This is a genomic window from Blautia sp. MSJ-9 (assembly GCF_018919065.1).
Taxonomy (GTDB): domain Bacteria; phylum Bacillota; class Clostridia; order Lachnospirales; family Lachnospiraceae; genus Blautia_A.
The window spans coordinates 57672-115342 of the sequence record NZ_JAHLQG010000036.1 but is presented as its reverse complement, the minus strand read 5'-3'; the positions used below and the strand labels follow the sequence as shown (position 1 = coordinate 115342).

The 57671-nt window shown below is 39.5% G+C and carries 44 protein-coding genes, 1 tRNA gene and 1 other annotated feature (1 of these 46 only partly in view); of the genes, 5 read left to right on the top strand and 40 right to left on the bottom strand.

Features of this window, described 5'->3' with window-relative positions; genetic code table 11:
* Positions 1-922: 922 nt before the first annotated feature.
* Positions 923-1882 (top strand): glycosyltransferase family 2 protein, encoded by a 960-nt coding sequence (locus KQI87_RS10435; RefSeq protein ID WP_216460093.1) that lies wholly within the window; start codon positions 923-925, stop codon positions 1880-1882.
* Between the two features lie 86 nt (positions 1883-1968).
* Here the strand turns inward: KQI87_RS10435 and KQI87_RS10430 are convergent, their stop codons facing one another.
* Complete coding sequence (locus tag KQI87_RS10430; protein WP_216460092.1) at positions 1969-3309, bottom strand: hypothetical protein; 1341 nt, start codon at positions 3307-3309, stop codon at positions 1969-1971.
* Positions 3310-3483: 174 nt separating this feature from the next.
* Between KQI87_RS10430 and KQI87_RS10425 the strand changes: the two genes are divergently transcribed.
* Both KQI87_RS10425 and KQI87_RS10420 read left to right on the top strand, forming a co-directional pair.
* Complete coding sequence (locus tag KQI87_RS10425) at positions 3484-4401, top strand: tyrosine-type recombinase/integrase (RefSeq protein WP_216460091.1); 918 nt, start codon at positions 3484-3486, stop codon at positions 4399-4401.
* Positions 4402-4671: 270 nt separating this feature from the next.
* Complete coding sequence (locus KQI87_RS10420; RefSeq protein ID WP_330655782.1) at positions 4672-5073, top strand: IS66 family transposase; 402 nt, start codon at positions 4672-4674, stop codon at positions 5071-5073.
* 119 nt (positions 5074-5192) lie between these two features.
* On the opposite strand, the gene KQI87_RS10415 is transcribed toward KQI87_RS10420, so the two are convergent.
* The 20 genes from KQI87_RS10415 to KQI87_RS10320 all read right to left on the bottom strand — a co-directional run bounded on the left by KQI87_RS10415 (position 5193) and on the right by KQI87_RS10320 (position 31832).
* A complete protein-coding gene (locus KQI87_RS10415) occupies positions 5193-6152 on the bottom strand; it encodes a hypothetical protein (protein WP_216460090.1) in 960 nt (319 codons plus the stop codon).
* 246 nt (positions 6153-6398) lie between these two features.
* A complete protein-coding gene (locus KQI87_RS10410; RefSeq protein WP_216460089.1) occupies positions 6399-7631 on the bottom strand; it encodes a nucleotide sugar dehydrogenase in 1233 nt (410 codons plus the stop codon).
* Between the two features lie 667 nt (positions 7632-8298).
* The gene (locus tag KQI87_RS10405) at positions 8299-9729 is read right to left on the bottom strand and encodes a flippase (RefSeq protein WP_216460088.1); all 1431 of its coding nucleotides are present in this window, start codon (positions 9727-9729) and stop codon (positions 8299-8301) included.
* 6 nt (positions 9730-9735) lie between these two features.
* A complete protein-coding gene (locus KQI87_RS10400; protein WP_216460087.1) occupies positions 9736-11640 on the bottom strand; it encodes an HAD family hydrolase in 1905 nt (634 codons plus the stop codon).
* The gene (locus KQI87_RS10395; protein ID WP_256444821.1) at positions 11612-12916 is read right to left on the bottom strand and encodes an O-antigen polymerase; all 1305 of its coding nucleotides are present in this window, start codon (positions 12914-12916) and stop codon (positions 11612-11614) included. The genes KQI87_RS10400 and KQI87_RS10395 overlap by 29 nt, the downstream gene beginning before the upstream one ends.
* A 248-nt stretch (positions 12917-13164) precedes the next feature.
* Entirely contained in the window at positions 13165-14484 is a 1320-nt protein-coding gene (locus KQI87_RS10390) for a sugar phosphate nucleotidyltransferase (protein WP_216460085.1), read from the bottom strand.
* 359 nt (positions 14485-14843) lie between these two features.
* Complete coding sequence (locus tag KQI87_RS10385; protein WP_216460084.1) at positions 14844-16016, bottom strand: DegT/DnrJ/EryC1/StrS family aminotransferase; 1173 nt, start codon at positions 16014-16016, stop codon at positions 14844-14846.
* A 22-nt stretch (positions 16017-16038) separates the two neighbouring features.
* A complete protein-coding gene (gmd, locus tag KQI87_RS10380; protein WP_216460083.1) occupies positions 16039-17091 on the bottom strand; it encodes a GDP-mannose 4,6-dehydratase in 1053 nt (350 codons plus the stop codon).
* Between the two features lie 13 nt (positions 17092-17104).
* Complete coding sequence (locus tag KQI87_RS10375; protein ID WP_216460082.1) at positions 17105-18046, bottom strand: GDP-L-fucose synthase family protein; 942 nt, start codon at positions 18044-18046, stop codon at positions 17105-17107.
* Between the two features lie 506 nt (positions 18047-18552).
* On the bottom strand, positions 18553-19359 hold the full coding sequence (locus tag KQI87_RS10370) for a glycosyltransferase family 2 protein (RefSeq protein ID WP_216460081.1): 807 nt from the start codon (positions 19357-19359) through the stop codon (positions 18553-18555).
* Positions 19349-20251: an alpha-1,2-fucosyltransferase gene (locus tag KQI87_RS10365; RefSeq protein ID WP_216460080.1), complete on the bottom strand. Its 903-nt coding sequence runs from the start codon at positions 20249-20251 to the stop codon at positions 19349-19351. Before KQI87_RS10365 ends, KQI87_RS10370 begins: the two co-directional genes overlap by 11 nt.
* A gap of 111 nt (positions 20252-20362) precedes the next feature.
* A complete protein-coding gene (locus KQI87_RS10360) occupies positions 20363-21148 on the bottom strand; it encodes a glycosyltransferase family 2 protein (RefSeq protein WP_330655780.1) in 786 nt (261 codons plus the stop codon).
* A 66-nt stretch (positions 21149-21214) separates the two neighbouring features.
* A complete protein-coding gene (locus KQI87_RS10355) occupies positions 21215-21769 on the bottom strand; it encodes a hypothetical protein (RefSeq protein ID WP_216460079.1) in 555 nt (184 codons plus the stop codon).
* Between the two features lie 200 nt (positions 21770-21969).
* On the bottom strand, positions 21970-22818 hold the full coding sequence (locus tag KQI87_RS10350) for a sugar transferase (protein ID WP_330655779.1): 849 nt from the start codon (positions 22816-22818) through the stop codon (positions 21970-21972).
* Between the two features lie 19 nt (positions 22819-22837).
* The gene (locus KQI87_RS10345; RefSeq protein ID WP_216460078.1) at positions 22838-24121 is read right to left on the bottom strand and encodes a DegT/DnrJ/EryC1/StrS family aminotransferase; all 1284 of its coding nucleotides are present in this window, start codon (positions 24119-24121) and stop codon (positions 22838-22840) included.
* A gap of 88 nt (positions 24122-24209) precedes the next feature.
* Positions 24210-26171 (bottom strand): polysaccharide biosynthesis protein, encoded by a 1962-nt coding sequence (locus tag KQI87_RS10340; RefSeq protein ID WP_253292462.1) that lies wholly within the window; start codon positions 26169-26171, stop codon positions 24210-24212.
* 37 nt (positions 26172-26208) lie between these two features.
* The gene (locus tag KQI87_RS10335; protein WP_216460077.1) at positions 26209-28293 is read right to left on the bottom strand and encodes a Helicase associated domain protein; all 2085 of its coding nucleotides are present in this window, start codon (positions 28291-28293) and stop codon (positions 26209-26211) included.
* Between the two features lie 590 nt (positions 28294-28883).
* Positions 28884-29678, bottom strand: a complete 795-nt coding sequence (locus KQI87_RS10330; RefSeq protein WP_216460076.1) for an ABC transporter ATP-binding protein — start codon at positions 29676-29678, stop codon at positions 28884-28886.
* A gap of 3 nt (positions 29679-29681) precedes the next feature.
* On the bottom strand, positions 29682-30608 hold the full coding sequence (locus KQI87_RS10325) for an ABC transporter permease (protein ID WP_291810767.1): 927 nt from the start codon (positions 30606-30608) through the stop codon (positions 29682-29684).
* A 201-nt stretch (positions 30609-30809) separates the two neighbouring features.
* On the bottom strand, positions 30810-31832 hold the full coding sequence (locus KQI87_RS10320) for an ABC transporter substrate-binding protein (protein ID WP_216460075.1): 1023 nt from the start codon (positions 31830-31832) through the stop codon (positions 30810-30812).
* A 261-nt stretch (positions 31833-32093) separates the two neighbouring features.
* Positions 32094-32345 (bottom strand) — a binding site (T-box leader).
* A 254-nt stretch (positions 32346-32599) separates the two neighbouring features.
* Here KQI87_RS10320 and KQI87_RS10315 point away from each other — a divergent pair.
* Positions 32600-33691, top strand: coding sequence for a pyridoxal phosphate-dependent aminotransferase (locus tag KQI87_RS10315; protein WP_216460074.1), 1092 nt, complete (start codon positions 32600-32602; stop codon positions 33689-33691).
* Between the two features lie 121 nt (positions 33692-33812).
* Here KQI87_RS10315 and KQI87_RS10310 read toward each other — a convergent pair whose 3' ends face one another.
* The 15 genes from KQI87_RS10310 to KQI87_RS10240 form a co-directional block, all read right to left on the bottom strand.
* Positions 33813-35177 (bottom strand): PFL family protein, encoded by a 1365-nt coding sequence (locus tag KQI87_RS10310; protein WP_216460073.1) that lies wholly within the window; start codon positions 35175-35177, stop codon positions 33813-33815.
* 163 nt (positions 35178-35340) lie between these two features.
* Complete coding sequence (locus KQI87_RS10305; protein WP_117674729.1) at positions 35341-35613, bottom strand: ACT domain-containing protein; 273 nt, start codon at positions 35611-35613, stop codon at positions 35341-35343.
* A gap of 16 nt (positions 35614-35629) precedes the next feature.
* The gene (locus KQI87_RS10300; RefSeq protein WP_216460072.1) at positions 35630-36424 is read right to left on the bottom strand and encodes an MBL fold metallo-hydrolase; all 795 of its coding nucleotides are present in this window, start codon (positions 36422-36424) and stop codon (positions 35630-35632) included.
* Positions 36411-37010 carry a dephospho-CoA kinase gene (coaE, locus tag KQI87_RS10295; RefSeq protein WP_216460071.1) on the bottom strand — a complete coding sequence of 200 codons (600 nt, stop codon included), beginning with the start codon at positions 37008-37010 and terminating at the stop codon, positions 36411-36413. Before coaE ends, KQI87_RS10300 begins: the two co-directional genes overlap by 14 nt.
* Positions 37011-37143: 133 nt before the next feature.
* Positions 37144-39900, bottom strand: a complete 2757-nt coding sequence (gene polA, locus KQI87_RS10290) for a DNA polymerase I (protein WP_216460070.1) — start codon at positions 39898-39900, stop codon at positions 37144-37146.
* 16 nt (positions 39901-39916) lie between these two features.
* The gene (locus KQI87_RS10285; protein WP_216460069.1) at positions 39917-40264 is read right to left on the bottom strand and encodes an anti-sigma factor family protein; all 348 of its coding nucleotides are present in this window, start codon (positions 40262-40264) and stop codon (positions 39917-39919) included.
* Positions 40265-40514: 250 nt separating this feature from the next.
* Positions 40515-42407 carry an ATP-dependent zinc metalloprotease FtsH gene (ftsH, locus tag KQI87_RS10280; protein WP_216460068.1) on the bottom strand — a complete coding sequence of 631 codons (1893 nt, stop codon included), beginning with the start codon at positions 42405-42407 and terminating at the stop codon, positions 40515-40517.
* 142 nt (positions 42408-42549) lie between these two features.
* Entirely contained in the window at positions 42550-43584 is a 1035-nt protein-coding gene (locus KQI87_RS10275) for a glycoside hydrolase family 5 protein (RefSeq protein WP_216460067.1), read from the bottom strand.
* A gap of 260 nt (positions 43585-43844) precedes the next feature.
* A tRNA-Leu gene (locus tag KQI87_RS10270) sits at positions 43845-43927 on the bottom strand.
* A gap of 195 nt (positions 43928-44122) precedes the next feature.
* Positions 44123-45214 (bottom strand): leucine-rich repeat domain-containing protein, encoded by a 1092-nt coding sequence (locus KQI87_RS10265; RefSeq protein WP_216460066.1) that lies wholly within the window; start codon positions 45212-45214, stop codon positions 44123-44125.
* 302 nt (positions 45215-45516) lie between these two features.
* Positions 45517-47082 carry a glycerophosphodiester phosphodiesterase family protein gene (locus KQI87_RS10260; protein WP_216460065.1) on the bottom strand — a complete coding sequence of 522 codons (1566 nt, stop codon included), beginning with the start codon at positions 47080-47082 and terminating at the stop codon, positions 45517-45519.
* Positions 47072-47287 carry a hypothetical protein gene (locus KQI87_RS10255; protein WP_216460064.1) on the bottom strand — a complete coding sequence of 72 codons (216 nt, stop codon included), beginning with the start codon at positions 47285-47287 and terminating at the stop codon, positions 47072-47074. Before KQI87_RS10255 ends, KQI87_RS10260 begins: the two co-directional genes overlap by 11 nt.
* Positions 47288-47504: 217 nt before the next feature.
* A complete protein-coding gene (locus tag KQI87_RS10250) occupies positions 47505-48785 on the bottom strand; it encodes a diaminopimelate decarboxylase (RefSeq protein WP_216460063.1) in 1281 nt (426 codons plus the stop codon).
* Positions 48786-48802: 17 nt separating this feature from the next.
* On the bottom strand, positions 48803-49675 hold the full coding sequence (locus KQI87_RS10245) for a hypothetical protein (protein ID WP_216460062.1): 873 nt from the start codon (positions 49673-49675) through the stop codon (positions 48803-48805).
* Between the two features lie 17 nt (positions 49676-49692).
* Positions 49693-50634 carry a magnesium transporter CorA family protein gene (locus KQI87_RS10240; protein ID WP_216460061.1) on the bottom strand — a complete coding sequence of 314 codons (942 nt, stop codon included), beginning with the start codon at positions 50632-50634 and terminating at the stop codon, positions 49693-49695.
* A 418-nt stretch (positions 50635-51052) separates the two neighbouring features.
* On the opposite strand from KQI87_RS10240, the gene aroC reads away from it, so the two are divergent.
* Positions 51053-52153, top strand: coding sequence for a chorismate synthase (gene aroC / locus KQI87_RS10235; RefSeq protein WP_216460060.1), 1101 nt, complete (start codon positions 51053-51055; stop codon positions 52151-52153).
* A 153-nt stretch (positions 52154-52306) separates the two neighbouring features.
* Here the strand turns inward: aroC and KQI87_RS10230 are convergent, their stop codons facing one another.
* From KQI87_RS10230 to cobA, 4 genes are all read right to left on the bottom strand, one after another.
* Positions 52307-53374 carry a lactonase family protein gene (locus KQI87_RS10230; RefSeq protein ID WP_216460059.1) on the bottom strand — a complete coding sequence of 356 codons (1068 nt, stop codon included), beginning with the start codon at positions 53372-53374 and terminating at the stop codon, positions 52307-52309.
* A gap of 381 nt (positions 53375-53755) precedes the next feature.
* A complete protein-coding gene (hemL, locus tag KQI87_RS10225; protein ID WP_216460058.1) occupies positions 53756-55030 on the bottom strand; it encodes a glutamate-1-semialdehyde 2,1-aminomutase in 1275 nt (424 codons plus the stop codon).
* Entirely contained in the window at positions 55030-56013 is a 984-nt protein-coding gene (hemB, locus tag KQI87_RS10220) for a porphobilinogen synthase (RefSeq protein WP_118509564.1), read from the bottom strand. Before hemB ends, hemL begins: the two co-directional genes overlap by 1 nt.
* Before the next feature lie 185 nt (positions 56014-56198).
* On the bottom strand, positions 56199-57671 hold the 3' portion of the coding sequence (gene cobA / locus KQI87_RS10215; protein WP_216460057.1) for a uroporphyrinogen-III C-methyltransferase. 36 nt of this gene lie beyond the right edge of the window; only the last 1473 of its 1509 coding nucleotides appear in the window; its start codon lies beyond the right edge, outside the window; its stop codon occupies positions 56199-56201.

Sequence of the window (57671 nt, the reverse complement as noted above, 5' to 3'; positions counted from 1 at the left end):
AGCTATGAGGGTGAACCTTCCGTGTCTAATGGGATCTTGTCCCAACTTTCTTCGTCCCAACTGTTCATACACTGAGTGCTTGCCAAGCTTTCGAACAGGGTCGTGCCCTATGGAGTGAACTACCGCAAGCTACAGCTCTTGTTTGTCGTTTGATTCTTACTGACCTTATGATTCTGCAAGGTGCGGTTTCCCGCGGACGCTTACCCTGCATCTCTCAACCAGCCGTTTCGTTATGATCCACGTTCCATGGATCTGGGTCAATGGGTTCCTTTCCAGAACCCTGCTCAATTTCAGAAGTTTCTGAACCTCAGCAGGATTCTGGAATACTGCTTTGCTTTATACTCCTTATGCAGCCAGGCTTTCCTGTCCGCTGAATTTCTTTACAAGTCCCCCCTGCAAAATTATATTTAGGTCTGGAACACCCATTAGATTGGGAAAACGATAAACAACAATTTTCGCTTCGATATGTTGGTCAAAACAGTCTTTATGAATTTTTTAGAGAACTTTAAGGCCTAGTTTATTCATTTTATTCGTACCTCATAGGGTCTGACCCCAATGTGCTCACATAAGGCATCCCTATGAATACATAATCTTCACAAGAATGCCCTAAAATATTGATTCATCAAAATCCTCAATAGGCATCCTTTAGCCGACCCTCACCTATTGTTTTCGCTTTTTATCATAACATATTCAAATATTGATTACAAGAATCTATCTTAATCTCCTGTGATTTTCCGTCGACAGATGTTACTGTTCAAGGGCTAACTGGACAGTAACCATGATCGAGGGATACCAGAAAGACTGATGGTAAAAATTGATTCTTTATGATATAATTTTTGATAGATAATTAGCAGTTATCCTTTAGTCAGACGTCTTAGGATAACATTTTGCTGATAATATGTAGAATTGAGGGGTGACTATTATGAACGATTTTCCTGAATTAAGCGTAATTATACCTGTTTACAATGTTCAAAGTGAATTAAGAACGTGTTTGGATTCTGTAATTAACCAGTCTTATCTGAATATGGAAATAATTGTCATTAATGATGCATCTACAGATGGCTCTGCTCATATTATTGAGGAATATGCTGCTAAATACCAACTTATAAAACCAGTTTTCCTACAGCATAATATTGGTGTAGGGGACGTTCGAAATCAAGGAATTGCTTTGGCGAAGGGACGTTATGTAGGATTTGTCGATAGTGACGACTGGATAGATATGGATTTTTATCAAAATCTAGTAGCTTCTATAAAGTCCAATGATAGTGATATTGCTGTTTGCGGTGTAAAAACCGAATATAACAATTCACTGAATTATCAATTGCGCTATAAATACAATTCCGAAAATTGCATTACCGGAGAATATGCATTAAAGCTTCTCACAAAATCAGAAAATTATGGATGCTTCATAACTCCAATTGTCAATAATAAAGTTTACAACGCGGATTTTCTAAAAAACACAAATATTCGTTTTAACTCTGCCCGTAGTTTCCAGGATGACTTCTTTTCGTTTTTTGCAATTTTACGTTCAAAAAGAATATCCTTAGTAACAGATACATATTATCATTATTATCAAAGACAAAGTTCCACAACCCATACATTTTCCAAAAGGCTGGTTACAGATTGTCTTGATACCCTAGTTCAAATCCGCGATATCCTGCAGAAAGACATGTGTCTGGAGAAGTACAAAAAGGAGTACTATTCATATGTAGAAAGACTGATTACTTCTCTTTTAGATATGCTTATAAGGAAAGAGCAGGACTCTGTCACCCAAAAAGAATATCTTAAGTATATTCTTTTGCAATTCAGTAATCATTTTACTGTTTCAGAAGTAATTGACTACATTGATGCAAGTCGTATTTTTAATTTTTTTGATTTGTAAAAGCAATTCAGAAATACCCGTTCCTAATCTAACAAAAATCGGGAACGGGTATTATATATTTCAGCTAGTTCTTAAATAATAATATACTATTTTAAAATATAGGAATCCATATAAACGGTATATTTTTCTTTGAATGAAAGAACATATTTTTGGTCTGGCGTATTATCCAAACACCCCAATGCTTTGTAAATATGTTTAAGAAGAAAATACTGGTGGTCTTGTATTGCCTTTTCGATGTGCTCATCTATCCATTTATTAATAAATGCTATATCATTGAAATCGCCTATTTTTCCGATTGCTTCTATAATACTTGCTACAGTAAAGTAGTTTTGTTCTATATCCATCTGTTTAAGTAAGCTTTGATGGCCTTCATATAATTTTTTCTCACCGATAATATCTGCCATATGTTCACGTATGTGGCAATTCGGATTGAAAAGAGAATTGATGATTATTTGGTTTATATCTTCATATTCGGTTGTCATAAGGAAACTTTCCAATTTGTAACGATTTAAGTCGACTGATGACGCCTTGGATCGAGAAAAATAGTCAATAATCCATGGAATAGAAATTTTTAATAGCTTTCTATACTTTGCCAACAATAACATCAAATCCGTTTTCCAGGTTAGAATTTCATCGTCAATATTGTTATAATTAACGAACAATGTCTCCATGAAATTGCGAACGAATGTTTCGGATATTTTTAAATCATTACAATTAACCAATAAATTATAATATACATTTAATAAGCCAGCCAAAAGTTCCGTTTTGTTATCATTTAATGCATGAATTATTAATGCTTCATAGTCTTTGAAGAATTCGACTAATTCCTTTTCTGTATATTTGTCAGATGATTTATTTAAAATATTCGTAATAATACTGATGTTAGACCCAAAATATTCCTGTATGTAATCAATAAATCTCTCTCTTGATTCGCATACAAGATTTGTAACACCACACAAATTTAACGCTTCATGAAAATCTGATAAGTACTGGTTTTCGTTAATAAAATTCCTTATAGTGGCTGTTAAAAATCTCAGATTTGACGGATCATACTCTATATAGGTAAGATGGGTCAGGTCAAATGGGATTTTTGAAGATTTTTGCTTGATCATAAGTATATTTTGTGCATCTTTAAAGGAATGCGCTATTCCCAACTCATAAAATACATTTGGGTTATATGCAGTTAAATCAGCTATAATATATCTTGACTTTAATATTTCAGTTAATATTTTATTTAAGATTGGCTTGGAACCGGCAATCTCGTCAGCTCGATTACAAATTAAACCATTATCATTTAAATCTTTCTTTATTGTTCCATAGATATAATCAAATTCCGGGCTAAACGGCATTAACATAAAGCAACGATTTTTTTCTATGGGTATTTTTTCGTTGATAAATTGTTTCGGATAGATTTTATAATCTTTCATAGACATTACCTCTCAATTTTACATATTATCAGCAAAATGTTATCCTAAGACGTCTGACTAAAGGATAACTGCTAATTATCCACCAGTACATGGTTTATATTTTTATTATAGCTTCTATTGAAATTGATACTGAAAACAGTAATATGATGTTTATAAAAACAGGAGGAAGTTAAAATGAGATTAGAAGCTAAAATGGCAACATATTTGGAGTATTGTGAATATCGAAAGGAACTGGATAAAAAAACACTGAAGGCATATCGCATTGATCTCCATCAATATTTTGAATTTGTTTGTGTTGATGAACCTGAAAAGGAGAAGATTGAAGAATATATCACTCATCTGCATAAAAACTTCAAACCAAAAACCGTAAAAAGGAAAATAGCATCAATAAAAGCATATTATAATTATTTAGAGGAAACAGAAATTATTATTGAAAGTCCATTCCGAAAAATAAAAGTCAGATTTAAAGAAAATGTAACTCTTCCAAGAATCATTCCAAGAGAGGAAATTGAGCAGCTTCTGAATTATATGTACAAATGCCTGAATGAAAGTACTGCTTCGTCTCGTAAATATATGCTGCGTGATATAGCAATTATAGAAGTATTTTTTGCAACCGGGGCAAGAGTATATGAGATTTCTAATATCCGGAAAGATAGTGTTAACCTGAATACAGGTCTGATAAGATTAATGGGAAAAGGCGGGAAGGAAAGATATGTTCAGATCAGCAGTACTTCAATTCTGGCGTTGCTGAAAAAATACTATGCTGAAAATGAATCTGCGATCAGACAGAGCGGATACTTTTTTGTAAACAACAGAGAAAATAGGTATACAGAGCAATCAATACGGTTGATGCTGAAAAAGTATACAGAACAGGCTGGAATTGAAAGGAACATAACCCCCCATATGTTCAGACATTCGTTTGCCACATATTTAATAGAAGAAGGAGTAGATGTAAGCTGTGTCCAGCAAATTCTTGGTCACAGCTCCATAAAAACGACACAGATCTATATACATATTGCGGCTAAAAAGCAGGCAGAGATTTTAAAAGAAATGCATCCTCGCAACAATATGAACATAATTGGTGTGGCATAATTCATAACTGTCAAATAAAAGACTTTTAATATTTATAAGTTGCTGAAATAGAATTGAAGAACGCAACAATAAAGCGTTAGACTGACCTGAAAAGGGCGGTCTTTTTGTCGTGAAAATATCAACATTCAAAGACATGCCGCGCGAATTTGGTAAGTAGGTAATCATCCGTATATTGACATTTTATAAAATCCATCTGATACTGTTCCCGGCTGTCTGCCAGATTCTCTATCAGATGGCTTGGTATTATTTTTTTAGTTTAATCGTGACCGGGTGATAAGATGCAGTCAGGAATGGCTGGAACCGGTCTACTGGAGGATTCATGAGAAACTGCTGGAATGCGGGCTGCTCCATATGGATGAGACAAGGATCCAGTGCAATAAGGAAGAAGGGAAACTTCCAGGCAGCGAATCCTTTATGTGGGTCATGCGCAGTGCAGCTAGCGAAGAGATCCAGGCAGCATTTTTCTTTTATTCCCGCAGCCGGAGCGGTGAGAATGCCCGGAAACTGCTTAAGAGTTTTGATGGATACCTGATCACGGATGCCTACTCCGGTTATGATACTGTGCCGGACATCAAAAGATCCCTGTGCTGGTCCCATGTACGGGGGTACTTTATAGAAAGCATTCCGCTGGATACAAAGAGTGATCGGACAGGCGGCTCTGCCGCACCGTAATATTCACCAGAGCAGTGCCATTTAAAAAGGAACAGAAAAAAGTGCCTCAAACATTGATGTAGGTATTATAGCAGGAACTCTGCTAGTTTACACTACGCCATGTTTTGAGGCACTTACTATTATTTCCTGCCAAATTTTCTCTGGCTTTTTTCTTCACTTTTTAATCGACTTTCAATCAGCACTATCGATACACCACTGTCTTCATTGGATATTCCCTCCATATTTTTATAATTACCTAGTGCCTCATCTAACAATGTCATATCTCCCATGCCCTCTGTGCAAAAATGACTGAACTCATTAATCCTGGAAAATGACTTAAGTTGTGCATTCTTTCTTTTTGAATATTTGAAAGCCGCAATCTGTAATAAGTCCCATATCATCTTAGACCATCCATCTTCCGTTGAATATAGGTCACTATCAAATGTACGCCCCGACTTAAATTTCAGTAAATTAATAAGCTCGCTAGACAAACTGTCATTAATGTATAAGATATCATCAGGTATCGCACAACCCATTGGGAACATTCTGTTTCCAGCAAAAAATCCATTGGCCAATAAATTGTCAGCAATCAATAAATATTGTGCCCCATCATTTATCGTTTTAGGAAAAATATTTCTCATCTTTCCATTCAAATTTCCCGCTCTACAATATGTAAATTGAGGCCAGTTTTTATATAATTTTAACTGATGTCTCTCACTTTGATGTACGTGTAGCCAAGGATTCTTTGATATCTTTGCCTGAAGCAAAAGAGAATTCAAGACCATTTCACCTTTTCGCTTTCTATCTGCATAAACAAATAAAATATCTCCCAACTCTGGCTTCTTAGCTTCTTTAATATCTACTATCGGCTTTTGATGACAATATACACCTACAATAGAAAAATCATAATGCGGAAAAACTGCAACTAATACATTAAAAAAATCTTTAACAAATTTGGTCGATAACATTGCCACATAATCTGGTTCCTGTGGTTTCCGCGGTGTACATTTTTTATTAGTCCACATTGCAGCATCTAAAAGCGCCTTACCTATTAACTTTTCCAAAATATATTGATTACTATTAATATCATATGTATTCATTCTACACCTCACAGTTTCATAATTTAGAACCAATTCTATTATACTACACTTTTTTCTCCCGTATTATCTTTTTCATCAACATTCTTCAACATTTTTACAATACACTTCTTCCTAAGCTATACAATTCTTATATAATACTTTATATTTATTCTAATCTTATCTTATTATATATCTGCCTTTTATAAGGAGAATACAGCCTTAGCCGAATTCTCCTATGTCCACAGAATCCGTTTCCGATTCCGTCACTCAATCCCTACCATACAAATCCCTGGTATACACCTTCTCCTTCACATCATCCAGACAGCTGTCATACCTGTTCGCGATAATAGCCTGACTCAGCTCTTTAAACTTCTCCAGATCATTCACCACTCTACTGCCAAAGAACGTACTTCCATCCTCCAGTGTCGGCTCATAAATAACCACCGTTGCACCTTTCGCCTTAATACGCTTCATAACTCCCTGGATAGAAGACTGGCGGAAGTTATCAGAATTTGATTTCATCGTCAGACGATAAACACCAACCACAACTTCCTTCTCTTTACTTGCATCATAATCATCATTAGCCCCATAAGCCCCTGTCATTTCCAGCACACGCTCTGCAATATAATCCTTACGTGTTCTGTTCGACTCCACGATCGCGGACATCATGTTCTGAGGTACATCCGCATAATTAGCCAGAAGCTGCTTCGTATCCTTCGGCAGACAATATCCGCCATATCCAAAAGACGGATTATTATAATGGGAACCAATACGCGGATCCAGACATACGCCATTGATAATCTGCTGCGTATTCAAACCTTTCATCTCTGCATAAGTATCCAGTTCATTAAAATAAGACACACGCAAAGCCAGATATGTATTCGCAAACAGCTTCACAGCCTCAGCCTCTGTAAATCCCATGATCAAAGTATCAATATTTTCCTTAATAGCACCTTCCTGCAAAAGTCCCGCAAAAGTATTCGCAGCTTTTACAAGTCTTGCATTCTGCACATCTGTTCCAACAATAATTCTGGATGGATACAAATTGTCATACAGTGCCTTCGATTCCCTTAAGAATTCAGGGCTGAAAATAATATTATCGCAGTGGAACTTCTCTCTCACGCTCGCCGTATAACCTACCGGAATTGTAGACTTGATAACCATAACAGCATCCGGATTATACTGGATCACCAATTTGATAACCGACTCTACTGCAGAAGTGTCAAAGAAATTCTTCTTGCTGTCATAATTGGTAGGCGCTGCGATCACCACAAAATCCGCATCCTTATATGCTGTCTCTGCATCCAAAGTAGCCGTAAGATTCAAATCCTTCTCCGCCAGATATTTCTCAATATACTCATCCTGAATCGGAGATTTTCTCTGATTGATCAGCTCTACTTTCTCCGGAATAATATCTACAGCCGTTACTTCATGATTCTGTGCTAAAAGTGTTGCAAGCGATAAACCTACATATCCTGTACCTGCTACTGCTATCTTCATACGTCAAAACTCCTCTTCTACATATCCTATTTTATATGCGAATTTTGCACATGATTATTCCGGGGGCTTCTGAGCCATCTGTCCAGACTTTGAGAGCCACCATTCCGGAGAATGAGAGCCAGTCAAATTTTCTGATTTTGGTTTGATAATAGTATCTGTCAGAAAAACCCTTGTAAAGGCTGCTAACGCCCCGCTAATGCGGCTTCGGTCTTGACAAGCACTGTTCTGCCAAATAACCAATAATCAAGCAAAATCATAGTGGCTCTATGTCTCCAGAACACTGGCTCTAAGATGACCGGACAGGCGGCTCTGCCGCACCGTAATATTCATGCACATTTGTTACACCAAAACCTTAAATGCTAACTTCCCATCATTTTCCTACTCAAACGCTTAAAACTCTGATAAATACTGAGTTATTCGCAATTTTGTTGGTGGATAAATGAGTAGGTATGTTATTCAGCAAAAAAACTTTAAAAACTTCTGTTTTATCTAATAACAGGGTTTGAGTAGGATTATTTATGGAAGTTAGCATTAAAACATTGAAAATGCACTAATTGGATTGACTGTAATTTTACATTTCTTTTAAAAATTCTTTAAGGATATTTCATTCTTTTTATATGCCCTTCACTAGATCAAACCCCTGTCGTTTTCCCCTTCTAAACACTATTTACAGAAAAAATTTCATACTCTCTTTTTTTCCATAAAAAGCATAGATAAAGACTACATAAATTCCTAAAAATACAAAAGTATATAGTAATATATTTATGAATGGATGAAAACTAAATATATATCTACTTATACAAACCATTGTTCCAGCAATTAATGTTGACAATACTATTCTTTTCATACACGTTATATCCAATCGTTTCTTTAAATAACTTCTAGAATAATAACTCTGCACCAGCATCTGAACAACTTCCGCTATCACTGTTGCTAAAGCAGCTCCATAAATAGAATATCTCGGCATAAGTAAACCATTTAGTATCACGTCTATGACCGCACCACAAACAACAGCCTTTGTATAATATTTATCAAGTCCATGAGGAATTAGTATCTGGTTTCCTGTAATATTTGAAAACCCTGAAATCAGTAATATTGGCATAATAATTCTCATACAAGAAACCGCTCCAATATACTCGCTTCCGCCTAATATAATAATTATGTCACGTGCTTCGATTTCAAACAGTACCGTTAATGGAACAGCTATCATAAAAATTATTCTAATAGATTTTTTTAACATTTCATTATACTGGTTCTTTGCATTTTGGGCCACATAATAAGATAAACGCGGTAGCAGAACTCCACTGATTGAATTTATAAGTGACAATGTTACTGTTTTTGCCTTTACAGCCATATCATATAGCCCAACTGCATTATCTCCATTAATAAATCCCAACATAACAGAATCCAGACTTGTATATACGCTAATAGCCAAAAGTGAAGCAAAAAGTGTTAGTGATGGTTTTAAATGTTTTACAAATTCCAATTTCTCAGAACAGCGAAAATATATAAATTTTCTTGAAAAAGCAAAATTGCAAATGTAATTTCCAACACTACTAAGCCCCAAAATTAACGCATATTTTATATAATCTTCTTGAGTGCGAACAAATCCAAATATTAAAAATAACGATATAACTTTAAATATAATAGCTCTTTTAGTAATATAACTGTATTCTTCCAATCCACCATACAGCCATTCCATTGAAAGAGGTGCAATTGCTATCTGAGCCATACTTATAAACAGCAAATATCGATTTGATTTAAATTTATCTACCCATATAAGCGATACACCAAGAAAAACCAATACTAGCACAGTTATAATACTATTTATTAGAAACAATTCCTTAACTGTTTTGGATAATTTTTCTTTATTATCTCTTACCTTTGCTATAGCACGAATACCATACGTAGATATTCCTATCGAACCAAACAAAAGTCCATAACTTGTCACATTAGAAAAAAAAGCGACTTTTCCCAGATTTTCAGCTAGTAAAATCCTAGATACATATGGATAAACTATTAGTGGAAATATCATACTTGAAAGTTTATAAATTATATTTAGCAAAGCATTTTTTTTAATCGAACTTCGACTTTCCATTTTTATTTAAATCTCCATTTGTAAAAATCGTTTTTTCCTAAACTGATAAATAAACTTTACCAAGACATCACTGATAAAATTACAATGAACTCTTCTAACACCTTTAAACAATTTATTGATTCGTTCTACCTTTGGCATTTTAATCATACATTTTAATATATGTAAGTAACCTACACTCGTTTTATCTGTTCCAAATGTCATTAACATTAAATTTGAAAAATTACTTTCTTCTAAATACAATTTGCGCGTATAACACATTAAATATGTCTCATGTAAATAAGCCGTAAACTCTTTAATCTGAATTGTACTCAAGGTAATCTCATTAAATATTTTGTTTAGCATAGTGACAGTCTTGCAAATACATTGTTTATTTTCTTTCATTAAATCATATAATCTTTTTTCTTTTTCACCATATTCAGCCAGAATACATTCTCCGTCACGATAACAGTTTGCAGAACCATGGGATGCTTGTAATAGTCGTTCCAGCATTCTATGATTTGTTGAGTAAACAGAAAAATATCTACTTTTAATTGGCACATCAGAATAAACTAGCCCAAATTTTCTATTCTGCGAACTAATGGAAACATCACCTTCTATTCCATAATATAATCCATTGATTTCCATATTTCCCTCAAAATAATTATACAAATTATCCTGAATAGTACCTTTCCATCCAATATCCACAATAGTTATATTTTTATTATCTCTTCTAATTCCAATTGATTCTAAATACTTTTCAAACTCTTTTTTTTCATTTACAACTGCTATCTCATATTTTTCTGAAAACATCCTGTCACCCTTTATTGACTCAAATTCTTTACTCGTCCAAAAATGTGGTATAACTTTTTCTATATCTACATTCTTATACAAACTATAATCTTCAGGCTGTAATCCTAATGTTGCAATAAATTCCTCTAAAGACAAACAATCTGTAGATTTTTTTAATGCCATAAATTCTTCTTTCCGGATATCTTTATTTAATGATGGAAGTAACGTAGACTTCCTTGATACTAGCAAGTAATGAGTTCTTATTGTTCTCCCGTTTTGTCGCATTAACATATCGAAAATTTCCTTAAAAAATTCGCCTTCCCGTGAACAAAAATAAATATCTTCAAGTTCATTTTTGTCAGCGTAATTTAAAAGTTCCCTCATAAACAGATATAAAGAAAAGCTATAGTTTGTTAAAGGATTCCCATTAAACTGTCTCTCAAAAATTTCCATCAGTTTCTCGTTAATTGTTTTTTCAGATTTTGAGTGCGTAATTTTAATCCTATAAGCCAAAATACCATTTTCTTTTGGTCTTTGATAATCGCTAATTTTGTTATCTCCAATCATTATGACATTATGAGCATCGATATCTTTTTTTTTCAGCAACCACTTATACATTAACCCCGAGTTTTTTCTATATCCTACATCAGATGATATATACATCCCATCGAACAATATTCTTATATTCAATTTTTCAAATATACATTCGAAAAAATCTTGTGGCATATAGAAATCTGAAACCAGATATATTTTCTTTCCTTTCATTTTTGCATTTTCTAAGACGGAACAAAGCTCATTGTTGAGCACCAATACATCTAATTCTATTTTTATGTAACTTTCTAACAAAAAGGTATAAAATTTTTCAAAATCATGCAGTTCCTCTTGAAAGTATTGAACCCGACTAAAAATATTATAAACAACTGTTCTAAAAGATAGCTCTTCTCTTATTTGTCTATTAGTTTTTACAGATAAATTCCAAATTTCTTTTACTACTGAAACATCTATAGCATATTTTTCTGCAATAAGATAAAACCATCTTTTCAACACGGTAACCGAACTGCATTTTCTATGTACTAACGTATCAAAGCAATCAACAAAAACAATATTTTTCTTTTCAATTAAACTTACTAGAGTACGTTTCAAATGTTTTCACCTCTTCATTTTTAATATTTTGTTCAATTATACTGTTTTTACGAAAAGAAAAACTATCACAATTCACATATAATTTTGCCGCAATTATTTTATCAAAAATCACAGCATAAACAATAACAAGCAAGTATACTGTCTGAATAATTATCAAGTCATAATACCCAAAAAACATAACCATAATGACAATCGAATCTGCTATAATTCTGGAAATCCTATTTTTATGATTTGATTTATAAATAGTTCCCAAAAAGAAGCCAAATAAAATACTTAAGCCGACTATTCCCACATAAGAAAAATCTCTATACATATTTCCAAATAAAGTATAAACATTTGAAGATGTAACATCTGTCACCACATCCTGAATAATTGAAACATGTTCCCCTATACCGATATAAGATAAAATATTGATAATTGGTCTAAAACATAGATTTCCTTTTGTATATTCAATAGAATTTAAATTCAGCAATGCACCGAAGGCTTCTATTGGTATCGAAATATATTCTCTCAAAGTACCTAATACAGCATTTCCATATCCCGAATATTTTCTCTGTCCAATATAATTTCTCTGAAAGCTTATTACTATAAGTAATACAATAACCAGAATTCCAAAAACAGTTCCATATTTTCTATAAAACTTATATTCCTCTTTTTTATCTTTTAATAACAAAATGTAAACAGATACAAAATAGATAGCATCAATAATAAATGCTTCTTTTGACATTGTAACAATTGAATTAAAAAGTCTGATCAAAAGAATCATAGTTAGTTTGGGAACTATTTTTTTTACATGATACTGTAATGCAATTGGAACAAAACAAAAGGTCACAAAAAAGTTTAAAGAAAGAAAGATACCTATAATTGTAATAATTGTATTTCCTGATCTCCTTAAATATAATTCTCTGACATATGTACTATTAGTAAATATACTAATAAAATTGGGCGCGACTTGCATTACAGAATAAATTCCAACAAAAAGAGCTAAGATACTAACAATTAGATTCAAATTTACCAACATATTTACAATTTTCAAATTGAAAGCAACTGGGCAGAAAAGATTTACCGTTCCTCTTCTTTTAAATATAATTTGTGCACATATAAAAGCAATAACAAAAAACATCTCTCCAATCACAATCCAAAATACTGCGGCTTGAAAATTTTTTGAACTGCATTCACCTATTGACAAGATTACACCTATCAGAAGCATCACAACAAATAATAATATTGGATTCCATATTCGATGATAAAATGCCACCGAAAAAATAGAAAACATAATTGTTAATAGTAATAAAGTCAAGAATATCATTTTTTTCCTCGTATATTTTCTTCCTTAATCTTATAGTTTGATTTAATCGTCAAAAGGGGTACTTTAATAACTAAGGCTACTGTATTTGGTATATTTGATTCGTGTGTTACAACAATATACTGTGACCAAATTCGGTAAAAAAGGCTTTTGACGCTTAAATCATTTGATAATTTTATCTAAGTTAACACTAAATTTACCAGATTATAGTTTTAATATTAGCACATTGGAAATGTAAACTTCTGTTTATCAAGGACATTAATATCCTTTCCAAGTTGCACTTCAATCAACTTCAATTCAGTCTCAGCCATCACTGTATGTCGACATCCAGATGGCATAATAATAACATCGCCTGTCTTGATCTTTTGTTCTGTATCATCCACGATAGCCTCCCCACAGCCAGAGATGACCACCCAGGCTTCCGTTCGATTCTTATGACTGTGATAGTTCATATTGTGTCCAGCATTCAGAGTTACTTTAATTGTCATAGATTCCGTTTCTACATCAATAACTTTAAAACTACCCCAGCTCTTTTCAGCAAACATAGTCTGTTGCTCAAACTTGTCCACAAAAGGTTTGATGTAACTACTCTGCTCCTTGTCGGCAACTAGAATGCCTTGCGGAGAGGCTGAAATCACCACATCATGTAATCCCATAGCTAATACAGGAACATCCATTTCATTGACAATGTGAACTCCACTACAAGTATTATCCATCTCTCCCTTACCAACTACTGCTTCTTCCATTGCCTCAGTCAGCGTATTCCAAGTTCCCAAGTCCTTCCACTGACCTGAAAATCGCTGAACCTGAATTTTCTTTTCCTTCTCAACAACCGCATAATCAAACGAAATTTGAGGGAAGCTATCATATTTGTTAAGTAAATCATAATATTCCGTGAAATCCATTAACCGATGAGCAATATCCATCACATACTTCAATTTATAAGCAAATACACCCCCATTCCACAAAGCCCCCTGAGCAATGTATTCCTTAGCCATATCTGCTGTCGGCTTCTCCTTAAATGTCTTGACTACTGCTGTATAGTCGGCGCTTTCTGGTATAATATAGCCATATTTTTCACTGGGATAAGTTGGCTCGATGCCCATCAAGACAAGGTTGGCCTCCCCTTTATCTGCCTGCTCAGCCAACCTTTTCAAGGCTTCAAAGTAATCCTCCTCCACATATGGATCTACCGGACAAACCACTACGGACTCTTCCGGAGTGATATGTAGCACATCTATCAGATATGCCGTAGCCAATACAATAGCCGGGAAAGTATCTCGGCGACAAGGTTCAACAGAAATTCCAACTTCGTCTCCCAGTTGATTACGTATGGAAGACACCTGAGTCTTACTAGTAGCAATTATTACATTAGCATCAATGTCTACTTTCTTAATCTGTCGATAAACACGTTGTACCATTGACTCATAGTTATCTTCTCCTTTCTTGAATATTTTGATAAACTGCTTAGAACGGATATCATTAGACAATGGCCACAAGCGTTTACCAGAACCACCGGATAATAAAACAATATTCATATATACTCCTGTCGTTAAAACAAAATGCTACCGCATTTTCATACGCAGCAGCATTTTTCCATTATTTCTATTTAGAGCTTCTCGACTTTGTTCTCTTTTTGCACAAAGATATTCCCAAAGCACTTGCAATTATTCAAAAGAAAATTTCTGCTTATAATAAGCTTAAAATTTATTATTTACATATTGAATAAAATTTTCTATTTCAGAAAAACTGAAAAATGTTGAAAACTCATTCCCCATGAAACAATGCGAAGTCCACATATTTTTCCAAACCACTACATTACTCATACAGCGTCTCTTCGAATATTCATGCAAATAAAATACCTCTTCAAAACTTTAATAAAGAAATTTAATCTATATCATAAGTTATTCAATAAAAAAGAATCGAGGATTTCAATAAAATAATCTACCTGCTCATTATTATTACTGCTATGATTTCCAATAAATAACCCTTGCTCATGAATTTCATCTGCATTTGTTAATGGTGATGGAATTCGATAATCCATATATTTAATTACAGGATTCCTTGTAAAGTTACCCGCAACTATTGGCCTGCACTCTATATTTGCCTTTCTTAATTTTTCGACCAGACTTCCTCGTTTATCAAAAAGCTTTCCAGTTAAAATCATAGCAAAACCAAACCACGACGATTCCCCTACCTCTTTCTGAACTCGGATATCATCATATTTCTTCATCTTTTTCAAAAAATACTCTGCATTAGAACGTCTAATATCAATCATTTTATCAATCTTTTTTAACTGCTTAATCCCTATTGCACCTTCCATCTCAAGCGGTCTAATGTTAAATCCCGGCACAATAAAATTAAAGCTTTCGTAAAACGAATCCTCTTTTTTTTCATAAATTTTACTATTCGTTGGTAAATTTCGTGTCCATCCATGTGCTCTGATAGCAAGCATGTATTCATATAATTCTCTATCATCTGTAACAACAACTCCACCTTCCATAGTGCACATATGATGAGAATAAAATGTAGAGTAAGTTCCAAGAAGACCAATCGTTCCAAGATATTTGCCTTTATACGTAGCTCCAAGTGATTCACAATTATCTTCTATCAGAATAATTCCCTTCTCGCTGCATATTTTCAGTAATTTATCATACTCATTCGAATTACCCAGCAAATTTACTGCAAACACCATTTTAGTTTTATCTGTAATCGCATTTTTCACGCTATTTATATCTAAATTCAGAGTATACCTATCAATATCCACGAAAATAAGTTTCATTCCAAACTGTTCAAGAGGAGCATATGTCGTACTCCAGGACACAGCCGGAACAATGACTTCTGAGCCCCTATCAAGCTTTCCCGAATACACCAATGCTGCAATAGCGAGAAGATTTGCTGTTGAACCAGAATTTACCTGAACTGCATACTTTGCTCCAAAATGCTCTGCAAACTGCCTCTCATATTCTGCAACATTTTTACCCATCGTGTACATATCACTATCTATAACACTTTGAATTGCTTCTATTTCCTCATTATCCCAAGGACTATCACATAGTTTAAATTCCATCTTAACCCCTCCTTTTCTGCGCTTACTTTTGCTCAAATAATTTCAATGTCTTTTCTTTTTCTGCGAGTTTTCGATCATGCTTAGCCATTATCTCCACCAACTGCTCATAAGTAGTCTTCTGAGGATTCCACCCGAGAACTGTCTTTGCCTTAGCGGGATTTCCCCAAAGGTTATCCACATCCGTTGGACGAAACCATTCCGGATTCACACAAACCAACATCCTGCCGGTAACTGCATCGTATCCTTTTTCTTCGAGACCCGTGCCCTTCCAATCAATGGTGATGCCATTAACTTGAAATACTTTTTCCGTGAAATCTCGAACAGTATGTTGCACACCTGTAGCAATAACAAAATCTTCCGGCTTATCCTGTTGCATAATAAGCCACATACATTCCACATAGTCCTTGGCATAACCCCAGTCACGCAAGGAATCTAAATTTCCCAGCTCAAGGTGATCCTGCAAACCTTCAGCAATTCTACCCGCTGCCAACGTGATTTTACGAGTGACAAAATTTTCGCCTCGGCGTTCAGACTCATGATTGAATAAAATACCATTCACCGCAAACATCCCGTAAGCCTCTCGATATTCCTTGACCATCCAGAAACCATACTGCTTGGCCACTGCATAAGGAGAATAAGGATGAAAAGAAGTAGTTTCACTCTGAGGAACCTCCTCCACCTTGCCATACAATTCAGATGTGGATGCTTGATATATTTTAGTCTTTTTGCTAAGATTACAAACACGCACCGCTTCCAAAATGCGGAGCACACCTAAAGCATCCACATCACCAGAATATTCTGGTGCATCAAAAGAAACCTGAACATGGCTCTGCGCTGCCAAATTGTATATTTCATCCGGCATAATCTCACCAATAATACGAATCAAACTGGAAGAATCGGACATATCCCCGTCATGCAAAGTAATCTTTTTCATGATATGGTCAATGCGTGCAGTGTTAGAAATAGAAGCACGACGAATAATACCATGTACTTCGTATTCTTTCTCCAAAAGGAATTCTGCCAAGTAGGAACCATCCTGACCAGTAATACCAGTAATAAGTGCTTTCTTTTTCATTCTGTTCTCCCTTCTAATTAAATTTCTCATAGTTATCCAAATACCATTGATATGTTTTTTTCAGACCTTCTCTAAGTTCTGTTTTATATGTCCATCCTTTTTCAGTAAGTCTTGAACAATCCATCAGTTTCTGAGGCATACCATCTGGTTTGGAAAAATCATAAAACAGTTCACCTTCATATCCAACAACCTCCTTAACAATCAAAGAAAGTTCCGTAATAGAAACATCTGAGCCCGTTCCTACGTTAAAGAAGTCATTTCCAGAGTAATTTTCCATCAAGTAAACGCAAGCATCTGCCATATCATCAGCAAACAGCAATTCACGACGGGCTGTCCCAGTTCCCCAAACTGTGACTATTGGAGCATTATGAATTTTTGCCTCATGGAACTTACGAATTGTTGCAGCAACAACATGAGAACGAACCGGATCAAAATTATCCCCAATACCATACAGATTGCACGGCATAATGCTGATATAATCTGTTCCATATTGTTTATTGTACATTTGGCACAACTTCATTCCAGCTATTTTCGCAATCGCATATCCTTCATTAGTTGGCTCTACCTTACCATCAAGCAAATATTCTTCTTTCATTGGTTGGGGGCAATCTCTAGGGTAAATGCAAGATGAGCCGAGAAATACTAATTTCTTAACTCCATATTTATACGCTGAATTAATCACATTACTTTGAATCATCAGATTATCATACAAAAATGTAGCTGGAGATTGTATATTTGCCATGATTCCTCCAACTTTAGCAGCTGCAAGAATCACAATCTCAGGTCTTTCGTTATCAAAGAAATAATTAACATCCGCCTGAATTGTCAAATCCAATTCCTTTGATGTTCTAGTTAGAAAATTACTATATCCCTTTTCCTTGAGCTTTCTGTATATTGCAGAGCCTGCCATTCCATTATGACCTGCAATATATATTTTTGAGTCCTTATTTATCATTTAATCCTCCTCATATAATCAAGTGTTTTTTATTGAAAATTCAAAGTTTTTCAACCTCTTATATCTCAGTGAACAAGCCACAGTTATGGATATTTCGATGTATCAGATTCTGAAATAGCGGCTTCAGGGTACACGAAATAGAACGTCTTCATTTCTGTTCTACATGGCCTTGTGTATACCCATCCCTGTAGAATATAAATACTCTTTCGGAATCTCTAAGCCGTTATTTATCTGGCTTCTGAAATTCCATTTTTATTTTTCTTCACCTTTTTTCGAAAAGTACTTAACTTTTGCCCCTAAAAATGCGACGCTTCATGCCTCTTGCTTAACAAGACATATGTTCCTAACCTGAACGTTTTATACTTTTTAATCTGGAGTTGCGTTTCATTGAAACCTATCTTCTAGACTGGCAAACTTAATCTTTAGCATCTTCATAAAAAACATAAAATAATACTCCAAACAATTACAAAAATCATATGTCTCAACTTTCCTCTTTATATAAACTTTCAACAGTAGTGCTCATAACAATAAATGACCGATTTTCTTAATTCAGTATTAACATTTCCGTCCCATAATTTCATTGATCCGTCTTCTTTATGCTCACATTCTATAGATTTTAAATAATATATCGGTATTTTTTTATTTTTCACCCTTTTTGCTAGAACATGCTCTTCCGAAAATAAGAAAATATTTTCATCAAATACTGGTAATAATGCATCCAATGCTTCACTTCCAATTGCAAAAAAGCTTCCATGTGCTGCAAATATTCTATACTTCTCTTTTTGAATAACTTTTATCATAAAATTAAAAATAGCTCTATAAATTTTACTAATTCCTATCCCTGCAAGAAAATAAAATCTATTATTTTTTTTCATTCCCTTATAAACTAATAATTCTGATAATATATTTTCCTTTGGATACATTGGATTTTGTAACTTACCGGATAAATTTGTTATTTTCCCACAGTACAATGCATTTTTTTTCGATGCCTGAATACCAAACTTTTTTATAACTATATCTGGATTAGAAATAATCAAATAATCAAATTCATATTTCAACTTTGCCAGTTCGATTCCTCTATTATTTCCTGCACCATATCCTCTATTGGGAACATTTATAAAATCACATTGGTTCTTCTCTGCAATATCTTCGAATTTATATTTAGACTCATCATCAAAATAACTATTAACAATAATTACCTTATAATTTTGAACACATCTTTTTAAGGATTTCAAAAACTCCTCAATATCATCTATATTCTTATATGTCAAAACTACAAAAATGTACCTATATCTTTTCTTCTCAATAATCATGGTTAGTATCCTTTTCTCCAATTCTAATCCATGTTGGTGGAATTATATCTATTGGTTTATTATCGAAAAACCATTTTTGGGGGGATATAATAATTTTATCTGGACTATTTATCAGCCAAGCCCCCCACCAATGGAATGTACTATTTCCAATAATTGCATGATGACATGATGACATCAACTGTAATTCTTCAAAATCATCTACAATAACTTCCTTTTCTCTATAAATCACCTTTTCTCTCCTAAAATCTAAATTTTGTTTTACCCATTTTATGTCATTGGAGAATATGTAAAAAACTGGATTATCAATAGTTTCCAATAATATTTTAATTGCATCATTATAATATTGTTTACCAAAAGAGCCATAATGTTTTTGATCCAATAAATAATCTCCTCTTCTAATCCCAATAAATACACTATTCTCTTTCTGCATAGTCTCTTGCAAATTTAGCGTATTTATATGCAATTGATAATTAGGCAAAAGCTCTTTTCTTATTAATTTCTCAATTGGTTCAAGATATCTCCACGATTGCCAATATCCATCAAGATATGAGTATTTTAATAACTTTTTCGGATTTCTATATCCTCTATTTGTTTCAAAATAATATTCTTGATTTATGACTCGTTCTAACATGATTTTGATTTTATCTTCAGTTTTAAGAGGACTATTTTTTATTTGGAATTTTCTCTTCTTCTGGATTTCTTCAATATCTGCAATATCTAAGGAAATATTACATTTCAATAATCTTGGTCTTCTAATTTCATCATCAATAACATTATCATAAGAAGACATATCTATTTTTACATTTTCATTCGTCATAGCCCGCATTAACATAGCAAAACTATACTGAAATAATTGATTTCCAAGTCCACCTTTTATTTTTATAATTTTCACAACAACTAACTCCTCATATAATCAAGTGTTTTTTATTAAAAATTCCAGTTTTTTTACATTGCTATATCTTTAGAAAATATTAATTTTGACATTTATGTCCAAAATAATTTTCTACTTTTTTACATACCTCTTTTTTTTATACAAGCCACATATCATATTTCTTACAGTATTTAAAAGACTTACAACAAAAGACTCCTTTTCAGCATTTCGAAATAATCTATAATGCCATTTGATTAATTCTTTATACCCCTGTGTACTGATACTTCCACTTCTTCCACGCCTATATTCTGCTAAAACCTCATCAAGTAAATAACATCTAGTTTTCTTACATACTTTCAGCCACATGGCATAATCATTATTTTTCTTTATATCCTCAATCTGAATCAATCCAACTTTTTTTCTGTCATACATAACAGTCAAACATCCCGGCCAACAGTAATTAAACATTCCTGTTTTAGAAATTACCTTCGGTCCTGAAACAACTACATTTGTTTTATTTCCATCCGTATCTATTTCCTCATAATTGGTATAAGAAAAATAACATTTATTTTTCTTCATAAATTGAATTTGTTTTTCTAGCTTTTCTGGTTTCCACAAATCATCTGAATCCAGAAATGCAACCCATCTTCCTTTTGCTTCTCTTAATGCACAATTACGACTAACAGCTGCTCCTGAATTTTTTTTATTCTTTATATATCTGATTCTGGAATCCTGTATCGCTCCAACAATAGTATCCGTATTGTCTGTTGAACAATCATCTACAATTATCAACTCCCAGTTCTTATATGTCTGGTTTATTACTGACTGAATTGTTTCTGCAATATATTGTGCTGTATTATAAGATGGCATTATAATTGACACCAAATCCACCATATATCTACCCTTTCCGTTACTCACACTGTCTGTGAAACTCTTCCATTTTTAAAATGGCGCATAATAAGCTTCCTATCTTACTTTTATTGCTTATTTTTTTGAGAATGGAAATAATATTTTTACCATTACATTCAATGGGAATCTATAAAGAATATGTAATTTACAATATGCTTTTCTAAAGCCAAAATACTTTTCCAAATAATCTTGAAATGCTGTTTCGTGACGAATTGATCTTGAACCATCATTAATATATATTCCTTTTTCTAATTTCATACGGTTATCTTCAAGTATTCCAGCAACCATTGCTGCATTAATTCCATTTCTCTCTGCTTCTGGTTTTACACGTAAAACATTAAAGTCTAAATGCCTCGAATATTCCTTCAAATATGCAAAACCACATAATTCATTTGTCTCTCTGTTAAATCCACCATAAACAATATCCCTTTCCCACTTAGCTATATCTTTTTCAAAAATATTCTTTTGAATATTAGGGCGATATTTTTCAGGCCATGACTCCAATGCACAAATCATAACATGATATAATTCTTCTATATACTCTGACGGATTAATTCTCTTAACTTCAAAATTCTTTTTTCCTTTATTTATCTCATATCTTCTTTTTGATTTAAGTACAGCGATATCCAATGGTGTATCTTTTACAACATACCACCAACTAGTTTCATATCCGCAGTCATAATCAGTAGTCCACCTTACCGGGAATGGTATACCGCCCCCCTATTTTCCAAATTGATCCATCTTTTATACAACACATATCTGGTTCTTCATGAGGTTCCACTGACGGAATAACTGCATGATTATAATATTGCCAATCCTCTATACTCATACTATTTCTCACTTTTTACTAAAATTTCTTTTGCAACTTTCTGCTTTTTCTGATATCCTTCTAAACTAACCTTACCCGCTCTCAGCAAATAAACCCCAAAGTCCTCCGCCGTAGCCATATCATCTTGTGAAACCCCTTCCCGCTTAATAAATGCTTTTTTAACAGTCTCAAGAATGATTCCAATGTCCCCTACAAATCCAACTTTTTCAATATATTTCTGATCCCAGTTCAGCTTATCTTCCCACGTTATAGCATTCCTACCATTAACCTGTGCCAGTCCAGAAAGTCCCGGCTTTGCAGTATGGCGCATTCTCTGCTCTTTCGTCATAAAGACCATATCACGAACCAACTGCGGTCTCGGCCCTATAACACTCATTGTTCCATTCAAAATATTAAACGCCTCCGGAAGCTCATCAAGACTAGTCTTACGTAACCACGCACCAAACTTTGTCAGTCTGACATCATCTGGCAACAATTCACCATTTTGATCTCTTTCATCTGTCATCGTACGGAATTTATACATTTTAAATACAGTTTCTTTTCCGTCTTTGTCTATCAATCCCGGTCTATCTTGCGTAAAGATTACCGGAGAGCCAAGTTTTAACTTCACCAGTAGCGCAACACCGATATACAATGGACTGAAACAGATGATTGCAGCAGAAGCACACGCTACGTCTAACCCTCTCTTCACATACTTCTCATAAAATCCCATCTTTCGAGGCTGAATCGCCTCCATTATTTCAGCCTTATAGGTAGTTTTTTCTGTCTTCTTTCGCAATACATGTGCTGTAATTCCTGCTGCCAGAGCCGTTTCTCCAGCAAGGATTGCTATAATTTTTTTCTTAGACACGCTCTTCTCCTCTTACCTATCATTCAAAACAAGCTTTGATGATTGCTATAATTCTATCCTGCTGCTCCACTGTCATCTTATTATCACTCGGCAAACACAGCCCTCTTGTAAAAATATCCATTCCTGCATCCACCGATTCTCCCGAAATATACGCATTCGATCTTGCGCGTCCATTACCATCTCTGACAATAAATGGATTCAACCGATAAATCGGCTGCATATGCATCGGCTTCCATATCGGTCTTCCCTCCGCATTAATAGCAGCAATTGCCTCCAAAACCTCTGTCGGACAAGTTTTCCCAGTCTCCTTTATATAACAGACATCCTGTTCACCGCGAACCTGCCTGCACATAGCATCCTGATCAATAATCATACAAGACAACCAATAATTCGGCTCAGAATTCTCAAAGTCTATCGGATTCATAGATACCGGAAGTCCCTTTAATCCTTCTTTATATCTTTCATAAATTGCTTTTTTCTGTGCAATATGTTCATTTAAATACGGAAACTGTCCACGTACAACTCCTGCCACTACATTACTCATTCGGTAGTTGTAACCTAATTCTTCATGCTGATACCACGCAGCATTCTCTCTTGCCTGTGTAGACCACTTACGAACCTTATTTGCAGCTTCTTCATCATCTGTCAGGAAACAGCCCCCGGCACTTCCGGTAATAATTTTATTTCCATTGAAAGAAATCGTATTATACTTTCCAAATGTCCCTGTCTGTCTTCCCTTATATGTAGCACCCATAGATTCTGCTGCATCTTCTACCAAAATTGCACCATGTTTTTTGATAGCCGCATTTAATTCCTCTACCTTACCTGGTGTACCATAGAGATGAGCTACAACCACTACTTTGGTATCTGGATAGATTTCAAATGCTTTTTCCAGTGCTACCGGATCCATATTCCAAGTGTCATATTCTGTATCAATGAATACCGGTTCTCCCCCTTCGTAGACAACTGGATTTACTGTTGCGTCAAAGGTCATATCAGAACAGAACACTTTCTTTCCCTCTAGTGCCCCATGTCCAACTTTCGACATTCCATAACATTCAATTCCTGCTAATTTCATAGCCAGATGCAAAGAGGCAGTTCCTGCTGACAGAGCAACCGCATATTTACAACCAATATATTCACAAGCCAGTCTTTCTACTTCATTAATATTTTTTCCTACAGTAGACATCCAGTTTGTCTCATATGCTTCTTTTACATATTCAATTTCCGGACCATGCATGGTCGGACTGCTTAGCCATACCTTAGACTCAAATTTTTCAAAGTTATTATTTTCTCTAAACATTTTTTCTCCTTCGCATCTGTGAAATCACTGGTAACATTCCAAACAGTTTTCAGAACACCATAATTCTTCTAGGTGTTGGTCTTAAAACTTAAGCCGGATGATACGTAGCAACTACCTTCTGCACTCTCTCCTTCACATCATCCTTATTCTTATAAGCCGCCTCCAGCAACCCATCCAACTCTTTCAAAAACTCCTCCACATCAAACGGAATCGGGCACCCAATATGTATCAGATCATTCTTCGTCTTCTTCAACCCTTCCTCCGCCATCAGTTTCTCCTCATACAGCTTCTCTCCAGGTCTCAACCCGCTATAAACGATCTTAATATCCACATCCGGCTTATACCCCGACAACCTGATCAGATTCCTAGCCAACGTATCAATCTTCACCGGCTCACCCATATCCAGCACGAAGATCTCTCCGCCCTTCGCATATGTACCTGCCAGCAGCACCAGACTTACCGCCTCCGGAATCGTCATAAAATATCTGATAATATCCGGATGTGTAACCGTAACCGGGCCACCCGCTTCAATCTGTTTCTTAAAGAGCGGAATAACCGATCCATTACTTCCTAACACATTTCCAAAGCGAACTGCCACGAATTCCGTCTGGGCATTCTTTAACCCTTCTGTCACTTTCGGATCCACGATCACGTCATCCATACCATGAGTGAAGAGCTGCGGAATCTCATTCGCTTTTCCTTCTTTAATCTTATAGTCAAAAGCCTGGATGATCATTTCACACAAACGCTTGGACGCACCCATAATGTTAGTTGGGTTTACTGCTTTATCTGTACTGATCAGTACAAATCTCTTACATCCATGTGCCATCGCTGCATATGCAGTCTTATAAGTTCCCATCGCATTGTTTTTGATTGCTTCGCATGGGCTGTCTTCCATAAGAGGTACATGCTTGTGCGCCGCTGCGTGATATACGATCTCCGGTCTATATTCATCGAATACTTTGAATATCTTTCTACTGTCACGAACAGATCCGATAATGGTATCCAGTTTCAGATCCGGATATTTCTTCCGTAATTCCTGCTGAATGTCATAAGCATTGTTTTCATAAATATCGAACAAAATCAGATGTTTCGGATTATGTGCCGCAATCTGTCTTGCAAGCTCAGATCCGATAGAACCAACACCTGTAACCAGAACCACTTTTCCTGTGATATACTGGAATACTTCATCCATATCCGTCTTAATCGGGTCTCTTCCAAGCAAATCTTCAATCTGAACAGGCTTCATCTTACTTACGGATACTTCACCGGTATAAAGCTGATACATTCCCGGAAGGTTCATCAGTTCGCAACCTGTCTCATTGCAGATTCTGAGGATTTCTCTTTTATCCTCCGGTTTTGCGCTTGGAATAGCGACATAAATTTTCTCAATTCCAAACTTCGCTACCGCTTCCATGATATTCTCTCTACCGCCGAATACCGGAACATCATCTATGTATCTGCCCCATTTATTTGGATTATCATCAATGAAGCAGTAAACTCTCTCACTTGTCTCTTTGGCATGTTTAATATCGCGAAAAATCATCTGACCTGCACTTCCTGCGCCGATCAGCATGACTCTCTTCTCATATGCTGCATCTGTATTTCTCCGTCCCCTAAGCAGCAGGATAAAGCGGTATGCAAACCGGATTCCCAGTGTCAGACAGAACTGAATGATAATACCGAACGCATAATAGGAAATCGGCATTCTGTATATACATACATTCACTACAATTAAATGAACGACTCCCGTAAACACCGTTCCCATGATCACACGGATCAGTTCTGCATAACTTGCGAAACGCCAGATACTCTTATAAAGGCGCAGGAACCAGAATACTACCACGCAGAATATTGCATAAATCCATACTGTGTGAAAATATGTCTGCAGATAGTCTTTCTGGATTCCGCCAAATTTACAGTCAAACCGAATCCACAGTGCTGCAAAATATGACACCAGAATTGCTGTAAAGTCATATACCATCAATAACAGGGATACGATTTCCCAGTGTTCCAGTTTTTTCTTCATCTTTGTCATACCGTTACTCATTTGTATTTCTCCATATTTTTCTTTTTATTTGTCCTTCTTATTTCCAGTCCATCCCTATGCTGTCCAACTGCCTGATCCTATGTTCATCCAACACCATCCCGCTCCCCTCAGGATGTTTCCTCTTCGCCCGTATATTCGAGATCCACCTCCCCAGCTTCACTCCATTCACACTATACGAAACCGGAACATTCAGATTCCCATATTCCTCATAGTAATCTTTCGCCAGCGCATACTTCTCATTCCACTGTCTGACAGTCTTCTTCTCCGTCTTAAAGCCAATCTGCCTAAGCCGTTCCAACTGTCTCTCTTCCAATGAACTCCGACATGCATTTTTCTCACCAAGCTGGCTCCCAATCTCCGCGAGCCATCTCCCCAGCGGCACCCCATTCTCCGTCACATACTTCACCGGAACCTCCAGATCCCCATGCTCCAGATAATACCTTTGTGCCTCCCGGAAATACTCTTCCCATTTCTCCCCATTCCGGTCCCAGATCATCCCCAACTTCTCCAACTCTCCCTGCTGTTCCTTCGTCAGCGCCTGATCCAGTCCTTTATTCTTCACTTTCGTCCTCAAATTACAGACCCATCTTCCAAGCCTGAACCCGCTGTCCGTCACATATCTAGCCTTAACATCCAGATTCCCATGCTCCTTGTAATAAGCCTGCAATTCTCTCAACGCCTCATTCCAGCTCTGGTCCTTACTGTCCCAGACCATCCCGATCTCATCCAGCTTCCTGACTTTCTCCTCACTCAGATTCCCAGTCACCGAACCTGCACGGACCCTGCGCTGCGTCTGAATCCAGCTTCCAAGCGTAAGCCCTGTCTGCGTCAGATAACTCTTCGGAACTTTCAGATTCCCTTTCTCCTGGTAATACTGCCTTGCGGCAATATAATAGGTTTCCCAGGCGGAACTTAAATTCGTCTGCAGTTTCTGGAAAAGCATCCTGCAGTCCTTCGTCTCATCCGTAATGTGGAAACGCTCACTAAAGCGGAACCCTTTCCCATACGTCGTCGGAAACAGCACAAATGCTTCTTCCATTTCTTTCTTCAGACAGTCAATACAAGAAAGACTATCAAAATTATTAACCAGGTCAAAAATAACCGGTGTCTTCCCGCTGCCCGCTGACAATGCACGCCCAATCTGCTGAAGATAAATGATCGGCGACACCGTCGGACGCAGAAGAATCACACCATCCACATCATCCACATGAACCCCTTCATTGAGCATATCAATGCAGAAAAGGAGCTTCAGATGTTCACTGTTATCCTTCTTAAATTCCCTGAATTCTCTGTCTGTAGCAGTATCGTTATAAAACGCTGTATAAATCCGCGGCTCACTGTCTACCCGGCGAAACCACGTACTGACCTGCTCTTTCATTTCGTCCATATGTTCTTTACCGGAACAAAAGACAATATATTTTCCATTTTTCTTTTCCATGTGCTTCTCAAACACAATGTCCAGCCCTTCTGCCTGTTCCAGTGCGCGGCGCAGCTGCTCAAGCAGTTTCTGGTTCTCTGTGATAAGGCCCTGATTCGATAATGCCTGGATTCTTTTCTTTAACTGATCCAGTTCTTTCTTATACGAATACATGGCAATCACATATTTCGGTTCCGGGAGTATTCCCCGGACGATAGCTTCTCCGAGTGTCATCTCGGATGCGATCTTTCCATCAAAAATCTCCTCTGCCATATTTCTCTGGTTGTCCAGATAGCGGATATTGGTCGCAGACAGCCCGAGTCTCTTCGCATTTGGACAGGCGTTCAGAAGTTTCCTGACGCTTTTGCCCCATTCTGCGGCACCGCAGCGGTGAAATTCATCCAGGATGATATAATCCGGATGCAGGGTTTCGATGCTGTCTTCGTTCTTCATCAGACGGCTGTAGGACATGAATTGAATGTTTTGGAATTTCATATTCAGGTTTTCCAGCTGGGTCTGATAGATGTATTCACTTGGGGAGAGCCATAAAAAGTGATCTAACGGATGTTCTTCTGCCAGTTTGAAAGCAATCAGAGATTTGCCTGTTCCGGTTGGATGGATGATTGCTGCCATTCCAGTCTGTTCAAGCATTTCTGTCGCTGCTTTGTACGCTTCTTTATTATGTTTGAAAAGGTTTATGCCCATTTCATAATCCTCCAAAATACGCAGCAAAAGGAGTAATGTTTTCACAGATTCTTTTAATCTGTGAAAAGTCAATACCATATAATTTTCTTTAAAAAACTCAATAATTATATTAAATCACTAGTAATATAATATTCTGAACGGACCATTTTGTCAATAAAAGTCACATTATTTGTGCATAATGCCATAAATTGGTATATGTTTAATGACTTTTTCTAAGTATATTTCTCCCCAAAATGGGCAAACTATCTATTATGGGTCAAAAAAGTGGTCAAAATCCATCGAAAGAACACATTATTTCATAAATCTGACACGGGCAATACCCTGAATCAAAATTCTTAAATTCTAAATCTCTTTCCCTATTATAAATGGTCAAAAAAATGGTCAGCTTCTCTCAAAGTTCTTGATTACAGGCACATTTCAGATACTTTTCACAGATTAAAAGAATCTGCGAATTTCTGATATTGGATGAATTTTCTCACAACAAAAATATCCGCCTCTGATGATTTATATAATCTGTCAGAGACGGATATCTTATTTACTGAAACCCACATAAATATTAGCTTCTTTTATGCGGATTCATTCTCTTATATTTATTTTTCTCCGGAAAGAAGAATACGGTCATTATCCAGCATCTTACCGGCACCTGTCTTAAATTTCTCCAGAAGACCTTCCACTGTCAGGCCTTTCTTTTCCTCTTCATGGATATCCAGCACAATGTCTCCGGAATCCATCATCAGGATACGATTTCCCAGATCCAGGGCTGACTGCATATTGTGGGTGATCATCAGACAGGTAAGCTGATGTTCTTCCACAATCCGTTTCGTAAGATTCAGCACCTTCTCTGCAGTTCCCGGGTCAAGGGCTGCTGTATGCTCATCCAAAAGCAGAAGCTTAGGCGGGTTCATGGTTGCCATGAGAAGTGTCAGTGCCTGTCTTTGTCCGCCGGAAAGAAGTCCTACCGGCTGAGTCATTCTCTTTTCAAGTCCGATATCCAGAAGCTTTAACTCTTCATGAAAACGTTCTTTCTCCTGCCTGGACACATGGGAAAGCCATCCGCCTTTTCCTGCTGCAAGTGCCAGATTCTCTTCTATAGTCATTCCAGGCGCAGTTCCTCGCATAGGATCCTGATACAGACGGCCGATGGTCTTTGCACGTACATGCTGAGGCATAAAAGTAATGTCCTGTCCATCCAGCATGATCATGCCGGAATCTGTAAGAAAATCTCCGCAGATTGCATTAAACAGAGTAGATTTACCAGCACCGTTGGAACCGATGATCGTTGCAAAATCACCTTTCTCCAGATTCAGGGATAAATCTCTGATGGCCTGTTTCTCGTTTACCGTACCCGGATTAAAAGTCTTGGAAATATGTTCAATCTTCAGCATAAATCACTGTACTCCCTTCCTGTGAGTCATTCTTCTCTTAATCTGCGGCCACTGTTTTTTCAAATATGGACCTGAAATAGCCAGCACAACGATTACAGAAGATACCAGTTTCAGCATAAATGCCGGCATATTGAATCTCAGTGCGACGGTATATACCAGACGGAAAATAAAAGATCCAAGTACCATGCCTACCGCTCTCACAAAAATTCCACCTCTGCCAAGGATCGTACCACCGATCAGCAGGGAAGCCAGCGCGATGGTAACCATTCCCTGTCCGATATTGATATCTACAGATTTCTGTGACTGAGACAGAAGGCATCCGGAAAGTGCTGTGAAGGAGTTGGCAACACAGAGACCTACAATCGTAGTAAATACCGGATTAATAGATGAGGATTTTACCATATCTGCATTATTTCCTGTTGCCCTGATCGCCAGACCAAGTCTTGTTCTTAAGAAAAATACAAGGAAGGCAATCACAATGGCTACTGCAATGAAAGCAACTACAATATCTCCTCTTCCTTTCAGCGGTGTACTTTTCAATGTTTCTTTCATCATGGAAAATACCGTCTCTGTTCTGTTCATATTAATCAGGGAGGAACCTCCCATCACTGCAATATTCACAGAATAAAGAGCCGTATTAACGATAATTCCTGCAAGAAGGCTGTCAACGCCCAGCTTTGTCTGAAGTATGGCTGTTACAAAGCCCGAGCATACACCTGCAGCCATAGCTGCAAAAATTGATAAAAAAGGATGTCCGCTGACTGCCACTGCCGCTCCCACCGCTGCTCCCAGTGTGAAACAGCCATCAGTGGAAAGGTCACAGACATTCAGCATGGAATAGCTGAGAAACAGGGCAAGAACTGTCAGTGAGCAGATCAGGCCAAGCTTCAGTGCGGTCTCTCCAAGAGAGAGTATAGTCGCAATAGTCACGATAATTTCCTCCAGTTTGTGTTTATTTTATTACATTCAATGAACAGCAACAGAAAATATCTGCTGCTGTTCATTTTAATTCAGAAAATATTTTGCTAAAATCCTCATCCGACAACTATCAGTCTTTTCAATCGGTACAATGGATTCCATAAACTCAGAACTTATTCTGAATTTATTCAAAATGCTGTCCGAATATCCTTATTATTTCTCTACATCATCAAAGCTCTCTGCTGTGACAATCTCGTTTACCTGTGTGCATAACGGTTCGAAATCTTTTTTAACAGTTTCAAGATCAAGTCCAAGTCCCTCACAGGTTTCCGTGTTTACTGTTGCAGTACCGTTGTCAAAAGTTTCAACAGGTGTTGTTGCAGGATCTGCATCATTCATAAGGATGTCTGCGATCATGTCTGCTGTCTTCTGTCCAAGGTTTGCATAGTCAACACCATATCCAACGAATGCACCATTTAATGCAAAGGAATCAGCTCCTGTATACTGTGGGATTCCTGCATCAATGAATTTCTCATAGATAGAAAGCTCTGCTGTCATGATTGTGTTGTCAGTTGGTGTAAATACTGCATCTACGCCATCTGCTACCAGTGCATCTGCTGCAAGCTGTACCTCATCTGTTGTGGTACCAGTACGCTCTACATATTCGATTCCCTGCTCATCCAGATAATCCTTTGCTTCCTGAATCGCTGTTGTGGAAGAATCCTGTCCGATATCATATAAAAGTCCGATCTTCTTTACATCCGGGTTTACTGCCTGGATCAGTTTCATGATAGAAGAAGTATCCAGATAATCACTTGTACCTGTGATATTTGCTCCAGGTGCATCTAAATTCTCTACAAGACCGCTTCCTACAGGATCGGATACTGCGGAGAATACAACCGGTGTATCAGTTCCTTCTGTTGCGGACTGCATACGCATTGCTACAGGTGTTGCAACACCTACCATTAAATCTACATTATCAGCCTGAAAATCAGAAATGATCTGTTCCATAACGTTGGCATCTGCATTACAGTTGTCATAGGATACATCAAAGTTTACATCCTGTTCTTCACCGATTTCTTTCAGACGGGACTGGATATTGTCTACAATCTGGTTCAGGGAAGCGTCATCTACATAGTTGCAGATACCAATCTTGAAATCCTGTGCCATTACCGGTGATGCCATCATCATAGTTGCCATTGCTGTTGCTGCGATTACTAATGCTCTTTTTTTCATAGTCTTTTTCCTCTCTCTACATCAATTATTTAGCCGTCTGTGATATTTTTCTGACTGCCATAGTCTCAGGGATATTTGCCAATCCCTTGTTACTGTCTGTGAGAAAGAACTCCCCGGATTCCTCTTTTTCCCGGATGTGTCAATTTCTGTGGTAAATACTTATAAGCAAAATAGATTCCTGTCTACCGAACTTTTTATATACATCAGAAATTCCTGTGAAATTTCTTTATATATAAAAAAATCCGTCACAAGCTATCTGCTGCTTGAGACGGTAATAAGAATCTTATTATCGCGGTACCACTCAAATTGACGAATTGTCCACTTTCTCATGTACAAACATACACTCCTGATTTATAACGGGTTCGGTTCCCGTCGGTGCCTACTCTCACGCTTATTAAGATTTCGGACCGCCCTCGAAAGGCCATTCGACAATCAGTTTCATACGGCTTCCCACCAACTGCCGCTCTCTGGAATGATTCTTAATTGTTTACTCTTCTTTCTCATCGGTTTTGATACGTTTACTTTACCACGCTAATGTGCATATGTCAAGACATTTATTTTTCTTTTTCAGACTTTTTTAGAAACTCCGGCATCTTTTCTTTCCCTTACTGGTTATTAATACTGTATTGTGTTAAAATACCAAATAGAAAATAGTTATTGTTCATTCCATGCCCCGCAACACACTTTGCGGTGCACATAAACAGTAACAGAAAATACTTACTGCCAATAAGCAGCATAAAACTTTATACAGAAATGAGGAATGTAATATGCCAACTACAAAAATGGTCTTTCACGGAAGTGATATTGAAAAAATATGCGAAGTCTATCATCTAAATCAAAAGGATATTGTAAAATTCGGTGCCAACGTAAATCCTCTGGGGCTTTCTGAAAATGTAAAAAAACAGCTCGCCAGCCATCTGAACATCCTGTCCTCCTACCCTGACAGAGACTACACAACTCTCCGCAACACAATTTCAGAATACTGTAATGTCCCTGCCGAATTCATTCTCCCCGGAAATGGCTCCAGCGAACTCATCGCCCTTCTGATCCAGGAGCGAAACCCGAAACACACCCTGATCCTCGGACCAACCTACTCCGAATACTCCAGAGAACTCTCCTTCTCCGGCAGCACCCAGGAATACTATCATCTCCGTGAAAAAGATAACTTTGTCCTCAATGTAGACGACCTCTGCCACACTCTGGAGGGAAAATACGACTTCCTGATCATCTGCAACCCAAACAATCCAACTTCGTCTGCCATCACCAGAGAAAATCTGAGAAAACTCCTCACCTTCTGCGCAGAAAAGAACATCTTCGTAATGATCGACGAAACCTATGTAGAATTTGCCCCTGAAATCAACGAAATCACCGCTGTAACTCTCACAAAAGAATTCACCAACCTCATGGTCCTCCGCGGCGTATCCAAGTTCTACGCAGCCCCAGGCATGCGCCTCGGCTACGGAATCACAGGAAACCTCGACTTCCTCAAAAAAATGAAAGAAAAACAGGTTCCATGGTCCCTGAACAGCCTTGGAGCCCTTGCCGGCGAACTCATGCTCCAGGATAAAGACTACATCCACCGCACCAGAGAACTCATCCTCTCCGAACGTACCCGACTGCTCCAGACATTAGAGGAAATCCCAACCTACAAAACCTACCCGGCCTACGCCAACTTCATTCTCCTCAAAATCCAGAAGCCAAGTCTCACCTCCTACGACGTCTTCGACACCTGCATCCGCCAAGGCCTCATGATCCGCGACTGCTCCTCCTTCGAATGCCTCGACGGAGAATACATCCGCTTCTGCATCATGAACCCCGAAGACAACACTAGACTCTTGAACATCTTGGCATCCTTATAATTAAATTTAACTATTCAGTCAAGCGGATATTTGCAATCCGCTCCGCGTCCCTCCTAAACAAAACAAAAGCCAGAAACTCCAAATTTCGAAGTTTCTGGCTCTTCTCTTTATTCTTAAAGTTTTAATTTTTAAAGCTATGAATCGGCGCCGGAATTCTGCCTCCACGCTGAACAAACGCATCACAGGAGAACTGATTCACCGGCATGATCGGTGCATAACCTAAAAGTCCACCGAACTCAACCACTTCGCCAACACCCTTACCAATTACCGGAATCAGACGAACCGCTGTAGTCTTCTGGTTCACCATACCAATGGCAGACTCATCTGCAATAATACCAGCAATCGTAGAAGCTTTCGTATCTCCAGGAATCGCGATCATATCAAGACCTACAGAGCATACACAAGTCATCGCTTCCAGTTTCTCAATCGTAAGCGCACCCGCATTCACCGCATCGATCATACCCTGATCTTCGCTGACCGGAATGAATGCACCACTTAAACCACCTACTGCTGTAGAAGCCATAACTCCGCCCTTCTTAACCTGGTCATTTAACAGAGCAAGCGCTGCTGTTGTACCCGGTGCACCTGCATGTTCCAGACCAATCTCCTCAAGGATCTCAGCAACACTGTCACCGATTGCCGGAGTTGGAGCAAGAGACAGATCCACGATACCAAACTTAACACCAAGACGTCTGGAAGCTTCCTGAGCTACCAGCTGACCAACACGTGTAACTTTGAAAGCAGTACGCTTGATCATCTCACAGAGAGTCTCAAAGTCTTTTCCTCTTACCTGTTCCAGAGCAGTCTTAACAACACCAGGTCCGCTGACACCTACGTTAATGATGGTATCCGCTTCTGTCACACCGTGGAATGCACCTGCCATAAACGGGTTATCATCCGGTGCATTGCAGAATACAACCAGTTTCGCACATCCCAGAGAGTCCTGATCCTTAGTAGCTTTCGCTGTTTCCAGGACAATCTCACCCATGAGTTTAACCGCATCCATGTTGATACCAGTACGTGTAGAACCAACATTTACAGAACTGCAGACACGTTCTGTCTTCGCCAAAGCCTGCGGAATAGATTCGATCAAAAGTTTCTCTGCCAGAGTCATACCCTTGCTTACCAGAGCAGAATAACCACCGATAAAGTTCACACCAACAGTCTTGGCAGCTCTGTCCAGTGTCTCAGCGATTGTTACAAAGTCTTCAGCAGTCTTACATGCAGCACCACCGATCAGTGCGATCGGAGTTACAGAAATTCTCTTATTTACGATCGGGATTCCATATTCAGCGGAAATCGCTTCACCTGTAGATACCAGATCCTTTGCGCAAGTTGTGATCTTGTCATAAACTTTTTTATTTAATGTCTCGAGATCACTGTCAATGCAGTCCAGAAGACTGATTCCCATAGTAATGGTACGCACATCCAGGTTCTCGTGCTCGATCATTTTATTCGTTTCATTTACTTCAAAAATATTGATCATTTTAGTTTTTCTCCCTTGTATGTTTTCTCAGAGTTACGAAGCAGCTGAAATTCGCAGTCCACTTCGCCACACAGCTCTACACAAAATAACTGCTTCGCAGTTTACCAGAAAGAGAGTAACTCTTTCTGATACAGGCAAGTCTTCGGCGACTTATCTGATTTTATCAGATTCTGTGCATTACATTGAAGATGTCTTCATGCTGGCAGCGGATCACTACGCCGATCTGATCTCCAAGGGCTTCCAGTTCTTTTGCAAGAACTCCATTATCTTTCTCACATTTGCTGGCATCTGTTACCATCATCATGTTAAAGTATCCCTGTACGATGGTCTGAGAGATATCAAGAATGTTTACATTGTTGTCTGCAAGATAAGTACAAACTTTCGCAATAATTCCTACGGTGTCGTTTCCTACTACTGTGATGATTGTCTTTTTCATAAATTCTTTGTCCTTTCTACACTGTAATTACTTCTGATATGCAATCCCTCTTCGCCACCTGAATCTTAAAGTCCCGGGACTTATAAGGGTTGTCACCTAAGGTTACTTCTGAACAAACAGTTTCGTATGCCAGTTCTTCATAGTTATTCTCCCTGCTGAGATGTCCCAGGAAAATGGCTTTCATATTGTCATGCAGCAGTCTGCATAAAAGTCTGCCTGCATTCTCATTGGAAAGATGACCTCTGTCTCCAAGGATTCTCTGTTTCAGGTAATACGGATATTTTCCAACCTGCAGCATACGGATGTCATGATTTGCTTCCAGAAGAAGCGCATCCAGATCCTGCAGATTCTCAACTATGTATTCATTATATTTTCCAAGGTCTGTAGCAATCCCTACAGATTGTTCCCCGCATTCCACGCGATACCCAACCGGCTGTGCTGCATCATGGGGAATGGTAAACGGATTCACTGTCAGGTCTTTAATCTCAAAAGGCTCGTCTTCACGGATTTCATGAAAAATCCCCTCTGGCATCTTACCCAGATTCATCCTGGACAAGGCATCCACTGTCCCCCCGGTTGCATAAACCGGGATATGATGCTTTCTCGCGATCACTCCCAGACCTTTGATATGATCTGAATGTTCATGTGTAATCAAAATACCATCAATATCTTTTCCTGTCAAATCCAGAGAATTTAATCCCTGTTCTACACGCTTCCCGCTGATGCCCACATCCACCAGAAGATGGGCGTTGTCTGAGCCCACGTAAATACAGTTTCCGCTGCTTCCGCTGGCAATGCTACAAAGTCTCATATTTTCTGATTCCTTCCTCGATCTGCTGCCTTGTCTCTGCAAAATCTCCGTTATTTACCACAACGTAGTCTGCATTTGCCCGGAAAAATGACTCCGGTGCCTGACTGGCAATGATACTGGCTGATTTCTCTCTGGTATAACCGCGATTCTCCATCAGTCTCTGGATACGGATTTCTTCATCCGTGTGGATATACCATATTGTATCACAGAACTCCTGATAATGATCCTCCAGAAGAAGTGCAGCTTCCACCACACATACCTTCTGTTCCTGCTGTTTCTTTACCGCTAACTGATCCCTGATATACTGTTTTACAGCAGGATGAATGATCTGATTTAATTTCTCCAGCATACCCGGATGTGAAAATACTACATCCGAAACCTGTCTGCGGTCAATAGTTTTATCATTTTTTATCACTTGTTTTCCAAATAATCCGATCACGGGTTCGTAACAGGGCTGCCCCGGTTCCATCACCAGATGCCCGATCTCATCCGCTTTCATCACATATGCCTGATACTTTTCTTCCAGAAAATCAAGCACTGTACTCTTTCCGGCGCCTACTCCACCGGTGATCCCTATTGTAATCATTTCTGCCTCTTATCTTTATTATGTCCACTGCTTTTACAGATCAGTCGGATACTCATAATCCGTATTCAGTTAAAACAGCAGACGTATTTTATTCATTTTATCTGATGTACCAGATTTCATTTATATTTTATCACTACTTCGCTTCGTACCAGTTATTTCCCTGATGCATATCTACATCCAGCTCTACAGCAAGCTTCGCAGCACCTTTCATCTCTTCCTCAAGAATCGCAGATACCTGCGGAATTTCCTCTTTATAAGTCTCTATCAGAAGCTCATCATGTACCTGAAGTACCAGACGGGATTTCAGATTCTCGTCTTTCAGTCGTCTGTATACACGGTTCATGGCAATCTTAATGATGTCTGCTGCAGTTCCCTGGATCGGAGAGTTCATGGCTACTCGTTCACCAAAGGATCTCTGCATGAAATTGCTGGATTTCAATTCCGGGATCGGTCTGCGTCTGCCAAACATAGTAGTCACATAGCCCTTTTCTTTTCCCTCTTCTACCAGTCCATCAAGGAATCCCTTGATCCTCGGGTAAGATTCAAAATATCTCTCAATATACTCTGCGGCTTCTTTTCTTGTAATACTTAAATCCTGACTCAGTCCAAATGAACTGATCCCGTATACGATTCCAAAGTTTACTGCCTTAGCATTTCTTCGTTGCAGGTCTGTTACCTGATCAAACGGCACGTGAAATACTTCAGATGCCGTATGTCTGTGGATATCCTGTGCTTCTTTATATGCCTGGATCAGCTTCTCATCTCCTGACATATGTGCAAGAACACGAAGTTCAATCTGAGAATAGTCCGCATCCAGGAATACATAACCGTCCTCAGGCACAAATACTTTACGGATCAGGCGTCCCAGTTCCATTCGTATCGGAATATTCTGCAGGTTCGGCTCTGTACTGCTGATTCTTCCCGTTGCAGTGATCGTCTGATTAAAGGTGGAATGGATCCTGCCATCTGCAGCTATCACATTTGCCAGACCATCTGCATAGGTAGATTTCAGTTTCGCAAGCTGACGATATTCCAGAATATCCTTTACGATCGGATACTCCGGTGCAAGCTTCTCGAGAATATCTGCTGCTGTAGAATAACCAGTCTTTGTTTTCTTTCCGCCTTTAAGCCCAAGTTTTTCAAACAGAATCACACCCATTTGTTTCGGAGAATTGATATTAAACTCCTCTCCTGCCTGCTGCCAGATCAGCTTCTCCAGTTCTTCAATACGGACATTTAGCTTCTCGCCATAGTTCTTCAGTTCCTCACCCTTTACACTGATTCCCCATTTTTCCATGGAGTCCAGAGTAAAGATCAACGGGAGTTCAATCTGTGTGTACACATTCCACATACCAGTTTCTTTCAATGCATCACACATCGGAATACGGCAGGCAAGTGCTGTGTATGCCATATAGCATGCCAGGGATGTGAGTCCTTCTGCGCCTTCTTCCCAGGCTTTCTCTACTGTTTTCTTTCCGAAAAGTTCTTCTCTTGTAGGCAGCATACGGCCATTCAGATATTCCTTTGCCATATCATCATATGTGTAAACAGATTTCAGAGGATTCAGAAGATATGCCGCTACTCCTGCATCAAATACTGCACTCGGATCATCAAATGTAATATGCTTAAGTATGGATTTTACATCAAGTGCGCAGATTACATGACTTTCCATTTCACTTACCATACCATTTTCCATACTGTTCGCATCGTTATTTTCTATAACATTCGCGCCATCTTCTGCGGTACCTCTTACATGATTCTTCTCATTATATTCAGATACTTTATGGAAAAGTGTCTCCAACTTTCCACAGAGATAGCTTTCGGTGATCATTCCCTCTACAGGAATATAATAAATCTCTTCTTCACTTAATGCCAGTCCTGCACCATATACCTGTCCATTCTCTGCAATCAGGGAAACGCCTGCCGCTTTCTGGGCTTCTGCTTTTTCAAACAGGTTTTCACATCCTGCCAGATCCGCACATGTGAAAAATTCCTGTTCCAGCGTATCTTCCTGTACAGCCTCAGAATCGAAGCGTCCAAGCAGGTTCTTAAATTCCAGCTGTCTGCAGAGCAGAAAAGCCTCTTTCGTATAAAGATTTCCGAGCTTTGCATCTTCATAAGAGAATTCAATCGGGCTGTCTGTACAGATAGTAGCCAACGCCTTACTCATCTGTGCCATATCATAATGCTCTCTCATGGATTCTCTGGCTCTGTTTGGTTTCAATTCTTCCAGATGTTCATGCGCATTCTCAATACTTCCGTACTCCACAATAATCTTCGTAGCAGTCTTCTCTCCCACGCCTGGAATTCCCGGAATATTGTCGGCACTGTCACCCATCAGCGCTTTTAATTCAATGATCTGTGGCGGTGTGACCTGATATTTCTCGATTACCTGCTGTGCATGGTAATCCTCGATCGTAGTCTTTCCTCTTACAGTCTTTGGCAGACGAATCAATATCTTCTCTGTCGCAAGCTGAAGCAAATCTCTGTCACCGGAAAGGATCGTTGCCTCCATTCCTGCCGCTTCGCTCTTCTTTGCCAGTGTTCCGAGGATATCATCGGCTTCATAGCCTTCTTTGCTTATAATGTTTACGCCCATTGCAGTAAGAACTTCCTTGATCAGTGGTACCTGCTCTCTCAGTTCCTCAGGCATCGGCTTACGTGTCCCTTTATACGCCTCAAACATCTTATGGCGGAAAGTCGGCGCTTTCAGGTCGAATGCCACGGTCAGATACTGGGGATTCTCCTCTTCAATTGTACGGAAAAGAATATTCAGGAACCCATAGACTGCTCCTGTATGCTTTCCTTCTGAATTTGTAAGATCAGGCAGACCGTAAAAAGCCCTGTTCAGAATGCTATGTCCGTCGATCAGTAATATTTTTTCGCTCATAAATTCCTCCAGTATCTTATAAAATATGCACCGTTTCCATCATTACATAAACGAGAATTGCCGCCAGAACTGCGATCAGGAGACATATACTCGCTCCAAGCAGAAACCAGCTCAGCTTCTTTTTTCGGATGTATCTTCTGGATTTCCGGATATCCTGTTCCAGCAGATTCTTGAAATCGAGAACAGAGTTGCTGCTGCTGTCGTCCAACTGCTGCGTCACCTCATGAACAATGAAATAAGTTTCCAGCTCATCATAGCAGGAAGAGCAACTCTCCACATGATCCAGGAACTCCTCCAGTTCATTTACAGGAAGCTTATGCTCAATATAACTGCTTACCATTCCTTCTGCAGTACGGCAATCCATATCAAATCCCTTCTTTCTTCTGTAACAAGTACTCTGCGTTTACTGTCCGAAAAAAGTAACCGCTTTTATTGATGCTCACTATTACGAATTATACCCGAACCACACTCAAATGGCAAGAAAAAGCGTTGCGCCCAGTAACACGCTTCGCGAGATAGTGGTATGCGAACAATAACGCAGGAATAACCGTAAAAAGCAGCAAAAATCCATAACTCGACTTCTGCTGCTTTTCTTTTGTATTTATTCTATTTAATTATTCAACTGTTTCTGCTGTTGTATCTGCCTCTGCTTCCACATTGGCATTCGGAACCTGTACAGGTGCTTCCAGGATCTTCATAAATTCCTCGCCTGTAATTGTCTCATGTTCATAGAGATATTTGGCAAGTTCATGAAGCTTTCCGATATTGTCCTGCAAGATCTTCAGTGCTTTCTGATGTTCCATCTTGACAAGTTCCACAACTTTCTTGTCCAGAAGTGTCTGTGTCTCGAAAGAACAGCTCAGGCTGGAATCTCCGCCCAGATACTGGTTTGTCACGTTCTCCATGGCAACCATGTCAAAGTCTTCACTCATACCATATCTGGTGATCATCGCTCTTGCAAGCTTGGTCGCCTGTTCAATATCGTTGGAGGCTCCGGTTGTGATGGAATGAAAGATCAATTCCTCTGCAGCACGTCCGCCTGTAAAAGTTGCGATCTTGTTCTCCAGTTCCTCTTTTGTCATCAGGTAATGATCTCCGTCATCTACCTGCATAGTGTAACCAAGCGCACCGGATGTACGAGGAATGATCGTAATCTTGTGAACCGGTGCAGACTCGGTCTGCTTTGCGGCAACCAATGCATGTCCGATCTCATGGTAGGAAACGATCAGTTTTTCCTTATTGGAAAGAACACGGTTCTTCTTCTGATATCCGGCGATAACTACCTCGATGCTCTCTTCAAAGTCTGCCTGTGTGGCAAATTTTCTGCCCTCACGTACTGCACGCAGTGCTGCTTCATTGACGATGTTCGCAAGCTCTGCACCGGAAGCTCCGGCTGCTGCTTTAGCAATCTCATCAAAGCGTACGGAATCAGCAATCTTAATCTTCTTTGCATGAACTTTAAGGATCTCTTCACGTCCTTTTAAGTCTGGAAGTTCTACAGGAATACGTCTGTCGAAACGTCCCGGACGAAGAAGTGCAGGATCAAGGGAATCTGGTCTGTTTGTTGCTGCCAGGATTACAACGCCCTTGGATCCGTCAAAGCCATCCATTTCTGTAAGTAACTGGTTCAGGGTCTGTTCACGTTCATCGTTGCCGCCTGTAAATCCGGCACCGTCACGTTTCTTACCAATCGTATCGATCTCATCGATAAACACAATACATGGTGCTTTCTCATTTGCCTGTTTGAAGAGGTCACGCACCTTGGCAGCACCCATACCTACAAACATCTCTACGAACTCAGAACCGGAAATGGAGAAGAACGGAACTTCTGCTTCACCGGCTACTGCTTTTGCCAGAAGAGTTTTACCTGTTCCAGGAGGGCCTACAAGAAGGGCTCCTTTCGGCATAGATGCACCGATCTCTCTGTATTTCTGCGGGTTATGAAGATAGCCTACGATCTCTGTCAGAAGCTCCTTGGCTTCATCCTCTCCTGCTACGTCTGTAAATTTGATTCCTGTGGAAGATTTTACATATACTTTGGCATTGCTTTTACCAAAGGACATTGTTCCGCCAGGGCCGCCGCCCATGGAACTCATCATCTTCTTGCTGAGCCATCTTCCAAGAAGAATAAAGATAGCGATTGGCAGTACATATCCCGCGATCAGGCTGATCCAGATGGATGTCTGCTGCGGTGCTGCTGCGCCGAATTTCACATTTGCGTCATGTAAACGGTCTACAAGGTCAGGGTCACTTACTTTAACGGTTCTGAAATAACCTTCCTGTCCGTCACTCTCTGCTACGTAATAAATATAATCATCCTGAATTTCTACTGTCTTAACGTATCCCTTCTCTACTCCTGTAAGGAAGACACTGTACTCTGTTGTCTGTACCTTTCGTCCCTCAATTGCAGGAAGTAACAGCACGTTCAGAAGAATGATAATAACTGCCGCGATGATATAATATACATAAAGCGGTTTTCTGCCTGGTTTTTTATTACCAAGGTTCATCGGCTTTTTCCTCCATTCGTTTTGTTAAAATGTACCTTATCACTTATTTCTTTGTTTTTCAATAAAGGCCGGATAAATTTCACAAACATTTAAGAATTAACAGATTTTTTTTATAATATTCTGCGTTCAACACTCCGAAAAACTATTTTACGGATTTATACCATTTACCTGCGGCAGAAAGATCTGAAGTCTTGAAGTTCCCGGTTCTGGTGCTGCTGCTTTTGAGCAGGGAACAGCTTTCATTCTTGTTACTGAGATCCCAGCACACATAACTGATCTTGTTTTTCTTCAGGAACTGGATCCAGGTATTTGCTTCTTTCTTGTCGATACTGCCATTTCCTGAACTCTCAGAAATACCGAATTCACTTACAAAAACAGGCAGACCTTTATTAATAGCATTCTGAACTTTGGTCCTGTAATAATCTTTGTGTGTTGCTGCGTAGAAATGAAACGTATACATAATGTTCGAATAGCCTGTGATCGGATTGTCCGCAACAATATCTACGTCCTGTGACCAGGTAGGAGTTCCTACCAGAATGATATTCTTCTTGTCATAAGCACGGATTGCTTTTATCACTGCAGTGGCATAACTTTTGATGGTCTTCCATGAAGTATTCCCATTTGGTTCGTTGCATATTTCATAAAAAATATTTTTCTGATTTTTGTATTTCTTTGCCATTTCTTTAAAAAATGCTACCGCCTGTTTCTGGTTCTTCTTTGGATTTCCATCACTGAGAATATGCCAGTCAATGATCACGTACATTCCCAGCTCTGTGGCATATTTTACGCCATTGTCTATGATTTTCTTTAACTCACTCTGATTGCCACCAGAGCAATAGCCATTATACTCTTCTGTATACATGGCAAGTCTGATACAGTTCACACCCCACTGGTCACGCAGGGTTTTGAAGGCAGACTTATTAACATACTGCGGAAACCAATTGATACCATGGGTGCTCACCCCTTTCAGGATAACCGTCTTTCCGCTGGAATTTACGATTTTTGTACCTTTTACTTTTAGCTGACCATTTGTCTGCAGCGGTGTGGAACTGACAGCATATGCCGGAAATACCGGCAGTTGCAGAAGCAGACAGCATATCAGAATACTGACCATTATCTTCTTGAGGATTGTGTATCTGCCAGATTTTGACTTCCTTTGTAACGTTCCTTTCTTCATACTTTTACCTTTTCCTTTCTTCCTTACTTTTATTTTTCTTTCTACTATAAATATATCACGAAAACAGCAACTTTCATACTGATAAAAGTTTTAACAATAAAAGCCCTGTCGAAAACAATTTCTTCCAACAGAGCTTTTAAGTATTTCTTTATTTATTTTTCATAATTTTTACAGATCTTTCTTCGGCAGCAAAGCAGACAGCAGAAACAGGCATAATAAAAAGCTCTGTTCTTTTTATTGAACAGAGCCTCTCTTTTTACTGCCGGCAGTGGGACTTGAACCCACACGTGGTTGCCCACAACAGATTTTGAGTCTGCCTCGTCTGCCATTCCGACATGCCGGCACGAAACAAATATTATATTAGCATAACTTTCAAAATATGGCAAGGGTGTTTTGCAATTTTCCATTGAATTTTTTAGATGAGTAAACGGATATCTCTATATGTATTGAAACAAAATACTTATTCATCCAGCAAAAACTGGCAGCGCCTGTTGGTTTGTGTGAAATATCCAGGTTCTGCCAGTCTTTCAAACACTCTCTAGAATTTTACAAATGTTGTTTTAGAATATACACCACTTGCTTTCAGCAGTTTCCGATACTTGGTAAATGATTTCTTTGGGAGTCTCAACGTTACTGTTTTGTTGGCCGCAAATGCTTTCTTTCCAATGTATTCCAATGAGGAACCATTAATCTTAATGATCTTAACTGCCGGACACTGGGCAAATGCATAAGCATCAATGTGTTTGATACTTGCAGGAAGTGTAAAGTTTTTCAGTTTCGGGCACTGAGCAAACGCATTACTGCCAATTCGGGTTACTTTTGAGCCGAACCTTATGGTTCGCAGGTTCGTGCACTGATAAAAGGAATACTTTCCGATAGTAGTTATGTTGCTTCCGAAAATAACATCTGTGATTTCTTTATTTCCCTTAAATGCATTCTGATCGATCCTAGTTACTTTGTAAACCTTATCATTAATAATAACAGTTGCCGGAATCTGTATGATATTAAATGTCGCTGCAAGACTTGTAACACTCACTTCGTTTGCATTTAAAATCTTATAGCCGAGACCACCTGTATAATAAACATTCTTATTGTCTTCAGCAGTTAATGGCGCTGCATTGAACTGATATCTCACAGGCTGTATGATATCATTTTGTACCCATGCATTCTCAATATATTCCTCCCTCTGGAAAAATATATACATGTCATACACACGCTCTACCTTTGTATAAATTCCGCTTGCTGAACCGATTTCCCATTTTCTGTGGATATCACTCTCCTGTGGTTTGATGGACAGGCTCCAATATACCGGTGTCCACTTGATATCTCCCTCCACAGGATTTGTATTCTGCGTTCCTGCACCGAGTACATTGAATTTGTAATAGGTATTGGGATAAAAAGTTAGAGGCTTATCCAGGCCTTCTACAACACTGTCATTGGCGCTGATACTTTGTTTCTCATCTGTATCTGTGGATTCATCCTCTCCCGCAGACCAGGAATATTCGAAATTGTCCGCAAAATATGCATTACTCTGTGCACCTGCTCCGTCGGAAAATTCTGCTGCGCTGACTGTACTGAATGATCCAGCTGCCAGCACACCTGCCAGCATGATCGCTGCCATTTTCTTCATCAATCTCTCCTCCTCTTTTACTCTTAGTCCCTGCCCACTGCATTTCACAAGTCAAACAGATAAAATCATCCAATCTGCTGCCTGCTTATAACCAAATAACCGTTCCGCAGTTTGGTTAAGCAAAGGACCAAAGTTATCTCTTATAGTTAGCATTTTACTTACTTTTCTGCCAAATGTCTACTTAGATTTTTTGCTAATCCTGTCGTATATTCACGTTATTATTCATTCTGTTCTCAGTAACGAGACCAAAATTTATTCCAAATTTCCTGCATTAATGAAATTGGAACTTGTGGCTGCAGATTTTATTCCTCATTATCAGTATTCCACTTCTCATATGTGATATAATCTGCTCCCATTTTTCTGAAAATATCTACCATGTCTTCATTCTGACAAAGCCATATAGAAATACGTATGCCATTCTGGTGCACATTGCTAATGTCATACATACTGACGTTCCAGTACTCGACGCTTATATCCAGATTATATTTTTTACATTGCTGAATTACTGTATTTGTCACTCGTGCAGTCCTAATCCACTGCATTTTTCCATCAAACCCTAATTCTCGCAGCTTTCGCAAAGTGTCTATTCGAAAACAGATCAGAATCGGCTTTTTCTGTGATTTGGAAAGAAGCTGCATAAATGAGCCCATCCCTTCTTCCGTGGAAATTGATTTTATCTCAATCACAGGTGTCATGGAATATTTATTGCAGCATGCAAGGTATTCTTCCAGTGTTGGAACTACATTGTCCGGATATTGTGACGCATTTGTACCATTTATGATCGGATACTGCTTCACTTCCTCATAAGTCAATTCCGAAATCAGCTTGTCTTCGCCACACATGCGCTGCAGGGAATCATCATGGGAAAGTACCAGCACACCATCCTTTGTCTCCCTTACATCTGTTTCCACATACTCTGCCCCGCCACGTCCTGCTGCCTCAAAAGCAGGCATGGAGTTCTCCGGTGCCACAGTCTGGTCGCCTCTGTGCAAAATATAGCAGGTTGTTCCATCCAGCGGTTTCTGAAAATCCTTGGGTTCTTCTGGTGTTGGTGTCGGTGTAATTTCCGGGACATCTGGTTTTTCCGGAGTTGCTGTAGGTGTGAGCTCCGGTGTTACAGATGGTTCCGGAGCTGGTGTATCGGTAGGTGTTGGTTCTGGAGCTAGCGTAATTGATGGAGTCGGTTTTTCTGGTACTAATGTCGGCGTGATTTCTGGTGTTACAGATGGCACTGGTGTTACTGTCTGTTTTGTAACCACCACTTCAATCTCTGAAACGTATCTGTTTGTACCATAAGAAATACAGGTAATCTTCGTACTTCCGACTTTTTTTGCAGTAACTTTTCCCTTCTTTGAAACAGTTGCTACCCCTTTATCTGAAGAACTGTAAGTTATCTTTTTTCCACATTTCTGTGGTTCTAAAAGAAGTGTCTTTCCTGCTGTTATTTTCACCTGATTCTTATATTTCCTGAATGGAACTGCTTCTGTTTTATTACAGACATAAACTTCGCAGGACAATTTCACCTGATTCTTCTGAGCAGTGATCGTTGCCGTTCCTGGTTTCAGACCATAGATCTTTCCGTTTACAACTTTCGCGTACTTTAGATTACTGCTGCTCCATTTAAAATTTTTCAGATTTACCTTTTTGTTATTATTCAATATTTTTGCTGTATAAGACGCACCTGTCTTTATGACCACAGATGTCTTCTGCATCTGATACTGGTCTGCTGCGTATATATTCTTTGAAAAAAATCCAGCACAACTCAGGCTTATGAACAGCATAAACACAAGCACTGCATATATTCTTCCCGGTCTGTTTCTATATCTGTCTGTTTTTCCTTTTTTTTCTGTAGTTACTTTATATCTCATCTCTCATATGCCATTCCTGATCTACTGCTTTTATCTCAGGTATATTTTTAAACACTTCACAGTCCTGATCACATCCATCTTTGATACATGGACAGACCATTTTTACTTTCTTAAAATGTCCGGGAACGCCCTCGTACTGTACACTCCACAGACCATTATAATGCAGTTGTTTACACATTCCTGTCTCATATTCGTATTTAATCATATGTAATCTTCTCTTTTCTGTTCACTTCTTATGCATATTGCTTTTTTATAACTCAAGCGGATAAAATCATCCGCTTTGCGGCTTACTCATAACCAAATAACTGCTACGCAATTTATCAGAAAGAACTTGCACTCCTGATTTTGTTGAAAAGTTCTGATACGCGAAATGAAAGGCGCCCAGATCAGCGCCTCCCATTCTCATTTCGATTCAGTTCATCCTATTTCACATCTTCCAGTAATTTCTCATAAATCGGGAAGCAGTCAAATGTTGCGAAATAATCCTTCGGTGTCTCAGCACGGCGAATCATCTCGAAGCTTCCATCCTCATGAAGAAGAATCTCAGAAGATTTCAGTTTACCATTATAGTTATATCCCATAGCAAAACCATGAGCTCCTGTATCATGGATCACAAGGAGATCACCCATATCTACCTTCGGCAGATAGCGGTCAATAGCGAATTTATCATTATTCTCGCAGAGGGATCCAGTTACATCATATTTGTGATCGCATGGCTGGTCTTCTTTTCCCATAACAGTGATGTGATGATAAGCACCGTACATTGCAGGACGCATCAGGTTAACTGCACACGCATCTACACCAATGTACTCTTTGTGAGTATGTTTCTCATGGATTGCCTTTGTTACCAGGCAGCCATACGGTCCCATCATGAAACGGCCCATCTCTGTATAAATCGCAACATCGCCCATTCCTGCAGGAACAAGAACTTCCTCATAAACTTTGCGGACACCTTCACCGATCTCTCTGATATCGTTTGGAGTCTGATCTGGTTTGTAAGCGATTCCGACACCACCGGAAAGGTTGATAAACTTCACATGAGCGCCTGTCTCTTTCTGAAGTTTCACTGCCAGTTCAAACATCTCTTTTGCTAACATTGGATAGTACTCATTTGTCACTGTATTACTTGCAAGGAATGCATGGATACCGAATTCCTCGGCACCTTTCGCTTTCAGAGTCTTGAATGCTTCAAAGATCTGCTCGGTAGTCATACCATATTTTGCATCTCCTGGGTTGTCCATGATGTCATTGCTGATCTTGAACACTCCGCCCGGATTGTAACGGCAACTGATCACTTTCGGAATATATCCGACAGCTCTCTCTACGCTCTCGATATGAGTAATATCATCCAGGTTGATGATTCCGCCGATCTCATTTGCATATTTGAACTCTTCTTCCGGTGTATCATTGGAAGAAAACATAATGTCTCCTTCTTTGCATCCGATTGCTTTGGACATCATCAGCTCTGTCATGGAAGAGCAGTCACATCCACAGCCATACTCCTGAAGAATTTTGATCAGGAATGGGTTTGGAGTTGCCTTTACAGCGAAGAATTCTTTGAAACCTTTGTTCCATGCAAATGCTTCTTTTACTGCTTTGGCATTCTCACGGATGCCTTTTTCATCATAAAGATGGAAAGGGGTTGGAAACTGTTCGTTGATTTCCTGGAGCTTCTCCAGGGTGACAAATGGTACTTTTTTCATAATAATCTTGTCTCCTCTTACTTCTTGTGTATATGTGTATATAAATGATCCTGACAGTACTCATAGTTTCCGTTGCATTTGGAACAGAAACGGAATTCCAGATTTGGATCATCTTTCTCTGTACGGCCACAGACTGCACATTTATGTTTCGTCACTCCCTGTGAACTGCCAGGGAATGGCACCGTCTTGCTTTCTCCCATTGCTCTCTTAAACTGATTTCTCCGATGGACTTCTTTCGGATTGTATCGGCTGAGATTTCTTGTGCTCAGGAAGAAGATGATAAAGTTCAGTAAGGATGCAATGATTGGCAATGCCATAAACCATGCTCCACCCATGACATATCTCACAATGTCATATGTCACGATCAGGGCATATACGATTGCCATCCACTTCATCTTGATCGGGATTACAAAGTACAGCATGACTCTCATATCCGGATATGTCAGCGCATATGCCAGGAAAATAGACAGACTGATATAATACGTAGAAAATTGTGCTCCATTCAGAAAAGGATCAAACACTCCTTTTGTAATAATATAAAAAATAAATGCAGAAATTACCGTAAAAATCATTCCTGATATAATATACACGGTAAATCTAAATGATCCCCATGTACGTTCCAGTGATGCACTGATCGGATAATAAAAGAACAAAATCGCGATCACAAACCACAGCGTAGATGATGTAGACGGTGGATAAATAACCCATGTGACCAGTCTCCATATCTGTCCCTGAAGGATCTTGGAAACATTTAAAGTCAACATACCTAATACACTTGGATTCAGGATCATCAGCGCGTATCCCAGCACATAACTTACGATAATATAGATCGTAAGATTCTCAATTCCGCGTCCGTGAAATTTTCGTTCCAGTTTGTCAATAAATTTCATAAGTCTCCTTTGCTAAATCAGAAAAATTTCTTCTTGGAAAGAAATACCGCCGCAATGATACTTGCCACAATGGAGAGAATGATAATGATCAAAAATCCCCACGATGTCCTTGAAAACGGCATTCCCAAAGCACTTACGTTCATACCGTAAGCACTGAAAATAATGGTCGGTATACTCATGACAATGGTGATGACTGCCAGTACTTTCATAACGATGTTCAGATTATTGGAAATAACGGAAGCAAAAGTCCCCATCATACTGCTCAGGATCCCGCTGTAGATATTCGCCATCTCGATGGCCTGCTTGTTCTCGATGATAACATCCTCCAGAAGCTCCGTGTCCTCCGGATACTTCTTGATGCTCTCAACCTTCAGCAGTTTCTCCAGCACCATCTCGTTTGACCTCAGAGATGTTGTAAAGTATACCAGTGATTTCTCCAGTTCCAGAAGCTCCATCAGCTCCTGATTTCTTGTAGACAGATGAAGTTTCTCCTCTATCTGCTCGCTCTTCTTATCTATAATACGCAGATATCTCAGATACATGCTCGCATTACGGTACAGGATCTGCAGAATGAAACGTGTCTTCATATTCGTATAGAAGTTTCTCACTCTGCCTTCCATAAATCTGGTCAGCACCTGGGTGTCCTCCAGACAGACTGTAAAGATCATCTTCTGAGTTACTATGATACCAAGAGGGATGGTCACATACCAGTCCTTCTCATTACGTTCTTCAATCGCAGGTACATCTGCAAGGATAAGGGTATAATTGTCCTCCACTTCAATACGGGAACGTTCTTCCTCATCCAAAGGCGCGCGCAAATCGTCCACCTCTATCCCAAACTGCTCGGAAATTTCAAAAATCTCTGTTGCTGTAGGATTCGTCAGTGCAATCCAGCATCCCTCCTGAGGTTCCTGTATTTCATGGATTGAGCCATCGATTGTCTTAAAAATCCTTACCACGATCCACACTTCCCTTCTTCTCTCGATTTCCCCTCATATATAAGCTGCTCCTCATCCCTGTATCACAGCTTACACCATGTCCTGTTTTTGTACAAAGACTCAACAATCATTATAGTTTGAACATGAATTTTTGTCAATTCATATGCTTTCGGTTTACAAAACTTTTACACTTCGCTATAATAAAGTCATATATGTGCCCGCTACATGTACACACTACATAAAAATTGCAGCTCTCATCTATATTACAGTCAGGCGGATATTCTCAATTGAAGCAGGGGACTTACTTGATCTGATTAATATATCAGGAAGATTTCCGTAATCAAAACCAGAGCAGCAAACAGCAGCAAAGTTACTGTTTACTCCCTTCTCAGTAACACCGCAAAGCACAATAGATCAACAAAGAAAGGATATAAATCATATGAGTCAGTCATCATTTGGAAATAAATTCAAGGTAACTACCTGGGGTGAATCCCACGGAAAAGCTCTCGGAGCCGTAGTAGACGGATGCCCTGCTGGACTTCCGCTCTGTGAAGAAGATATTCAGGTTTTTCTTGACCGAAGAAAACCTGGGCAGAGCAGATACACCACTGCCCGCAAAGAGGGCGATCTGGTAGAGATCCTCTCCGGAGTCTTTGAGGGAAAAACTACCGGTACTCCAATCTCTTTAATGGTAAGAAACACAGATCAGCGTTCCAGAGACTATGGAAACATCGCGTATTCCTACCGTCCGGGACATGCAGACTATACCTTTGACCAGAAATACGGTTTCCGCGATTACAGAGGCGGCGGACGTTCTTCAGGACGTGAAACCATTGGTAGAGTTGCAGCAGGCGCCATTGCCTCCAAAATCTTAGGAGAACTCGGTATTTCCATCTGCACCTACACAAAATCTATCGGACCTGTAGAAATCACTTCCTTTGATAAAGAAGAGATCAACAACAATGCGTTCTACATGCCAGACGCACAGGCAGCAGCCAAAGCCGGAGAATATCTGGAAGAATGCATGAAGAATCAGGACAGTGCAGGCGGGGTTATCGAATGCCGCATCACTGGAACCCCGGCAGGCCTCGGCGATCCGGTCTTTGATAAACTCAGTGCTCTTCTTGCACATGCTTTAATGTCTATCGGAGCAGTTAAAGCTGTTGAGATCGGCGACGGTATCGGTGTAACTTCCTTAAATGGCTCCATCGACAACGATGGCTTCACCATCAAAGACGGCGAAATTGTCAAAAACTCCAACCATGCAGGCGGCATCATGGGCGGCATCAGCGACGGCAGTGAAATCGTCCTCCGCGCCCACATCAAGCCAACTCCATCCATCAGCCAGCCGCAGCAGACTGTTACCAAAGATAAAGAACCACTCTCCCTGGAAATCCACGGCCGCCACGATCCGGTCATTGTTCCGAGAGCAGTTGTTGTAGTCGAATCCATGGCTGCCATCACATTGGCAGATGCACTCTTCACTAATATGAGCGCACGTATGGATAGAGTTCGTGATTTTTATCTTTGTGATAAATAGTAAAATTAGAATCCAATGTTATTCATGACCAAATAACTGCTCCGCAGTTTATCAGGATGACCAGACAGAAAAATCCCTCCGCCAGAATTTTCCTCTTATGGCGGAGGGATTTTTTTATCATCTTATCTGATATCAATTCATTGAACCCACTGATTATTCTTCCGGAACCGGCCAGATTCTGATGCTGTTCGGCTGTGCAATCTTAATCGGCTTGCCATTCATTACGATAATATTCTTTTCATAATCCACTGTAAAAGTAGTCAGTGTATTGCTTGCATGATTAGCCAGTACCAGGTGCTTGTCATCCGGTAAAAGTACCAGATCTTTCGGATATTCGCCGCTGATCGGAAGTGTAAACTTTCTTGTCAGCATACCAGTTTCCTCATCACGCTCAAACATGGAAACTGTATCCTCACCTGCTGTTGTGCAGAACAGATGCTTGCCATCATTTGCAAGCGACAGTCCGGATGCCGCATTATGTGTATCATGTACATCTTTCTTCGCACTTGTCTCAATCGTCTGAACCAGCTCAAACTCCGGAGCCTTACCACTTCCATCATACTTGTAAGCCTTAATCTCATTACTGAGTTCAAACAAAATATAAGCAAACTTACCATCATCACTGAAACGGATAATACGCGGACCGCTCTCTCTCGGACATCTAAGAATATCTACTAACTCCAGCTTATCACGCTGCTTGTTAATACGATAAATCTTCACCTGATCAATTCCATTATCTACCGCACAGAGATACTTATTATCCGGAGTCGGACGAACACAGTTTACATGCGGACGGAAGTTACGCTCTGCAACACTTCCAAGTCCTGTATGGAACACACCATCCATCAGACTTCCCAGTCTGCCGTCCTTATGAGTATGTACAACGGTCACCTTACCGTCATGGTATCCGGCAACATAAAGATATTTGCCGTCAACATCTGTAGAAAGGAAACAGCCTCTCATTCCATCAATGTTCACACTGTTGATACGTGAAAGATCACCGTTCTTATCACGTTCAAACACTGCAACACCCTCATCCTCGATAGAATAAAGATACTTACCATTCTTCGAAACAGCCATGTGGGACGCATTGCTTACTTCAACACTGCTGCGCTCTGTAAGAATACCATTCTCCACATCAACATCATAAACATGAATTCCCTGTCTGGAAGAGCCATGTGTGTAACAACCCACATAAGCTACATATTTTTTCTCACTCATAATGCTTCTTGCCTCCTGCTGTCCTTTTCAATACATCATCAATTAAACAGCCATCTAATCCTTCATAAATCATGGCTGTTCAATTCCCGATGCACTAATCTTCTGCCTATTTGTTCTGGCCGGCACTGCCATATGATGTCGATATTATAGCACATTTTGCCAATGCTCACAATACAGCACACCCTATTTTTATGTATTTTTCCAAATCCAAAGTTACCCGGTTCTAACAATTCCCGATTCTTCCCTCTCCTTTAACTACATTCCACATCTCTGATTTCCAGCTCGCGAAACCGCACCTGAACCAAACTATTTTTCTGCCGGGCGCCCCTTTATCAAAAAAGCTGCCATCCCATCTCTGAAACAGCAGCCATTTTTTCATTCTTATTTAAAACAATTTCCAACAGCCTCAAGTGTTCTGTCAATAATCTCATCTGTATGTGCCACAGAAAGGAACATAGCCTCAAACTGAGACGGTGCCAGATGAATCCCCTGTGCCAGCATCCCCTTAAAGTACTCAGAAAACGCCTTAATATCCGCACTCTTGGCAGAAGTATAATCCACAACCTCCTGCTCCGTAAAGAACAGACTTCCCAAAGAAGATACATGATTCACATGATAAGGCAGTCCTTTTTCAGCCAGAATCTTCTCCATTCCGCCGTAAAGTCTCTCCCCTTTCTTCTCCAGATCTTTATAAATCTCCTGATGCTCATACAGATATTTCAGCTGAGTCAGTCCCGCAGCCATAGCAATCGGATTACCGCTTAAAGTACCAGCCTGATAAACCTTACCAACCGGAGAAACCAGCTCCATGATCTCTCTTCTTCCGCCATAAGCACCAACTGGCATACCCGCACCAATGATCTTACCATAAGTAACCAGATCCGGTTTCACTCCGAAATACTCAGCAGCACCGCCGAAAGCCAGACGGAAACCAGTAATAACCTCATCAAAGATCAGAAGCGCACCATACTCATCGCAAAGCTTTCTCAGACCTTCAAGGAATCCCTTCTTAGGTGGGACCACACCCATGTTGGCTCCGACAGCCTCAACGATCACTGCAGCAGTCTGGCCATCTGCCTGCTCCATCAGAGCACGTACACTGTCCAGATCATTATAAACAGCTGTCATGGTATCCTCTGTGCATCCTTTCGGCACACCGGCACTGTCCGGCACACCGCTTGTCATAACACCGGAACCTGCGCTTACCAGCATGGCATCACTGTGTCCGTGATAACATCCTGCAAACTTAATGATCTTATTCTTTCCTGTAAATCCTCTGGCAACGCGGACTGCACTCATAACAGCCTCTGTACCGGAGTTTACCATACGCACCATATCTACATGCGGAATATGATCACAGATAAACTCTGCCATCTCCACTTCAATTGCAGTTGCGCATCCAAAGCTCAGACCTTTTTCACATGCTTTCAACACGCTTTCTTTTACTTCCGGGAAATTGTGTCCCAGGATCATCGGTCCCCAGGAATCAATATAATCCACATACTCATTTCCCTCAACATCATAAATATAACATCCGTCTGCACGGTCAATAAATCTCGGTGCCATACCGATCGGACCGTATGCACGTACCGGGCTGTTTACACCGCCCGGGATTACTTTCACTGCTCTGTCAAATAATTCCTCTGATAAACCCATCAGCCGATTCTCCCTTCATCCATGCATTTCGCAAGTTCTTTTGCATAATAAGTCAGGTATATCTGCGCACCTGCACGGTAAGCGCTGACTGCCATTTCACACATGATACGTTCTTCCTCGATCCAGCCCATCTTTGCGGCAGCTTTTACCATTGCATACTCGCCACTTACGCTGTAGGTAGCAACCGGTACATTTACTGCCTTGGAAACCTCAGAAACCATATCCAGATAAGACATTGCAGGTTTTACCATAATGATATCTGCGCCTTCTTCCACATCTGTCAGAGCTTCTTTCATGCCCTCTCTTCTGTTGTGGAAATCCATCTGATAGCTCTTTCTGTCACCAAAGGACGGTGCAGAACCTGCTGCATCACGGAATGGTCCGTAGAAAGCAGACGCATATTTTACTGCATAAGACATGATCGGTGCTTCATAATGTCCGTTTGCATCCAGTGCCTCACGGATGGCACGTACACGTCCGTCCATCATATCAGACGGTGCAACCATATCTGCACCTGCTTCTACATGAGAAACCGCAGTCTTGGCCAGTAATTCCAGTGTAGCATCATTATTTACATCATGACCGCAGAGAACTCCGCAGTGACCATGAGAAGTATACTCGCACATACATACATCAGTGATATAATACATATCCGGGAACTGCTTCTTCGCTTCTCTTAAAGCTTTCTGTACAATTCCGTTCGGATCATATGCTCCGCTTCCAACTTCATCTTTGTGATCTGGAATGCCGAACAGCATAATGTTGTTTACACCTGCATTCTGCAGACGTTCCAGTTCAAAAGGAAGACGGTCTACACTGTAACGGTACTGTCCTTCCATGGATGGGATCTCTTCTTCAATCCCTGTTCCTTCTTTTACAAATAATGGATAGATAAGGGAGGACTTGTCCATTCTTGTCTCTCTTACCATCTTTCTCAGTTTCTCACTGCCTCTTAATCTTCTCGGTCTCTGAATTAAGTCCATTTCTTCCACTCCTTTTACTGTTATCGCCTGATATCAGAATCTCTGCTCACCCTCACAGAAATCATTGCAGAATGTCAGACAAAAGTCTGATCCAGACAATAAATATAAATATATTTTTATTGATAATTTGTAACTATTCCGCAACCTGCTATTCCATGAGATACTGAATAGTTACGATAATTTTATCAACAATTTTCCTGTCTCATTTCTTCTACAAGTTCGATCAGGCTCTCAATGGTTGCTTTCTTCGCCATCCGTGTCTGCATTCCATATGCATCTGCAGCAGCTTTCGTCTGCTTTCCGATACATGCAGCCTTTACAGTCGTATAATCAAGCCCCAGAGTTCCCTCCACGAAGCCTTTTACAGTAGAAGCACTGGTAAATACAACACAGTCCACACTGCCTGTCTCAAATTCTTTTTTCTCATCGATCAGTCTGCTCTTTTCATAGCGGGTTGTGTAGGTAGCAATATCATCTACTTTCGCACCTGCCTGCTCCAGCAGTTCTGGCAGCTTCTGATTTCCGGCTTCTGCTCTCGGGATCAGAATCTTCTCATTTCCCTGCAGTTCTTTTGCAAGCTCTGCTCCAAGGGTATCTCCATCATACACACTCGGCACAAAATCCGCCATAAGATGATGCTCTTTCAGTTTCTTCTTCGTGCCCTCACCGATCACTGCGATCTTTGCCTGTCCCAGACTGCGCACATCCATCTCTTTTCTGTCCATCTCGTCAAAAAAGATTTCTACGCCTGCCGGACTTGTAAAAATGATCCACTGATAAGTATTCAGCTTCTCAAATGCCTCATACAGTTTACTGTTATCCTCTACAGGCACTGTACAGATAGACGGCAGTTCCAGCACCTCTGCACCCTTTTTGCGGAGCAGATCTGCAGTTTTTGAGATATGCTGTCTCGGTCTTGTCACCAGCACTTTCCAGCCTGCCAGCGGAAGTTTCTCATACCAGGCAAATTTATCTGCCAGTGAGCAGACCTTTCCGACAACAATGATGGCCGGTGTCTCGATTCCCTGTCTGTCCACTTCTGCTTTCAGAGTACTTACGGTTGCGACCACTCGCTTCTGTCCTGCGGTAGTTCCTTTCTGAAGTACTGCAGCCGGCATATCCGGGTCCATTCCTCCATCGAGAAGTCCCTTACAGATATCTTCCAGTGCAGCGATTCCCATCAGGAATACCAGAGTTCCTTTTGTCTGGGTCAGTGCCCTGAAATCAATATCATATTCCTGTCCTGCACGTTTATGCCCTGTAATAATATGCAGGGAAGAACAGAAGTCTCTGTGAGTCACCGGAATCCCGTTATAAGCCGGAACAGAGATCGGAGAAGTCACTCCCGGCACGATCTCATACGGAATCCCATTCTCGGAAAGAAGCTCCAGTTCCTCGCCGCCTCTGCCAAAGAGGAACGGGTCTCCGCCTTTAAGTCTTACTACTTTATTCCCTTTCTGGGCTTCTTCCAGAAGAACTTTGTTGATTTCCTCCTGTACCATCGTATGATGGCTTGCTCTCTTTCCTACATTGATCAGCCTTGCATGCTCCGGGATCCTTGCAAGGACTCCCTCGCCCACCAGACTGTCATATACTACTACATCTGCCTGCTGCAGAACTGCCGCACCCTTTAATGTAAAGAGTCCGATATCTCCCGG

Coding starts and splice junctions, on each gene's coding strand:
- KQI87_RS10385 (WP_216460084.1), bottom strand. CDS start 16,016: ATGGAATTTAAACTATGTGATAGTCCTTGGGATAATGAGGAAATAGAA.
- hemB (WP_118509564.1), bottom strand. CDS start 56,013: ATGGACTTAATTCAGAGACCGAGAAGATTAAGAGGCAGTGAGAAACTG.
- KQI87_RS10425 (WP_216460091.1), top strand. CDS start 3,484: ATGAGATTAGAAGCTAAAATGGCAACATATTTGGAGTATTGTGAATAT.
- KQI87_RS10415 (WP_216460090.1), bottom strand. CDS start 6,152: ATGAATACATATGATATTAATAGTAATCAATATATTTTGGAAAAGTTA.
- KQI87_RS10230 (WP_216460059.1), bottom strand. CDS start 53,374: ATGAGTGAGAAAAAATATGTAGCTTATGTGGGTTGTTACACACATGGC.
- coaE (WP_216460071.1), bottom strand. CDS start 37,010: ATGATTACAATAGGGATCACCGGTGGAGTAGGCGCCGGAAAGAGTACA.
- KQI87_RS10255 (WP_216460064.1), bottom strand. CDS start 47,287: ATGATTAAATACGAATATGAGACAGGAATGTGTAAACAACTGCATTAT.
- KQI87_RS10300 (WP_216460072.1), bottom strand. CDS start 36,424: ATGAGACTTTGTAGCATTGCCAGCGGAAGCAGCGGAAACTGTATTTAC.
- KQI87_RS10405 (WP_216460088.1), bottom strand. CDS start 9,729: ATGGAAAGTCGAAGTTCGATTAAAAAAAATGCTTTGCTAAATATAATT.
- KQI87_RS10330 (WP_216460076.1), bottom strand. CDS start 29,678: ATGCTGAAGATTGAACATATTTCCAAGACTTTTAATCCGGGTACGGTA.
- ftsH (WP_216460068.1), bottom strand. CDS start 42,407: ATGAACCTTGGTAATAAAAAACCAGGCAGAAAACCGCTTTATGTATAT.
- KQI87_RS10260 (WP_216460065.1), bottom strand. CDS start 47,082: ATGAGATATAAAGTAACTACAGAAAAAAAAGGAAAAACAGACAGATAT.
- hemL (WP_216460058.1), bottom strand. CDS start 55,030: ATGGGTTTATCAGAGGAATTATTTGACAGAGCAGTGAAAGTAATCCCG.
- KQI87_RS10410 (WP_216460089.1), bottom strand. CDS start 7,631: ATGAAGATAGCAGTAGCAGGTACAGGATATGTAGGTTTATCGCTTGCA.
- KQI87_RS10345 (WP_216460078.1), bottom strand. CDS start 24,121: ATGTTTAGAGAAAATAATAACTTTGAAAAATTTGAGTCTAAGGTATGG.
- KQI87_RS10435 (WP_216460093.1), top strand. CDS start 923: ATGAACGATTTTCCTGAATTAAGCGTAATTATACCTGTTTACAATGTT.
- KQI87_RS10250 (WP_216460063.1), bottom strand. CDS start 48,785: ATGAAAAAAGTACCATTTGTCACCCTGGAGAAGCTCCAGGAAATCAAC.
- KQI87_RS10275 (WP_216460067.1), bottom strand. CDS start 43,584: ATGAAGAAAGGAACGTTACAAAGGAAGTCAAAATCTGGCAGATACACA.
- polA (WP_216460070.1), bottom strand. CDS start 39,900: ATGAGCGAAAAAATATTACTGATCGACGGACATAGCATTCTGAACAGG.
- KQI87_RS10335 (WP_216460077.1), bottom strand. CDS start 28,293: ATGGGCATAAACCTTTTCAAACATAATAAAGAAGCGTACAAAGCAGCG.
- KQI87_RS10340 (WP_253292462.1), bottom strand. CDS start 26,171: ATGAGTAACGGTATGACAAAGATGAAGAAAAAACTGGAACACTGGGAA.
- KQI87_RS10245 (WP_216460062.1), bottom strand. CDS start 49,675: ATGAAATTTATTGACAAACTGGAACGAAAATTTCACGGACGCGGAATT.
- aroC (WP_216460060.1), top strand. CDS start 51,053: ATGAGTCAGTCATCATTTGGAAATAAATTCAAGGTAACTACCTGGGGT.
- KQI87_RS10305 (WP_117674729.1), bottom strand. CDS start 35,613: ATGAAAAAGACAATCATCACAGTAGTAGGAAACGACACCGTAGGAATT.
- KQI87_RS10315 (WP_216460074.1), top strand. CDS start 32,600: ATGCCAACTACAAAAATGGTCTTTCACGGAAGTGATATTGAAAAAATA.
- KQI87_RS10390 (WP_216460085.1), bottom strand. CDS start 14,484: ATGAATATTGTTTTATTATCCGGTGGTTCTGGTAAACGCTTGTGGCCA.
- KQI87_RS10265 (WP_216460066.1), bottom strand. CDS start 45,214: ATGAAGAAAATGGCAGCGATCATGCTGGCAGGTGTGCTGGCAGCTGGA.
- gmd (WP_216460083.1), bottom strand. CDS start 17,091: ATGAAAAAGAAAGCACTTATTACTGGTATTACTGGTCAGGATGGTTCC.
- KQI87_RS10285 (WP_216460069.1), bottom strand. CDS start 40,264: ATGGATTGCCGTACTGCAGAAGGAATGGTAAGCAGTTATATTGAGCAT.
- KQI87_RS10370 (WP_216460081.1), bottom strand. CDS start 19,359: ATGATTATTGAGAAGAAAAGATATAGGTACATTTTTGTAGTTTTGACA.
- KQI87_RS10430 (WP_216460092.1), bottom strand. CDS start 3,309: ATGAAAGATTATAAAATCTATCCGAAACAATTTATCAACGAAAAAATA.
- KQI87_RS10395 (WP_256444821.1), bottom strand. CDS start 12,916: ATGTTTTCTATTTTTTCGGTGGCATTTTATCATCGAATATGGAATCCA.
- KQI87_RS10310 (WP_216460073.1), bottom strand. CDS start 35,177: ATGATCAATATTTTTGAAGTAAATGAAACGAATAAAATGATCGAGCAC.
- KQI87_RS10320 (WP_216460075.1), bottom strand. CDS start 31,832: ATGAAAAAAAGAGCATTAGTAATCGCAGCAACAGCAATGGCAACTATG.
- KQI87_RS10375 (WP_216460082.1), bottom strand. CDS start 18,046: ATGATAAATAAGGACTCAAAAATATATATTGCAGGTCATAATGGAATG.